This is a genomic window from Kineococcus sp. NPDC059986, from assembly GCF_040702905.1.
Classification (GTDB): domain Bacteria; phylum Actinomycetota; class Actinomycetes; order Actinomycetales; family Kineococcaceae; genus Kineococcus.
In genome coordinates, this window is the sequence record NZ_JBFBND010000014.1 from 57,672 (window position 1) to 114,359 (window position 56,688).

59 protein-coding genes, 1 tRNA gene and 1 other RNA gene (2 of these 61 running past the window's edge) are annotated in these 56,688 nt (G+C 74.6%); 17 read left to right on the forward strand and 44 right to left on the reverse strand.

The window, feature by feature from the left end:
* Positions 1–602, forward strand: the 3' portion of a protein-coding gene (locus AB0637_RS12565) for an oxygenase MpaB family protein (protein ID WP_366172590.1). The gene continues 247 nt to the left of window position 1, outside the view; the window shows 602 of its 849 coding nt (coding positions 248–849); the start codon falls outside the window, past its left edge; it ends in the stop codon at positions 600–602.
* A 4-nt stretch (positions 603–606) separates the two neighbouring features.
* On the opposite strand, the gene AB0637_RS12570 is transcribed toward AB0637_RS12565, so the two are convergent.
* Positions 607–1,701 (reverse strand): glycosyltransferase family 1 protein, encoded by a 1,095-nt coding sequence (locus AB0637_RS12570; protein ID WP_366172592.1) that lies wholly within the window; start codon positions 1,699–1,701, stop codon positions 607–609.
* Between the two features lie 138 nt (positions 1,702–1,839).
* Between AB0637_RS12570 and AB0637_RS12575 the strand changes: the two genes are divergently transcribed.
* Entirely contained in the window at positions 1,840–3,141 is a 1,302-nt protein-coding gene (locus AB0637_RS12575; protein ID WP_366172594.1) for a glycoside hydrolase family 125 protein, read from the forward strand.
* Here AB0637_RS12575 and AB0637_RS12580 read toward each other — a convergent pair.
* Positions 3,125–3,610 carry a MarR family transcriptional regulator gene (locus AB0637_RS12580; protein WP_366172596.1) on the reverse strand — a complete coding sequence of 162 codons (486 nt, stop codon included), beginning with the start codon at positions 3,608–3,610 and terminating at the stop codon, positions 3,125–3,127. The genes AB0637_RS12575 and AB0637_RS12580 overlap by 17 nt on opposite strands.
* Positions 3,611–3,670: 60 nt before the next feature.
* Between AB0637_RS12580 and AB0637_RS12585 the strand changes: the two genes are divergently transcribed.
* On the forward strand, positions 3,671–4,705 hold the full coding sequence (locus AB0637_RS12585; RefSeq protein WP_366172598.1) for a LacI family DNA-binding transcriptional regulator: 1,035 nt from the start codon (positions 3,671–3,673) through the stop codon (positions 4,703–4,705).
* Here the strand turns inward: AB0637_RS12585 and treS are convergent.
* The gene (treS, locus tag AB0637_RS12590; RefSeq protein ID WP_366172701.1) at positions 4,683–6,962 is read right to left on the reverse strand and encodes a maltose alpha-D-glucosyltransferase; all 2,280 of its coding nucleotides are present in this window, start codon (positions 6,960–6,962) and stop codon (positions 4,683–4,685) included. The genes AB0637_RS12585 and treS overlap by 23 nt on opposite strands.
* A 143-nt stretch (positions 6,963–7,105) precedes the next feature.
* Between treS and aztD the strand changes: the two genes are divergently transcribed.
* The 3 genes from aztD (at position 7,106) to AB0637_RS12605 (ending at position 10,193) form a co-directional block, all read left to right on the forward strand.
* On the forward strand, positions 7,106–8,365 hold the full coding sequence (gene aztD, locus AB0637_RS12595; protein ID WP_366172600.1) for a zinc metallochaperone AztD: 1,260 nt from the start codon (positions 7,106–7,108) through the stop codon (positions 8,363–8,365).
* Complete coding sequence (locus AB0637_RS12600; protein ID WP_366172602.1) at positions 8,362–9,222, forward strand: zinc ABC transporter substrate-binding protein; 861 nt, start codon at positions 8,362–8,364, stop codon at positions 9,220–9,222. The genes aztD and AB0637_RS12600 overlap by 4 nt, the downstream gene beginning before the upstream one ends.
* Positions 9,223–9,287: 65 nt before the next feature.
* Entirely contained in the window at positions 9,288–10,193 is a 906-nt protein-coding gene (locus tag AB0637_RS12605; RefSeq protein ID WP_366172604.1) for an HD domain-containing protein, read from the forward strand.
* Here the strand turns inward: AB0637_RS12605 and AB0637_RS12610 are convergent.
* Positions 10,183–11,109 (reverse strand): LysR family transcriptional regulator, encoded by a 927-nt coding sequence (locus AB0637_RS12610; RefSeq protein WP_366172606.1) that lies wholly within the window; start codon positions 11,107–11,109, stop codon positions 10,183–10,185. The two genes, AB0637_RS12605 and AB0637_RS12610, sit on opposite strands and share 11 nt — an antisense overlap.
* 18 nt (positions 11,110–11,127) lie before the next feature.
* Between AB0637_RS12610 and AB0637_RS12615 the strand changes: the two genes are divergently transcribed.
* Entirely contained in the window at positions 11,128–11,598 is a 471-nt protein-coding gene (locus tag AB0637_RS12615) for a hypothetical protein (RefSeq protein ID WP_366172608.1), read from the forward strand.
* Positions 11,599–11,605: 7 nt separating this feature from the next.
* Here the strand turns inward: AB0637_RS12615 and AB0637_RS12620 are convergent, their stop codons facing one another.
* From AB0637_RS12620 to AB0637_RS12645, 6 genes are all read right to left on the reverse strand, one after another.
* Positions 11,606–11,950, reverse strand: coding sequence for a hypothetical protein (locus tag AB0637_RS12620; protein WP_366172610.1), 345 nt, complete (start codon positions 11,948–11,950; stop codon positions 11,606–11,608).
* Between the two features lie 103 nt (positions 11,951–12,053).
* Complete coding sequence (locus tag AB0637_RS12625) at positions 12,054–13,460, reverse strand: GGDEF domain-containing protein (protein ID WP_366172612.1); 1,407 nt, start codon at positions 13,458–13,460, stop codon at positions 12,054–12,056.
* A gap of 17 nt (positions 13,461–13,477) precedes the next feature.
* Positions 13,478–13,867, reverse strand: a complete 390-nt coding sequence (locus AB0637_RS12630) for a Rid family hydrolase (protein WP_366172614.1) — start codon at positions 13,865–13,867, stop codon at positions 13,478–13,480.
* Entirely contained in the window at positions 13,864–15,189 is a 1,326-nt protein-coding gene (locus AB0637_RS12635; RefSeq protein WP_366172703.1) for a cytochrome P450, read from the reverse strand. Before AB0637_RS12635 ends, AB0637_RS12630 begins: the two co-directional genes overlap by 4 nt.
* 10 nt (positions 15,190–15,199) lie before the next feature.
* Entirely contained in the window at positions 15,200–15,493 is a 294-nt protein-coding gene (locus AB0637_RS12640) for a co-chaperone GroES (protein ID WP_366172705.1), read from the reverse strand.
* A 33-nt stretch (positions 15,494–15,526) separates the two neighbouring features.
* Positions 15,527–15,817, reverse strand: coding sequence for a DUF3618 domain-containing protein (locus tag AB0637_RS12645; protein WP_366172616.1), 291 nt, complete (start codon positions 15,815–15,817; stop codon positions 15,527–15,529).
* Positions 15,818–15,914: 97 nt separating this feature from the next.
* On the opposite strand from AB0637_RS12645, the gene bcp reads away from it, so the two are divergent.
* Both bcp and AB0637_RS12655 read left to right on the forward strand, forming a co-directional pair.
* On the forward strand, positions 15,915–16,391 hold the full coding sequence (gene bcp, locus AB0637_RS12650) for a thioredoxin-dependent thiol peroxidase (protein WP_366172618.1): 477 nt from the start codon (positions 15,915–15,917) through the stop codon (positions 16,389–16,391).
* Positions 16,392–16,403: 12 nt separating this feature from the next.
* Positions 16,404–16,485: transfer RNA gene (locus AB0637_RS12655), tRNA-Leu, on the forward strand.
* Between the two features lies 1 nt (position 16,486).
* On the opposite strand, the gene AB0637_RS12660 is transcribed toward AB0637_RS12655, so the two are convergent.
* The 8 genes from AB0637_RS12660 to clpS form a co-directional block, all read right to left on the reverse strand.
* Positions 16,487–17,248: an anti-sigma factor gene (locus AB0637_RS12660; protein WP_366172620.1), complete on the reverse strand. Its 762-nt coding sequence runs from the start codon at positions 17,246–17,248 to the stop codon at positions 16,487–16,489.
* Positions 17,245–17,793 (reverse strand): ECF RNA polymerase sigma factor SigK, encoded by a 549-nt coding sequence (gene sigK, locus AB0637_RS12665; RefSeq protein ID WP_366172622.1) that lies wholly within the window; start codon positions 17,791–17,793, stop codon positions 17,245–17,247. Before sigK ends, AB0637_RS12660 begins: the two co-directional genes overlap by 4 nt.
* Positions 17,794–17,902: 109 nt before the next feature.
* The gene (locus AB0637_RS12670; protein WP_366172624.1) at positions 17,903–19,468 is read right to left on the reverse strand and encodes a molybdopterin-dependent oxidoreductase; all 1,566 of its coding nucleotides are present in this window, start codon (positions 19,466–19,468) and stop codon (positions 17,903–17,905) included.
* 1 nt (position 19,469) lies between these two features.
* Positions 19,470–20,126, reverse strand: coding sequence for an RdgB/HAM1 family non-canonical purine NTP pyrophosphatase (gene rdgB, locus AB0637_RS12675; RefSeq protein WP_366172626.1), 657 nt, complete (start codon positions 20,124–20,126; stop codon positions 19,470–19,472).
* Positions 20,123–20,863, reverse strand: a complete 741-nt coding sequence (gene rph, locus AB0637_RS12680) for a ribonuclease PH (RefSeq protein WP_366172628.1) — start codon at positions 20,861–20,863, stop codon at positions 20,123–20,125. The genes rdgB and rph overlap by 4 nt, the downstream gene beginning before the upstream one ends.
* A 379-nt stretch (positions 20,864–21,242) precedes the next feature.
* Positions 21,243–22,094: a glutamate racemase gene (gene murI / locus AB0637_RS12685; protein ID WP_366172630.1), complete on the reverse strand. Its 852-nt coding sequence runs from the start codon at positions 22,092–22,094 to the stop codon at positions 21,243–21,245.
* Positions 22,091–22,684 carry a DUF2017 domain-containing protein gene (locus AB0637_RS12690; protein ID WP_366172632.1) on the reverse strand — a complete coding sequence of 198 codons (594 nt, stop codon included), beginning with the start codon at positions 22,682–22,684 and terminating at the stop codon, positions 22,091–22,093. The genes murI and AB0637_RS12690 overlap by 4 nt, the downstream gene beginning before the upstream one ends.
* On the reverse strand, positions 22,685–22,984 hold the full coding sequence (gene clpS / locus AB0637_RS12695) for an ATP-dependent Clp protease adapter ClpS (RefSeq protein ID WP_366172634.1): 300 nt from the start codon (positions 22,982–22,984) through the stop codon (positions 22,685–22,687).
* Between the two features lie 40 nt (positions 22,985–23,024).
* Between clpS and AB0637_RS12700 the strand changes: the two genes are divergently transcribed.
* Positions 23,025–24,317 (forward strand): nicotinate phosphoribosyltransferase, encoded by a 1,293-nt coding sequence (locus AB0637_RS12700; RefSeq protein WP_366172636.1) that lies wholly within the window; start codon positions 23,025–23,027, stop codon positions 24,315–24,317.
* On the forward strand, positions 24,314–24,931 hold the full coding sequence (locus AB0637_RS12705) for a nicotinamidase (protein WP_366172638.1): 618 nt from the start codon (positions 24,314–24,316) through the stop codon (positions 24,929–24,931). Before AB0637_RS12700 ends, AB0637_RS12705 begins: the two co-directional genes overlap by 4 nt.
* Here the strand turns inward: AB0637_RS12705 and AB0637_RS12710 are convergent, their stop codons facing one another.
* From AB0637_RS12710 to AB0637_RS12735, 6 genes are all read right to left on the reverse strand, one after another.
* Entirely contained in the window at positions 24,932–25,651 is a 720-nt protein-coding gene (locus AB0637_RS12710) for an RDD family protein (RefSeq protein ID WP_366172640.1), read from the reverse strand.
* A 22-nt stretch (positions 25,652–25,673) separates the two neighbouring features.
* Positions 25,674–26,132, reverse strand: coding sequence for a tellurite resistance TerB family protein (locus AB0637_RS12715; RefSeq protein WP_366172642.1), 459 nt, complete (start codon positions 26,130–26,132; stop codon positions 25,674–25,676).
* A gap of 35 nt (positions 26,133–26,167) precedes the next feature.
* A complete protein-coding gene (locus AB0637_RS12720) occupies positions 26,168–26,623 on the reverse strand; it encodes an SRPBCC family protein (protein ID WP_366172644.1) in 456 nt (151 codons plus the stop codon).
* Positions 26,624–26,632: 9 nt separating this feature from the next.
* Complete coding sequence (locus AB0637_RS12725; RefSeq protein WP_366172707.1) at positions 26,633–28,357, reverse strand: DEAD/DEAH box helicase family protein; 1,725 nt, start codon at positions 28,355–28,357, stop codon at positions 26,633–26,635.
* 94 nt (positions 28,358–28,451) lie between these two features.
* Positions 28,452–28,763 (reverse strand): DUF3039 domain-containing protein, encoded by a 312-nt coding sequence (locus tag AB0637_RS12730; protein ID WP_366172646.1) that lies wholly within the window; start codon positions 28,761–28,763, stop codon positions 28,452–28,454.
* Between the two features lie 32 nt (positions 28,764–28,795).
* The gene (locus AB0637_RS12735; RefSeq protein ID WP_366172648.1) at positions 28,796–29,374 is read right to left on the reverse strand and encodes a YqgE/AlgH family protein; all 579 of its coding nucleotides are present in this window, start codon (positions 29,372–29,374) and stop codon (positions 28,796–28,798) included.
* A 68-nt stretch (positions 29,375–29,442) separates the two neighbouring features.
* Between AB0637_RS12735 and AB0637_RS12740 the strand changes: the two genes are divergently transcribed.
* Entirely contained in the window at positions 29,443–29,793 is a 351-nt protein-coding gene (locus AB0637_RS12740; RefSeq protein WP_366172650.1) for a hypothetical protein, read from the forward strand.
* On the opposite strand, the gene AB0637_RS12745 is transcribed toward AB0637_RS12740, so the two are convergent.
* The 17 genes from AB0637_RS12745 to AB0637_RS12825 all read right to left on the reverse strand — a co-directional run bounded on the left by AB0637_RS12745 (position 29,714) and on the right by AB0637_RS12825 (position 43,343).
* On the reverse strand, positions 29,714–30,556 hold the full coding sequence (locus AB0637_RS12745; RefSeq protein ID WP_366172652.1) for a sensor domain-containing diguanylate cyclase: 843 nt from the start codon (positions 30,554–30,556) through the stop codon (positions 29,714–29,716). The genes AB0637_RS12740 and AB0637_RS12745 overlap by 80 nt on opposite strands.
* Before the next feature lie 137 nt (positions 30,557–30,693).
* Positions 30,694–32,010 (reverse strand): hypothetical protein, encoded by a 1,317-nt coding sequence (locus AB0637_RS12750; RefSeq protein WP_366172654.1) that lies wholly within the window; start codon positions 32,008–32,010, stop codon positions 30,694–30,696.
* Entirely contained in the window at positions 32,007–32,708 is a 702-nt protein-coding gene (locus AB0637_RS12755; protein ID WP_366172656.1) for an ABC transporter ATP-binding protein, read from the reverse strand. The genes AB0637_RS12750 and AB0637_RS12755 overlap by 4 nt, the downstream gene beginning before the upstream one ends.
* Positions 32,709–32,811: 103 nt before the next feature.
* Positions 32,812–33,177, reverse strand: a transfer-messenger RNA (tmRNA) gene (gene ssrA / locus AB0637_RS12760).
* Positions 33,178–33,257: 80 nt separating this feature from the next.
* Positions 33,258–34,973 (reverse strand): DUF2207 domain-containing protein, encoded by a 1,716-nt coding sequence (locus AB0637_RS12765; RefSeq protein WP_366172658.1) that lies wholly within the window; start codon positions 34,971–34,973, stop codon positions 33,258–33,260.
* A 19-nt stretch (positions 34,974–34,992) separates the two neighbouring features.
* On the reverse strand, positions 34,993–35,463 hold the full coding sequence (gene smpB / locus AB0637_RS12770; RefSeq protein WP_366172660.1) for an SsrA-binding protein SmpB: 471 nt from the start codon (positions 35,461–35,463) through the stop codon (positions 34,993–34,995).
* A gap of 42 nt (positions 35,464–35,505) precedes the next feature.
* Entirely contained in the window at positions 35,506–36,411 is a 906-nt protein-coding gene (ftsX, locus tag AB0637_RS12775; RefSeq protein WP_366172662.1) for a permease-like cell division protein FtsX, read from the reverse strand.
* Positions 36,411–37,100 carry a cell division ATP-binding protein FtsE gene (ftsE, locus tag AB0637_RS12780; RefSeq protein ID WP_366172664.1) on the reverse strand — a complete coding sequence of 230 codons (690 nt, stop codon included), beginning with the start codon at positions 37,098–37,100 and terminating at the stop codon, positions 36,411–36,413. The genes ftsX and ftsE overlap by 1 nt, the downstream gene beginning before the upstream one ends.
* A gap of 42 nt (positions 37,101–37,142) precedes the next feature.
* A complete protein-coding gene (prfB, locus tag AB0637_RS12785) occupies positions 37,143–38,207 on the reverse strand; it encodes a peptide chain release factor 2 (RefSeq protein WP_366172709.1) in 1,065 nt (354 codons plus the stop codon).
* Positions 38,208–38,257: 50 nt separating this feature from the next.
* A complete protein-coding gene (locus AB0637_RS12790; protein ID WP_366172666.1) occupies positions 38,258–38,929 on the reverse strand; it encodes an SDR family oxidoreductase in 672 nt (223 codons plus the stop codon).
* Between the two features lie 19 nt (positions 38,930–38,948).
* Positions 38,949–39,383, reverse strand: a complete 435-nt coding sequence (locus AB0637_RS12795; protein WP_366172668.1) for a pilus assembly protein TadG-related protein — start codon at positions 39,381–39,383, stop codon at positions 38,949–38,951.
* Complete coding sequence (locus AB0637_RS12800; protein WP_366172670.1) at positions 39,380–39,787, reverse strand: pilus assembly protein; 408 nt, start codon at positions 39,785–39,787, stop codon at positions 39,380–39,382. Before AB0637_RS12800 ends, AB0637_RS12795 begins: the two co-directional genes overlap by 4 nt.
* Positions 39,784–40,182, reverse strand: coding sequence for a TadE family protein (locus AB0637_RS12805; RefSeq protein ID WP_366172672.1), 399 nt, complete (start codon positions 40,180–40,182; stop codon positions 39,784–39,786). Before AB0637_RS12805 ends, AB0637_RS12800 begins: the two co-directional genes overlap by 4 nt.
* On the reverse strand, positions 40,179–40,340 hold the full coding sequence (locus tag AB0637_RS12810) for a hypothetical protein (protein ID WP_366172674.1): 162 nt from the start codon (positions 40,338–40,340) through the stop codon (positions 40,179–40,181). Before AB0637_RS12810 ends, AB0637_RS12805 begins: the two co-directional genes overlap by 4 nt.
* A gap of 59 nt (positions 40,341–40,399) precedes the next feature.
* Complete coding sequence (locus AB0637_RS12815) at positions 40,400–41,266, reverse strand: type II secretion system F family protein (RefSeq protein ID WP_366172676.1); 867 nt, start codon at positions 41,264–41,266, stop codon at positions 40,400–40,402.
* Complete coding sequence (locus AB0637_RS12820; RefSeq protein WP_366172678.1) at positions 41,263–42,099, reverse strand: type II secretion system F family protein; 837 nt, start codon at positions 42,097–42,099, stop codon at positions 41,263–41,265. Before AB0637_RS12820 ends, AB0637_RS12815 begins: the two co-directional genes overlap by 4 nt.
* Before the next feature lie 14 nt (positions 42,100–42,113).
* Entirely contained in the window at positions 42,114–43,343 is a 1,230-nt protein-coding gene (locus AB0637_RS12825) for an ATPase, T2SS/T4P/T4SS family (RefSeq protein WP_366172680.1), read from the reverse strand.
* A 143-nt stretch (positions 43,344–43,486) separates the two neighbouring features.
* Between AB0637_RS12825 and AB0637_RS12830 the strand changes: the two genes are divergently transcribed.
* From AB0637_RS12830 to AB0637_RS12845, 4 genes are all read left to right on the forward strand, one after another.
* Positions 43,487–47,350: an FtsK/SpoIIIE domain-containing protein gene (locus tag AB0637_RS12830; protein WP_366172682.1), complete on the forward strand. Its 3,864-nt coding sequence runs from the start codon at positions 43,487–43,489 to the stop codon at positions 47,348–47,350.
* Positions 47,347–47,859, forward strand: coding sequence for a GNAT family N-acetyltransferase (locus AB0637_RS12835; RefSeq protein WP_366172684.1), 513 nt, complete (start codon positions 47,347–47,349; stop codon positions 47,857–47,859). The genes AB0637_RS12830 and AB0637_RS12835 overlap by 4 nt, the downstream gene beginning before the upstream one ends.
* A 70-nt stretch (positions 47,860–47,929) precedes the next feature.
* On the forward strand, positions 47,930–48,376 hold the full coding sequence (locus AB0637_RS12840) for a hypothetical protein (RefSeq protein ID WP_366172686.1): 447 nt from the start codon (positions 47,930–47,932) through the stop codon (positions 48,374–48,376).
* Complete coding sequence (locus AB0637_RS12845; RefSeq protein ID WP_366172688.1) at positions 48,373–49,173, forward strand: SigB/SigF/SigG family RNA polymerase sigma factor; 801 nt, start codon at positions 48,373–48,375, stop codon at positions 49,171–49,173. The genes AB0637_RS12840 and AB0637_RS12845 overlap by 4 nt, the downstream gene beginning before the upstream one ends.
* Before the next feature lie 27 nt (positions 49,174–49,200).
* Here the strand turns inward: AB0637_RS12845 and AB0637_RS12850 are convergent, their stop codons facing one another.
* Positions 49,201–49,608 carry a hypothetical protein gene (locus AB0637_RS12850; protein ID WP_366172690.1) on the reverse strand — a complete coding sequence of 136 codons (408 nt, stop codon included), beginning with the start codon at positions 49,606–49,608 and terminating at the stop codon, positions 49,201–49,203.
* A gap of 396 nt (positions 49,609–50,004) precedes the next feature.
* On the opposite strand from AB0637_RS12850, the gene AB0637_RS12855 reads away from it, so the two are divergent.
* Positions 50,005–50,253, forward strand: a complete 249-nt coding sequence (locus AB0637_RS12855; protein ID WP_179753353.1) for a WhiB family transcriptional regulator — start codon at positions 50,005–50,007, stop codon at positions 50,251–50,253.
* Between the two features lie 100 nt (positions 50,254–50,353).
* On the opposite strand, the gene AB0637_RS12860 is transcribed toward AB0637_RS12855, so the two are convergent.
* Together AB0637_RS12860 and AB0637_RS12865 are read right to left on the reverse strand one after the other, a co-directional pair.
* Complete coding sequence (locus tag AB0637_RS12860; protein WP_366172711.1) at positions 50,354–51,856, reverse strand: histidine kinase N-terminal domain-containing protein; 1,503 nt, start codon at positions 51,854–51,856, stop codon at positions 50,354–50,356.
* A 46-nt stretch (positions 51,857–51,902) separates the two neighbouring features.
* A protein-coding gene (locus AB0637_RS12865; RefSeq protein WP_366172692.1) for an NAD-glutamate dehydrogenase crosses the window boundary here: on the reverse strand, positions 51,903–56,688 show its 3' portion. It continues 59 nt past the right edge of the window; 4,786 of the gene's 4,845 nt are visible here — the last part of the coding sequence; its start codon lies off the right edge, out of view; it ends in the stop codon at positions 51,903–51,905.

A 56,688-nucleotide genomic window follows, 5' to 3' on the forward strand; every position in this document is an offset into this window, starting at 1 on the left:
AGCAGGAAGCGGCCCGCGTCCGCGGGATGCACCGGCGGGTGCGGGGCACGAGCGAGGACGGTCGGCCCTACTCCGCCTCCGACCCCGCTCTCCTGCGCTGGGTCCACCTGGCCTTCACCGACGCCTTCCTCGCCGCCCAGGACGCCTGCGGTCGTGACCTGTCCGCGCGCTTCGGGCCGCGCTGGGGCGACGTCTACGTGGCGGACTGGGCCCGCAGCGCCCGCGCCCTGGGCGCGGGCGACCTGCCCACCTCACGCGCGGAACTGGCCGACGCGCTGCACGAGCACCGCCCGGGTCTGGTGCCCGTCCCGGACGACCTGCGGACGTTCATCACCGGGCCCACCGGGCTCGGCCGCACCGAACGCCTGGTCTACGGGCGGGTGGCCCGCGCCGGAGCCCTCGTGCTCTCCCCCTCCCTGGCGGACCTCGCCGGCGTCCCCGGGCGTGGACGCGCCGCCGCCTCCCCCGTCCACCGCGTCGAACTCCGGGCCGCACGCTGGTCCTTGCGCGGTCTGCACCTCGCGCTGGGGCCGCACAGCCCGTCGGAGCAGGCCGCCCGCTTCCGCCTCGGGTGGGAACCCCGGCCCGACTGGCTCACCTGAACGCTCAGCCCGCGACGGCCCGGTAGGTCGCCACGAGGTCGCGCCCCACCGTGGTCCAGTCCCGGCCCGCGACGGACGCGCGGGCGCGGTCGGCGAGGTCGCACCGGGTGCCGGCGTCCTGCCGCAGCCGGTCCACGAGGCGCCCCAGGTGCGCACCGTCCCCCGGGACGAAGAACTCGCCGTTCACCCCGGGGTCCACGATGTCGAGCAAGCCGCCCGCCGCCGGGGCGACGACGGGCACCCCGCTGGCGAGCGCCTCCTGGGCGGTCTGGCAGAACGTCTCGTGCCGACCGGTGTGGACGAAGACGTCGAGCGAGGCGAAGACCCGGGCGACCTCGGTCCCGTGGACCATCCCGAGGAACTCCGCCCGCGGCAGCACCCGCTGCAGGTGGGCGCGCTGGGGGCCGTCACCGGCGACCAGGAGCCGGACCCCCGGGACGGCGTGCACCTCCCGCAGCAGGTCGAGTTCCTTCTCGCGGGCCAGGCGTCCCACGTAGCCGACGAGCAGTTCCCCGCGCGGCGCCAGCCGCCGCCGGAACTCGACGTCGCGGTGCCGCGGGTGGAACCGCTCCAGGTCGACCCCGCGGGGCCAGCGGGCGACGTCGGGGAACCCGTGGGCCACGAGTTCGGCGCAGGCGTGCCGGCTCGGGGCCAGGGTGCGGGCGGCCATCTCGTGGACCCGCCGGAGCCAGCTCCACACGGCCCGGGAGGCGCCCCGCCACCCGTAGCGCGCGGCGTACCCGGGCAGGTCGGTCTGGTAGACGGCCACCGCGGGCAGTCCCGCACGCTGGGCGACGGTGGCGGCCTGGGCGCCGAGGACCGCGGGAGCGGCGAGGTGCACGACGTCGGGCCGGAACGCGTGCAGCGCGGCCGCGAGCCGGCGGGTGGGGTAGGCCAGGCGCTGTTCGGCGTACCCGATGAGCGGGGCGGACGGGACGCGGACGACGGGGACGGACCCGTGGCGGTCCGGGCCCGGGCCGGGGGCGACGACGAGGGCCTCGTGGCCGTCGGCGCGCAGGTGCTCGACGACCTTGAGCACGGAGCCGGTCACACCGTTGACCTGGGGCAGGAAGGACTCGGTGACGATCGCTACTCGCACGTCCCCAGGGTGGGTCGGCACCGCGCGCTGTCCGGCCACGTGCGGGGGGAGGTCGGCTGAACGGCGCGCGAACTCTTCCGCCCGGGGTTTCCGGTGTTCTCCTGAGATCGTTCCCAGAGACCGCCTACAGTGGGCCCCGTGGATGCGAGGGTGCACGAGCTGCTGCCGACGACGCTGGTGGACGACCTGACCGGGGAGGTCACGCGACGGGCCGGGGAACGGGTCGGCGCGATCTTCGCGCGGGCGCTGCGCGAGACGGTGGACCGCACGCCGACCGTGCGCCCGGACGGTTCGGTGTTCGTGGTGACGGGTGACATCCCGGCCATGTGGCTGCGCGACTCGACGGCCCAGTGGCAGACCTACCTGCTCCTGCTGGACCGGGCGCCGGCCCTCACCGACGTCATCGCGGGGGTCCTGCGGACGCAGTTCGCCTCGATCCGGCACGACGCCTACGCCAACGCCTTCAACGACGGCCCCACGGGCCGCTGCCACGAACCCGGCGACAACAGCGACGACCCGTGGCTGTGGGAGCGCAAGTACGAGGTCGACTCCCTGGCGTTCCCCGTCCTGCTCGCGCACCGGCTGCGGCGGGCCGCGGGGCGCGACGACCTGCTCGGCCCCGACGCGCACCCGGCCATGCGCCGGATCGTCGACCTGTGGCGGCTGGAGCAGGACCACGAGGAGCGCTCGCCGTACCGGTTCGTGCGACCCACCGACGAGCGCAGCGAGACGCTGGACCGCGACGGCCTCGGGACCCCGGTGGCCCGCACGGGCATGACGTGGTCCGGTTTCCGCCCCAGCGACGACGCGTGCGAGTTCGGCTACAACGTGCCCGCGAACCTCTTCGCGGCCCGCGCCCTGGACCACGTCGCGACGTTCGCCCGTGAGGTGTTCGAGGACGCCGGCCTCGCCCGGGACGCGCAGGACCTCGCCGCGGAGCTGCGGACCGCGGTGGCGCGGCACGGCGTCGTGGACCACCCCGAGCACGGCCGGGTCTGGGCCTACGAGGTGGACGGCCTCGGCGGCACGCTCCTGGCCGACGACGCCAACATGCCGAGCCTGCTCTCGCTCCCCCTGCTGGGCGCGTGCGCCGCGGACGACCCGCTGTACGTCGCGACCCGGGGGCTCGTCCTGTCGGACACCAACCCGTGGTTCCACCGCGGGAGCGCCGCGACGGGGATCGGCAGCCCCCACACCCCCGACCGCTACGTGTGGCCCATCGGCCTGTGCGTGCAGGCCCTGACGAACGGTTCACCGGAGGAGGCGGTCCGCGTCCTGCGCCTCGTCGCCGACTGCGACGACGACACGGGGCACGTCCACGAGGGGTTCCACGTCGACGACCCCTCGCGGTGGACGCGGGAGTGGTTCTCCTGGGCGGACTCGACGTTCTGCGAGCTGGCGCTGTCCCTGCTGGGGCATCGCGTCACCGACCTCGACTGAGCCCCGCCGCCGCGCTCGTCGTCGCGCTCGCCGTCGCCGTGGTGGCCGCGTCGATGACGTGCGTCAGCCCGTCCCGCAGGCGTTCGAGCTCGGCGACGTCCATCCCGAGCCGTGCCAGCACCTGCCCGGGGACGAGGAGCGCGCGCTCGCGCAGGGCGCGGCCCCGCGCCGTCAGCGTGACGGCGAGGGTGCGCTGGTCCTCCGGCAGCCGGCGCCGCTCCAGCAGCCCCTGCGCCTCCAGCCGCTTGAGCAGCGGCGAGAGCGTCGGGGGGTCCAGCTGCAGGGCCTCGGACAGGTCCTTGACCGACAGCGGTTCCCGGCCCCAGAGCGCCAGCATCACGAGGTACTGCGGGTGGGTCAGGCCGAGGGGTTCCAGGACGGGCCGGTACACCGACAGCACGGTGCGGGCGGCCACGACGAGGGCGAAGCAGACCTGCCGTTCGAGCGCCAGCGGGTCCTCGGTCGTCACGGCTGCAGGCTACCCGTTCGTGCGCGAACCATCGGCGCGGGAGCGTGGGAGCATCGGCACGTGAGGCGCAAGTTCAGCGTGCGGGACATCGCCGTGCAGGCGGCCTTGTCGGAGGCCACGGTGGACCGGGTCCTGCACGAGCGGCCCGGCGTGCGGGCGGCCACGGTGGAGCAGGTGCGCCGTGCGGTGGCCGACCTGGAGCGCCAGCAGTCGCAGGTGCGGCTCACCGGGCGCACCGCGATGGTCGACGTCGTCATGGCCTCCCCGCGCCGCTTCGCCGACGCCGTGCGCACGGCGCTCGAGGCCGAACTCCCCGCCCTGCACCCGGCGACCGTCCGGGCCCGCTTCCACACCACGCCGGGGGCGTCCGCGGACCGGGTGGCCGCCGAGCTGGACCGGGTGCTGCGCACCGGGTCCCAGGGCGTCCTCCTGCAGTCCCCCGACCTGCCCGTCGTGCGCGCCGCCGTGGAACGCCTCGCGGCCGCCCAGGTCCCCGTCGTCACGCTGGCCAGCGACCTGCCCGGCAGCCGCCGGCGCGGCTACGTGGGGGCCGACAACCGCGGGGCCGGGGCCACGGCGGCCTTCCTCCTGACGCAGTGGGTGCCCGACCCGGCCGAACCGGTCCTCGTCGTGCGCGGTCTGCAACCGCAGGACGGCGACCGGGAGCGGTGGGCCGGGTTCGAGGCGGCGCTGGCCCAGCTCGAGGGGTCGGTCCGCCCCGTGCTGACGGTCGTCGACGACGACCAGGACCCGGCGGTGCTCGAGGAGGCCGTGGTGGCCGTCCTCACCGACCGTCCCGGGGTCCGCGCGGTGTACTCGATGTGCGCGGGGGCCGGCGGGAACGGCGCCGTCGTCCGCGCCTTCGACCGCGTCCGATCCCGGCCCGCCGCGTTCGTCGCGCACGACCTCGACGGCGAGAACGCCGCCCTGCTGCGCTGCGGGGACCTGACGACCGTGCTCCACCACGACCTGCGCAGCGACTGCCGGCAGGCGTGCCGGATGCTCCTGCAGGCCCCCTACACCCGCACGGAACTGGCCGGCAGCGCCTCCCCGATCCAGATCGTCACACCGTTCAACGTCCCTCCGGACGCCTGATCTCCTCCTCGGGTTCGTTCTCCCGCAGCAGGAGGGACAGCCCCGCGTACGGCTTGAGCCAGACGCCGAAGCTCTTGAGGTCGTCGACCCAACCGATCTCGCCGCCGTTGGACAGGTCGACGACGGGGACGCGCGGGGTGAAGTGCTCCGAGCGCACCGACCCCTCGACCGTCTCGGAACCGAAGTTCAGCACCGTCACCTGCAGCGCCGTCCGGCCGCCGTGGTCGGCCGGGTCCAGCTCGTGGACCATGACGAGCATGCTGGGGTGGGCCACCGGCGGGATGTCGATCTGCCGCGAGGTCGCGATGCGGTTGACGCGGCGGACCTCCAGGACCTGGGCCAGCTTGCTGGCGAAGGAGTTCTCGTCCTGCAGCTGCTCCGGGATCGCCCCGTAGAGCGAACGCCCGACGGGGATGCCCGAGGCCGACATCGTCGCCTCCGGCGCGACCCCCATGAGGTCGTGCCCGGCGCGTTCGATCCAGCGGGTGTCCCCCGACGTCAGCAGGGGTTTCACGCTCTCCACCGGCAGCGGCAGCATGCCGAGCAGGTCCCACCCGGAGAGGGCGAAGACGCCGGGCTGCCAGGCGTTGAACATCGCCATGAGGAGGTGCGCGCGCTTGATCTGCTCGACGTCCTCCTCGGTGAGCGCGTCGAGGTCGCGGTGCCCGCGGCTGGCCGCGATGACGCTCGCGCTCGTGCAGGCGATCCCGTTCGTCGTGAACACGAGGTTGTAGGGGCCGTTGTCCCCCGTGAGCCGCTCGACGAGGTCGGCGCGGATGGTCTCGGCGAGCGTGCCCCCGGTGATCGTGCTGCCGCGGAACTCGTACTCGTCCTCGCTGTGCCGCGTCGCCCAGTGGACGAGTTCGTAGGTGAGCTCGTCGTGGTTCTGCAGCGCGTGCACGAGGGAGGCCGGGTCGACCCCGAGTTCCAGGGCCTGGCGCAGGCACAACCGCAGGAACTCGGTGTCCCCCGTGGCGACGGCGTGCTGGCACCCGGGCCGGGTGATGAAGTCGTAGGACAGGTCCGCGCCGACCTCGGAGGTGTCGCGGATGTCCTCGATGGTGAGGTTCAGCTCCTGGAAGGTGAAACCCCCCACCTTGCGGACCATGCCGGCGATGAGGTGGTTCGCGGCCTCGGACAGGGGGTGCCCCTCGGACCACGCGGGGCCCTCGACGCTCTTCTCCACCCCGAGGAAACCGTTGGCGTCCAGGCGCAGTGCGCTCGTCCCGAGGTCCCCCAGGGAGTGCAGGGCGTCGCCGATGACGAGCTTCATGCCGGCGAAGGAGGGGTCGAGCCAGTTCACCGACGGCTGCCCCTGCTTGAAGTAGTGCAGGTACACCCAGCGGCGCGTGACACCGTCGACGCCCACGACCTCGCGGGTCGCCGACCAGTTCGTCTCCTTGATGCCCGGCGCGTAGAAGATGACGCGCTGGAGCTGGCCGATGATGAACCCGAGTTCGGACAGCGCGCCCTCCGACGCGGCGTCGAGGTTCGCGGCGTCGTGCCCCGGCGGGACGTCGGGCAGCAGGTCCCAGTGCTCGGCCGGGATCTCGACCATGTGGTAGATCCCGGGGTAGTCCTCGTAGGCCATCTCGGCCAGGCGGAAGTCCGCACCCTTGCCCGTGTGCCCGGGGACGATGTCGTCGATGACGCTGCCGTCGTGGTCGGCCGCGACCTCGCACAGGTGCCGGAACTCGCCCTCGGTCCCGAACATCGGGTCGATCTCGGTGGAGATGCGGTCGAAGTGCCCGTCGACGCTGGGGGTCTGGCGCCAGCCGTCGAGACCGCCGGCCGACTTCACGGGGCCGGTGTGCACCGCGTCGATCCCGATGCGCTGGAACGCCTGCCAGAGGTCGGGGTCGCCGAGAGAGCCGAGGAACGAGCGGCCGGGGCGGGTGATGAGGGAGATCGGGTACGCCGTGAACCAGACCGCGGCCGTGTCGACGGCGCGACGCGGGTCGGGTTTGGCGTACGGGTTCTGCCACATGCTCGCCTTGCCGGAGAACTGCCGGCTGATCTTCTCGGCGTCGGCGAGCATCGACTGCACGAGCAGCCAGCGCACGTACTCGGGGTTGGAGCCGTCGGCGGGCCCCTCCCCCGCGTCCGGCCGGGGCGGCGCGTCCGTGCCGCGCAGGCGGGCCTGCGGGCGGGGCCGGCGCAGCGACCGCGGTCGCGCGGGGTAGCGCTGCTCGTCGTAGGTGATCTCGCTCGGCTCGTGCTCGACCAGCTCGTGCTCGAGCGGCTCGGCCTCGGCGATCTCGGTGTCGTCGTCCACGGACCTCACCCCACCACAGACGGGCCCGCTTCTCGACCGGAGGTCCCCCGCGTCTTGACGATAACGGTTCTCACTCGTGTTACGGTGCGGTCGTTCACAGCTCCCGACCAGGTTGGACGTCCACCGTGCGCCGCAGTCCCCTGCTGTCCCTGACCGCCCTCCCCCTCTCCCTGACGTTGCTGAGCGCCTGCGGCGCAGGCCCGTCGGAGACCCCGGCCGCTCCCCCGAGCTCCTCGGCCGCCCCGGCCCCCACCGAGGTCGGCGCCGCGAAGGCCCGCGTCGCCGTCAGCTACGACGGCGGGGTGCAGGTGCTCGACGCCTCGACCTTCGAGGTGCTGGCCGACCTGCCCTACGACGGTTTCACCCGGCTCAACCCGGCCGGGGACGGCCGGCACGTCGTGGTGTCCGCCACGGGCGGCTTCCACGTCGTCGACGCGGGCGCGTGGAGCGAGCCGCACGGAGACCACGCGCACTTCTACACGGCCGCACCGCACGACACCGGTGTCGTGTACCCGGCCGAGAAGCCGGGCCACGTCGTCCGGCACGCCGGGAGGACGACGTTGTTCGACGACGGCACGGGCGACGTCGTCTCCTTCGACTCCGAGCACGTCGGCCACGACGCCGTCGCCGAGGGCGAGGCCCGGACGTACACCACCCCGGCCGCCCACCACGGCGTCGCCGTCGAACGCAGCGACGGTTCGCTCGTCGTCACCGAGGGCACCGAGGAGGCCCGGACCGGCATCCGCGTCCTGGACGCCCAGGACCGCGAGGTCGCCGCGAACGACCAGTGCCCGAACACCCACGGCGAAACCGTCGCGGCGCAGGAGACCGTCGTCATCGGCTGCAGCGACGGCGTCCTCGTCGTGCAGGGCACGCAGATCACCAAGGTGCAGAGCCCCGACGCCCACGGCCGCATCGGCAACCAGTGGGGCACCGAGGAGTCCCCGGTCGTCCTGGGCGACTACAAGACGGACCCGGACGCCGAGGTCGACCTGACGACGCGCGTCTCCCTCATCGACACCGCGAACGCCACGCTGCGCCTCGTCGACCTGCCCGGCGGGACCTCCTACTGGTACCGCTCGCTGGGCCGCGGCGAGAACGGCGAGGGGGTCGTGCTCGGCACCGACGGGCAGCTGCACCTCGTCGACACCGCGGCGGGCACCGTCACCCGGTCCACGCCCGTCGTCGCGCCGTGGGAGGTCCAGGAGGACTGGCAGGCCCCCCAGCCGCAGGTGTTCACGCTGGACGGCACGGCCTACGTCACCGAACCCGCGACGCAGGAGATCCACGCCGTCGACATCGAGACCGGTGAGGTCTACGCCAGCGGCAGGCTGCAGGTCACCCCGAACGAGCTGACGGCCGTCCCCGGCGAGGTCACCGAGTGAGGTCCGCGCCGCTGGTCGGCGGCGCGCTCGCCCTCGTCCTCCTCGCGGGCTGCGGATCCTCGGACCCGCAGCCCGGCGGGGAGGACGGGGTGAGCGTGGTGACCACGTCCCACCCCCTGCAGTTCACGGCCGCCGCCGTGGCCGGGGACCGGGCGGCGGTGAGCAGCGTCCTGGCTGCCGGGGACGACAGCCACGGCACCGAGGTCTCGACCCGGCAGGTGGCCGAGATGGTCGACGCCGACGTCGTCGTGCACCTGAGCGGACTCCAACCCGCCGTCGACGACGCCCTCGGCGCGAGGCCGCCGCGGCACCTCGTCGACGCCGCGCGGTACGCCGACGACGACCGGGACCCGCACTTCTGGCTCGACCCGCTCCGGATGGCCGCGCTCGGACACGACGTGGCCGACGGCCTCGCCGAGGTCGACCCCGACGGGGCCCCGCAGTACCGCGCGGGCGCGGACCGGTTCGCGAACGAGATGGAACGCCTCGACGCCGACTACGCCGCCGCCCTCGGCGGGTGCCGGGACGCCGCGCTCGTCACCTCGCACGAGGCGTTCGGGTACCTCGCGCGGCGGTACGGGTTGCGGCAGATCGGGATCGCGGGCGTCGACCCGGAGGTGGAACCCTCCCCCGCCCGCGTCCGGGACGTCCTGGAGGTCGCGCGCGAGAACTCCGTGACGACCGTCTTCTTCGAGGAGACGGCGAACCCCGCGGTGGCCGGCAAGCTCGCCCGCGACCTCGGCGTGCGGACCGCCGTCCTGCACCCCGTCGAACGCGTCGAGGAGGGCGAGGACTACCTCTCGCTGATGCGCGAGAACCTCGAGGCGTTGCGGACCGGACTGAACTGCTCGGACTGAACTGCTCGGACTGAACTGCTCGGACTGAACTGCTCGAGTTGGAGCGCCGGGTCCAGACTGAGGTCGTGACCGACACCCTCGCCGTGGACGGGACGTACCGGGACCCGCTGTGGGGCGTCACGGTGGTCCTCACCCCGGTGGAACGGGAGCTGCTGCGGTGCTGGTGGGTGCGGCGGTTGCAGTTCGTCGTGCACGCCGGCGCGGCGGCCGCCGTGACCACCCAGTCGTACTCCCGCCTCGAGCACTCCCTCGGCGTCCTCGCCCTCACCGCGCACGTCGCCCCCGACGACCACGCGGCGAGGGCGTGGGCGCTGCTGCACGACATCGGGCACCTGCCGCTGAGCCACACCGCGGAAGGACTGTCGGGACTCGACCACCACGAGCTCGGACGGCGTCGGCGGGCGGAACTGCGGCCCGTCCTCGGACGGCACGGGACCGTTCCCGTCGAACGCCGCCGCCCCGGGCTCATGACGCTCGACCACCTGGACTCCTACGCCCGCAGCGCCCGGGTCCGCGGCCGCGCGGTCGATCCGGCCGAACTCCTCGCGGGATGTTCCTGGATCGACGGTGCGGTGACGTGCGACGCGGCGACCGCGGACGTGCTGTCCGGTCTCGTCGTCGACGAGGCGTGGTCGCAGTCCTCCCCCGCGAACGTCGTCGCCACCGGACTCGTGCGGAACTGGGCCGCGGCCGTCGTCGACGGACCGGGAGTTCCCGGGATGACGGACGACGAGTTCTGGGCCCTGCTCCTGTCGCACCCCGCGACGCGGGAGCCGGTGGCGGAGTTCCGCCGCGACCCGGGGGCGTGGACCGTCGTCGACGCACCGGCGCCGGGAGCCGTCCTGCACCGGACGACGCGCCTCTACCTCGACCCGCCCGAGGTCGACGGGAGGCCCTGGCCCCTCGGCGGCGAACTCCCGCCCGTCCCGGCCGACCGGTGGATCGTCCGGCGGGGACGTCTCACGGGGTGAGGGTCCCGGCGATGCCGAGGAGTTCCCGCGCCGGTCCCGGCGCCATCCGGGCCGCTCCCGTCCACACCGCGCGCAGCGCCCGGCTGAGGTCGAGACCCTCCACGTCGACGGTGCGCAGGCGTCCCGCGTCGACGTCGTCGGCCACGGCGAGCCGGCTGAGGACCGCCACCCCCGTGCCCGCCCGGACCGTCTCACGGACGCTCGTCGCCGTCGTCAGCTCGACGGCCGGCGGCACGGGGGCGAGTCCCTGCACCGCGAGCGCCCGTTCGAGGACGTCCCTCGTGCCGGAGCCGGTCTCGCGCGAGACCAGCGGGGTCGCCGCGAGCTCGGCGGCCGTCACGGGACGACGACGGCGCGTCCAGGGGTGGCCGGGGGCGACCACGACGACGAGGTGGTCGCGCTGCACCTCCCGGCTGCGCACCCCGCGCGGGACGTCGGGACCCTCGACGAACCCGAGGTCCGCCTGTCCCTGCGCGACGGCGGCGAGCACGCGCACCGAGTTGGTGGCCAGGAGTTCCACGGGCTGCGGCGGGGCCCCCGCCACCTGCGTGCGGTGCCGCAGCGCGAGCAGCCAGCGGGGCAGGAGGTGCTCCGCGACCGTCATGCTCGAGGCCACCCGCAGGGGCGCCGTCCGGTCGCCGCGCAGCGTCCCGATGCCCTCGGCGACCTCCTCGGCGACCTCGAGCAACCGGGTGGCCCACCCCGTCAGCAGCGTCCCCGCCTCCGTGGGGCGCGACCCCTGCCGGCCGCGGTGCAGCAGGGTGACGCCCACCTGGGACTCCACGGCCTGCAACCGGTCCGAGGCCGCCTGCTGGGTCATGCCGACCCGCCGCGCGCCCGCACCGATGGACCCCGTCTCCACCACCGCGACGAGCAGGCGCAGCGCGGTGAGGTCGGGCACGCGGTCGAGGGGCACGTCGGGCAGGGTAGGCAGGTGAGCCCCGCCCCTGCCGACCCGACCCTGCTGACCCGGCTCGTGACGCGCGCCGTCGACGCGGTCGCCCGGGCCGACGCCGACGGATTCGCCGCGGCGTCCACCGACCTCGCGGGCTTCGACGCCGAACAGGCCCGCGTCGTCCTGGGCTGGGTCCTGCGGCAAGCGCTCGAGGAGCGACACCCCGACGGCCTCGACGCCGACGACGTGCGCGACGTCGTGGCCGGCACCGCCCGCGGCGCCGCCTGGTGGGGCGGTGTGGACCCGCGGATCCTCGTCGTCGTGCTCGTCGCCGCGCTCGGGGAGCACCCCGACCCCGAGGAGCTGCCCCGCCTCGGTCACGCGCTCGTGCTGCAGCACTCGCTGCTGCTCGTGCACGACCTCGCCACGGGTCCGGGGCGTCCGCTCGGCCGGGCCCTCGCCGCGGCGCTGGCGGAGGTCCGCCGCGCCGAGACGATGGAGATGCCCTGACGGAGCGTCAGACCACGGGGTAGAACGACGCGCGCCCGCGTTTGCGCAGGCTCGCGGGGCGCCCGTCGTCGGCGGCGTCCCGGACGCTGCGGACCACCGACGCGCTGCGGGCGTCGAGGGCGCGCTCGACCGCGGCGGCGTCGACGAAGGAGTGCCACTCCTTCTCCACGGCGAGGTGGTCGTTGCGACCCTCCTCGTGGGCGATGGTCAGCTCGTGCCGGGCGGCGAGGCCGTACAGGGCCAGGACCTTCTCCCCGTTCCGGCGCGCGTAGGAGTCCAGGAACGACGGCGTCAGGGTGCCCTGGTGGGCGGCGAACTCGAGGTCCCGCAGGACCTGGTGCAGCGGCTTCACGGTGTCCTCCTCGACCTGCGGAGCGCGACCCGGACGGGTCGTGGGTCATGGATCGGCCGCCCGGAGTCCGGCACTGAGCCCTCGGGCACCGGGAACTTCTAGATCACCCGGTCGGCGCAGCGCTGCAGACGCGGTCCCGGCCGGTGGCCTTGGCGCGGTAGAGGGCGGCGTCGACGCGCCCCATGAGCGCGGCCGGGTCCTCCCCCGGCCACCGGACGGCCAGTCCGACGGAGACGGTCTGCGGGGCCGGGCAGACCCCGCGCAGCCGGTCGGCGAGGACGTCGGCCGCGGCGACCAGGTCACCGCGCAGGAGCAGCGCGAACTCCTCCCCGCCGTGCCGCGCCAGGACGGCGTCCGCCGGCAGCGCGCAGCGCCAGGCCTCGGCGGCGGCCCGCAGCACCGCGTCACCCGCGGCGTGTCCGTGGGTGTCGTTGAGCCGCTTGAAGTGGTCGAGGTCGAGCAGCGCCACGGCCACCGCCCCGCCGTCGTCGACGGCGCGGCGCAGCTCGGCGTCCCAGCTGCGCCGGTTCGGCAGACCGGTGAGCTCGTCCGTGCGGGCGAGCCGGGCCAGCGCCTGCGCCTGCTGCTGGACCCGCCCGACGGCGTGGTGCACGCGGCTCACCGCGAGCGCGGACAGGACGAGCCCACCCACGCCCGTGACCAGCCAGTCCACGGGGACACCGGCGACGCCCTGGACCAGCAGCACGGCGGGCGGCAGGCACGCCGCCCCGCCGACGACGACCCAGTGCGTGCGGGACCAGGGGCGCGCCTGCGGGAGCCCCGTCCCCAGGTCGTCCGACCGCGGCAGGGCCAGCGCCGCGGCCATGAGCAGCAGGGCCAGCTGGAACGGCAGCCCCAGCCAGGGCCGCACGTCCACGGGCAGCACGGCCACCAGCGCCGCGAAGGCGCTGTCGCCGAACAGGAGGCACGCCCAGGACGCCGCGAGCAGCTGCGCCGGGCGGGTCGGCGCCCGCCCCGAGAGCCGCAACCGCAGCAGCAGGCCGAGCCCGGCCAGGTCCAGCACGGGGTACAGCGCGGTGAAGGCGATCTGGACGGGGTCGGGGTCGCCGGCGAGCGCCGGGCGCAGCAGCAGGGCGGTGACGGCGACCCCCAGGCCCGTGACGGCGACGCCGGCGTCGACGGTGGCCGCGCGGTCGCGCGTGCCGCGGTTGAGCAGCACCATCCACGCCGTGACCAGGACGGCGCCCGCGAGGAAGAAGGGTTCGGCCGGGAGCGTGAACCCGGGCGTGCCGCCGAGCAGGAGCGCGAACTGGAAGACGGCGTAGCCGACGGCGAGGGCGAGCACCCCGGCGGCCTGCAGGTGCCACGCCGTGCGCAGGGCGGCGGGCCGTCGGCGCAGGCGGGAGGCGGCGACGAGGAACGCGAGGCCGGCGGGGGCGACGGCCGCGACGGCCTGCGTCCAGGCCGGTCCCCAGCCGTCGACGAGCACCAGGCCGGCGACCACCGCGACGGCGGCGGCGGCGCGGGCCACCGGGCGGGTGCGCGTCACACCCGTTCCATCGGCACCTACCGTCCGGCGATGAGGTCGATCTCCACGAGGGCTCCGACGGCGAGGCCGGTGACCCCGACGGTGGTGCGGGCGGGCAGCGGCCCGGCGAACCAGGTCCGGTACCGCTCGTTGAACGCGGCGAAGTCCTCCTCGAAGCGCGTCAGGTAGACGCGGACCTGGAGGGCGTCGTCGAGGGTGAGGCCCAGCTGGGCCAGGACGGCGGTGAGGTTGGCCCGCACCTGCTCGGCCTGCTCGACGACCCCGCCCTCGACGAGGAGCCCGGTCGCGGGGTCGGTGGGCATCTGCCCGGTGACGAAGACGAGGTCACCGAGCCGGGTGGCGTGGGCGAACGGTCCGACCTGCGGCGGGACGCCGTCGTCGGGGCTGAAGACGAAGGTCTCTTTCACGGGCGTGAGCCTGGCAGGCGCTCCACGCGCAGGGGCAGTCCGCCGCGCGGGCGGAGGGTGACGAGCGCGTCGACGGGCCGCGGGGGTCCGGCGGGGCGGACGGTGTGGGTGCGCAGGAGCGTGGCGAGCACGAGGACCTCCTCGACGAGGGCGAGGTCGCGCCCGATGCACAGGCGCGGCCCGGCGCCGAAGGGGACGTAGTGGTCGCGGCGGGCGGGCTCGAGGAAGCGGTCGGGCCGGAACGCCGTCGGGTCCTCCCACAGGGCGGGGTCGCGGTGCAGGGCCCACGTGCAGACGATGACGAGGGTGCCCGCGGGGACGTCGACCCCGGCGACGACGTCGTCGGTGAGGGCCTGCCGGGTGATGACCCACGCCGGCGGGTACAGCCGCAGGGCCTCGTCGACGGCGGCCCGCAGGTACGGCAGTCGCGGCAGGTCGTCCCAGCCGGGCTCCGCGTCGAGGGCGGCGACCTCGGCGTGCACCCGCGCGAGGGCGGAGGGGTTGCGGGACAACAGGTCCAGCGTCCACGTGAGCGAACTGGCGACCGTCTCGTGGCCGGCCACGACGAACGTCACGAGTTCGTCGCGCACCTGCCGGTCGTCCATCCCGGCGGCGAGCATGAGCCCGACGAGGTCGCGCGGGTCCTCCAGCGACCGCCGCGTCCGGTCGGCGAGGATGCGGGCGCAGACGTCGTCGACGGCCGCCACCTCGCGCGCCAGGCGGGCGCGGGACGGGGTGGGCCAGGTCCCGGGCACGGGGCTGGCGGCGCGGCGGACGACGAGTTCGAGGGCCCGGCCGACGGCGGCGACGAGCAGCGGTGCGTCCTGGGACAGGTCCGCGGCGGCGAGGGTGTGCCCGACGACCTCGAGCCCGGCGCGCGACGTGGCGTCGAGGACCTCCAGGGGCCGCCCGGGGGCCAGCGCGTCGGCCTCGGCCGCGAGCCGGCGGCCGGCGTGCACGGCGTGGCCGGCGACGTCGCGCAGGCCGGCGTGGTGGAAGGCGGGTTGCACGACCCGGCGGTGGGTGCGCCAGCGCTGCCCGTCCCCGGCCAGCAGACCGGGCCCGGTGACGGTGGCCAGGGCGTTGTACTGGATCGTGGCCTTGCCGTACGCGCGGGCGTTCTCCACGAGGACGCGCCGGACCCCGGCCGGATCGGCGAGGACGAGGACCGGGGTGCGCGGCAACGGGATCGCGGCGGCCGCGCCGTGCCGTGCGGTGACCTCGGTGAGGAACAGGTGCGGGGCCCGCAGGATGCGCGGGACCGCGCGCACCATGTCGAGCGGCGAGGGGCCGCCGACGTCGAGCGGGGAGTAGCGGTTCAGCGGTCCGGGCCTAGAGGTAGAGACCGGTGCGGCCCGCGGCCTCGTCCGGGGCCGCGACGGCGTGCAGGTCGCGTTCGCGCAGCAGGGTGTAGCCCTTGCCGTGCAGCTCGACCTCGGCCTTCTCCTCGGGGTCGAACAGCACCTTGTCCCCCGTCGCGACCTGCCGCACGTGCGGACCGACGGCCACGACGGCGGCCCAGGACAGCCGCTTGCCGACGGCCGCCGTGGCCGGGATGAGGATGCCGGCGGAGGACTTGCGCTCGGCCGCGTCGTCCGGCAGGACGAGGACGCGGTCGTGCAGCATCCGCACGGGCAGCTGGTCGGGGGTGCTCACGGGTCAGCGGCGCTTGCGCACCGCGCGGACGACCACGAACGTCGTGACGCCGAGGACGGCGACACCGACGGCGGCGACGCGCTCGACGCGCAGGCCGCCCCGGTGGTCGAACGCGAAGGACTGGACCCGGCCGCGCACCTGCACCAGCGAACGCTGCGCGATGGTCTTCGGCGCGAGCCGGTCGGTGAGCTCGTCGATCGTGCCGGCGAGCGCCGCGCGCCGCGCCTCCACCTCGCGCTCGAGGGCGCGCGGGTCCTTGGTCGTGATCTCGGCCTTGCCGTCGCTGGCCGCCACGGCCACCTCCTGTGTTCCTCTGGACGTCCCCGGAACCGTACCGGAGAAGGAGTGCCTCCTCCTGCGGGGGCTCGCGCGGGGGTTAGGGTCGCGGTCCATGACGCGTCTGGTGCCCGGAGACCCCGCCCCCGACTTCACGTTGACCGCCCACGACGGCTCGACGGTGGCGCTGAAGGACCTGCTGACCGTCGGCGAACGGGTCGTCGTGTACTTCTACCCGGCCGCGATGACCCCGGGCTGCACGACGCAGGCGTGCGACTTCCGCGACTCCCTCGACGCACTGAACGCCTCGGGGTACACCGTCGTGGGGATCTCCAAGGACGGCGTCGAGAAGCTCGCGGCCTTCGCCGAACGGGACGGCATCACGTTCCCCCTGCTGTCCGACCCCGACCACGCGGTGCTCGAGGCGTACGGCGCGTGGGGCGAGAAGACGAACTACGGCCGGACGTCGGTGGGCACGATCCGCTCGACGGTCGTCGTGGACCCGCAGGGCGTCGTGGAACTCGCGCAGTACAACGTGCGGGCCAAGGGTCACGTGGCCAAGCTCCGGAAGGACCTCGGGGTCGACCAGTAGTCTGGCGCCCGAGCGGGAGTGGTGTAACTGGCAGCCACGCAGGATTTAGGTTCCTGTGCCTCCGGGCGTGAGGGTTCGAGTCCCTTCTCCCGCACTCACACGGTCAGGGGCGTGAACACCACGGGCGTCGTCGTCGGCTGCTTCGACCCGCGGGCGGGTTCCACCGAGATCCCGACGCCCGTCGCGGCACCGGCCGGCACGACGACGGCCGAACCCCCCGCCGACGTGACGTGGAGCATCCCCGCCGACGTCAGGGCGTCGCCGTCCGCCAGCCACAACTGGTAGTCGCGCCCGCTGCCGGGCTCGGGCAACCCGGACGTCACCACCCCGATCCGGCCGTCGGCCTGGACGAGCGTCGCGGTGCCACCGTCGGTCGCGGCGACGGTCGAGACCCGTGCCCCCGGGGTGGCGAGCAGGTCGGTGATGCGTTGGCGGGCGACCTGCTGGGCGCTCACGACGGTGTCGCCGGACCGGTTGGCCACACCGACACCCACCCCGACGCCGACGGCACCGACGACGATCCCCGCCGCGGCCACGAGCGCGCTCCAGCGCGACGGGCCCCGCCGACGGGCGCGTTCGGTGCGCAGGTCCACGACGGGTGCGGGCCGGTCCGCGGCAGGGCGTTCCTGAGGAGTCGTGGCGAGGGCGGCGAGCACCGCGGACCGCAGGCGCGGCGGCGGCGGCGTACCCGCGGCCAGCCGGGACGCCGTCTCCCGCAACGCGTCCGCGTCGGCGCGTTCGTCGGGGTGGGTCGCCAGGCGGTCCTCGAAGGCGGCGCGTTCGTCGTCGTCGAGGGCGTCCAGCGCCCAGGCACCGGCGAGCAGGGGGTCGTCCCGTCGTTCGTCCCTGGCGTTCACCGGTCCCCCACCCCCAACGCGTCGCGCAACCGGATGAGCCCGTCGCGCAGGCGCGTCTTGACGGTGCCCAGCGGGAGCTGCAGGTCCTCGGCGATCTCCCGGTGGGTGCGCCCGCCGTAGTAGGCGAGGTCGATGGCCTGGCGCTGCACGGGGGTGAGCGAGGTCAGCGCCCGGCGCACCTCGTCGGCTTCCAGCACGTCCTCCACCTCCTCGCTCACGCTGTCGTAGGGGGGCACCTCACGCAGTGCCGCCTTCTCGTCCCGCAGGGTGCTGGCCTGGGCCGACCGCACCCGGTCGACGGCACGTCGGTGGGCCATCGTGACGACCCACGCGCGAGCTGTCCCCCGCGCCGGGTCGAACCGCGCCGCCGTCCGCCACGCTTCGAGGAAGACCTCCTGCACGACCTCCTCGGACTGCGCCGGATCGCGCAGGACCCGGAGCACCGTGCCGTGGACCGCCCCCGCGGTGGCGTCGTAGAACGACGCGAAGGCGTGCTGGTCGCCGCGGGCTGCGGCCACCAGTGCGTCCTCGGTGGTGGTGGTCATCGTGGTCACGATGGCACACCCCCTCCCCTCCGTCTGTCAGGAGGAGTTCGACGCCGATGCGTCGTCGGATGGTGTGACCGTCGTCACTCCCTCTCGTCACTCCACGTCGTCACTCCACGGTGACGGACACGGAGGGGTACCCGCTGGCCCCGTCCGGGACCGGTGCGGCCACGACGTCGGTCTGCGGGGTGCCCGTCCCGTCGGTCGCCCGCACCTGCAGGGAGTGGGTGCCGGCCTCCCGGGCGTCCCAGGAGAAGACCCACTGGCACCAGGTGTCGGCCGAGGCGGCGGGCAGGACCCGGGCCTGCTGCCACTCCCCCTCGTCGACGCGCACCTCCACGCGGGAGATGCCGCGGTGCTGGGCCCAGGCGACCCCCGCGACGGGGACGCGGCCCCGGCGCACGGTGGCCGAGGCGCGGGGGACGTCGATGCGCGAGGCCGTCTTCACCGGGCCGCGTTCGGCCCAACCGCGGTCGGTCCAGTACGCGGTCTTCGTCGCGAACGTCGTCAGCTCGAGGTCGGTGACCCACTTGCAGGCCGAGACGTACCCGTACAGGCCCGGGACGACGAGCCGGACGGGGAACCCGTGCTCGCGCGGCAGCGGCGCCCCGTTCATGCCGACGGCCAGGAGCGCGTCGCGGCCGTCGGTCAGCTCGGCCAGGGGCGCGGACAGGGTGAACCCGTCGGTGCTCGTGGCGTAGACCATGTCGGCGCCCTGCCGGACACCGGCCTCGGCGAGCAGGTCGGCGACGGGGTACCCGAGCCAGCGCGCGTTGCCGACGTAGTCGCCGCCGACCTCGTTGCTGACGCACGTCAGCGTGACCCAGCGCTCGCGCAGCGGTTTCGCGAGCAGCGTCGCGAAGTCGAGGGTGACCTCGCGCTCGACGAGGCCGTGCACGCGCAGCGACCAGTCCTCGGCGCGCAGGTCGGGAACCACGAGCGCGGTGTCGATCCGGTAGAAGTCGCCCGTCCGGGTGGCGTAGCGCGTGAGGCCGTCGGCGACGTCGGCCGCGGGGTCGATCCCCGCGGGGAGGGCGGGCGCGGGGTCCGCGGGCGCGGGCAGCACGACCCGGTCGCGGGAGATCTCCGCGCTGCGGGCCGCCACGAGCGCCTGGCCCCCGCCCCCGGTGACGGCGGCGGCCGCCGCGGTCCCGCCGAGCAGCAGGGCGCGGCGGGCGGGGTCGGTCGCGCCCGGGGCGGTGCGGACCACCCGCCGGACCAGCAACGTCAGGGCGTACGCGCCGGCGAGGGTGCCGAGCAGCGAGGGCAGCGGGGTCAGGGCGGTCGCGTCGGGACGCGTGACCGCCGCGAGGACCCCGACCGCGCCCAGCGCGACGACGACGGCCACCCCGGCGCGCAGCCGGCGCCGCGCGAGAAGCCCGGCGCCCGCGGCGACGAGCACGAGGAGGACCGCGGTCGTGGCGAGGAGCACCGTCTTGTCGGACGTGCCGAACGACCGGATCGCCCACTCCTTGACCGGGGCCGGCACGCGGTCGACGACGGCGTCGCCCACGACGACGAGGGGAGCGGCCGACGGGGAGACGATCCCCGCGGCCACCTGCCCCACGCCGAGGGTGAGGGCGGCGGCGAGCACCCCGGACCAGGCGGCCAGCAGCCGTCCAGCCCGGACGTTCCCCTCCGGCTCGTCCGCCCGTGGTGTTCCGTCCACCCCCACGTCAGGCTTCTTCGGAGCCGGACCCGTCGTGGATGGGTCCGGCCTCCCGTCGGCCTTCCAGCGCCTCGACGACGACGGGGGCCAGGGCCCGGAACGCGCGCCCGCGGTGGCTGATCGCGTTCTTCTCCTCGGGCGTGTGCTCGGCCAGGGTCCGGGTCGCCCCCTCGGGCAGGAAGACGGGGTCGTAGCCGAACCCGCCGGCACCGGCGGGGGCCGTCGTGATCGTCCCGCGCGAGCGTCCCTCCCGCACGGCGCTCGTCCCGTCGGGCAGGGCGAGCGCCGCGGCGCAGACGAAGGCGCCACCCCGGTGCTCGGCGGGGACGTCGGCGATCTGCGCGAGGAGCAGCTCGAGGTTCGCGACGTCGTCCCCGTGCCGGCCGGCCCAGCGGGCCGAGAAGATCCCCGGCGCCCCGCCCAGGACGTCGACGGCGATGCCGGAGTCGTCGGCGATGGCGGGCAGGCCCGTGGCGGCCGCGACGGCGCGCGCCTTGAGCAGCGCGTTGCCCGCGAAGGTCACCTCGGTCTCGGCGACCTCGGGCACGTCCTCGAACGCGTCGACCGTCAGCACCTCGACGTCCGGCAGCAGCGGGGCCAGGACGGCCCGCAGCTCCCCCACCTTGTGCGCGTTGCGGGTGGCGAGCACGACGCGGGTGCTCATCGGGCGAGCGCCTCGGCCTGCAGCGCAGCCAGTCTGCTCGTCCCGACCAGGGCCAGGTCGAGGAGCGCGTCGAGCTCGGCGCGGTCGAACGGCGCTCCCTCGGCCGTGCCCTGGACCTCGACGAACTTCCCGTCACCCGTCACGACGACGTTCATGTCGGTCTGGGCGCGCACGTCCTCGACGTAGGGCAGGTCCAGGACGGGCACCCCGTCGACGACACCGACGCTGATGGCCGAGACCGACCCCGTGAGCGGCTGCCGGGAGGCCTTGACGATGCCCTGCCCGCGGGCCCAGGAGACGGCGTCCGCGAGCGCCACGTACGCGCCGGTGATCGCGGCCGTGCGGGTGCCGCCGTCGGCCTGCAGGACGTCGCAGTCCAGGACGACCGTGTTCTCCCCCAGCTGGGCGGTGTCGACGACGGCGCGCAGCGACCGGCCGATGAGGCGGGAGATCTCGTGGGTGCGGCCGCCGATCTTGCCCTTGACGGACTCGCGGTCGCTGCGGGTGTTCGTCGAGCGCGGGAGCATCGCGTACTCCGCGGTCACCCAGCCCTGCCCGGACCCCTTGCGCCAGCGCGGGACACCTTCGGTGAAGGAGGCGGCGCACAGCACCCGGGTGCGGCCGAACTCCACGAGGACGCTGCCCTCGGCGTGGTCGAGCCACTGGCGGGTGATGGTCACGGGGCGCAGCTCGTCGACGGCGCGGCCGTCGGCGCGGACGGGGGTCTGGTCGGTCACGGCTCCAGTGTGACCGATCACTCGACGTCGCGCCCGGAACACGCTGCGTCGCAACGCGTGCTCGTTCGGTGAAAGGGCGCCCACGAGGGCCCGCGGGGGTCCATGCTGTGCCCCATGTCTCGACGTTCGACGGCGGCACTGGTGCCCGGTGACCGCGTCGTCACCGGCCTCGCCGACCACGAGGGTGTGGTCCTGCGCCCGCTGCGGTGGAGCCCCCGGCCGCTGTCCCGCACGACGGTCCGCGAGGTCGCCGCGGTGCACCGCACCGGGCCCCTGCGCCGCGTCGTCCTGGAGTTCACCGACGGTGCCCGCAGCCAGGCCGTCGCGGCCTCGGCGCGCTGGACGGTCGCCCCGGCGCCGGCCGAGCGGGCGCCGATGCTCAGAGTGCGCCGAGGTAGAGCGGACCGGTCTCGTCGACGTCGACCAGTTGCGGTCCCAGCTGGGGCCCCAGGAACCGCTGCGCCAGAAGGCGGAACGCGCGGGCGTCGCCCGTCGAGGTGAACCGGTGCCGCGGCTGCGGCAGGTCGTCGGGCCGCAGCAGCTCGCGGGCCGCCAGCTCGCGGTAGACGTCGAAGGCCGTCTCCTCCGCGCTGGAGACGAGCGTGACGTCGTCCCCGACGACGCTGCGCAGCACCGCCATGAGCAGCGGGTAGTGCGTGCAGCCCAGGACGAGGGTGTCGACGTCGGCCGCGATGGCCGGCGCCAGGTACTCCCGCGCGGCCGTCAGCAGCTCCGGCCCGCTCGTCACCCCGCGTTCGACGAACTCCACGAAGGCCGGGCAGGCCGCCGTCGTCAGGGCCAGGTGCGGTGCCGCCGCGAAGGCGTCCTCGTAGGCGCGCGAGGAGATCGTCGCCCGCGTCCCGATGACCCCGACGCGACCGTTGCGGGTGGCGCGCACGGCCCGGCGGACGGCCGGCTGGATGACCTCGACGACCGGCACGTCGTAGCGCTCGCGCGCGTCGCGCAGCATCGCGGCCGACGCCGAGTTGCACGCGATGACGAGCATCTTCACGCCCGACTCCACGAGCCGGTCCAGGACGTCGAGGGCGAGCCGGCGCACCTCGGCGATCGGCTTGGGGCCGTAAGGGGCGTGCGCGGTGTCCCCCACGTAGTGCACCGACTCGTGCGGGAGCTGGTCCAGCACGGCGCGGGCGACGGTGAGGCCGCCCACCCCGGAGTCGAAGATGCCGATGGGCAGTTCGCGGTCGCCGCTGCTCACGAGCCCGCTCACGACAAGGACCTCACGAGCGTCTCCTGGAGGTGGGTGGTGAAGTCGTACACGGCCCACGCCCAGCGCGCGGGGTCGTCCTCGGCGAGGTCGGCGTAGGCGTCGTGCTCGTCGCTGATCCCCAGCCGCGTGCCGAGGGCGAGGCGGATGTCGTTGAGCGCCACGAGCCACGTGCGGGCGCCGTCGGCGTCGAGCTGCACGCGTCCGCCCTGCCCCACGACGGGGTCCAGGCTCGCGAGCACGGCCCGCGCCGCGGCGGCCTTGCGCTCGCGCAGCCCGCGCTCGGTGAACCGGCGGAAGTCCGCCGAGGCCTGCGGGTCGTCCGCGGCGTAGGCGTTGGGGAGCAGGCGCTGCAGGACCTCGTCCTCCGGTGCCGTCGTCGGGCCGTCCGCGCCGAGGTCGGGGACGTCGTCGAAGCCCGCCAGGTCCTCCAGCCCCAGCTCGGCCGCCAGCGGGTCCACGCGGCGGGCGGGACGTTCGGGCACCTCGAGGAGCTCGAGGACCTCACGCGCCAGGGAGGCGAGGAGGTCGGCCTCCGAGACGTGCAGGGTGAGGGAGAACAGGCCGTGCCGGGACCGTCGGAAGGTGGCCACTCACTCGTCCTTCTGCAAGGTCGCCCACAGGCCGTAGCCGTGCATCGCCTCGACGTCGCGTTCCATGGACTCCCGCGTCCCGGAGCTCACGACGGCCCGGCCCTTGGAGTGCACGTCCATCATGAGCGCCTCCGCCTTGGCCTCGGAGTAGCCGAAGTGCGTGCGGAAGACGTAGCTCACGTAGGACATGAGGTTCACCGGGTCGTTCCAGACCAGGGTGACCCACGGGGTGTCCGGACTGGTGGTGAGGTCGGCTTCCGGACGCTCGAGCTCGGTGGGAGCGGTCAGGACGGCGGACACCCGTGCAGTCTAGGCAACCGGACGTGGTGAGATTCCCTGCATGGTGAGCACCGCCCTGCTGACGGACCACTACGAGCTGACGATGCTGCAGGCAGCGCTGTCCGACGGGACCGGCGACCGCGACTGCACCTTCGAGGTCTTCGGGCGCCGACTGCCCGACGGGCGCCGCTACGGCGTCGTGGCCGGCACCGCCCGCGTGCTGGACGCGGTGCGCGACTTCACCTTCGACCCCGCGCTGCTCGCAGGGCTGCACGGGGTCCTGGACGAGCGCACGCTCGACTGGCTCGCCGGGTACCGCTTCTCCGGGTCGATCGAGGGCTACGCCGAGGGCGAGCTGTGGTTCCCCGGCTCCCCCCTGCTCACCGTCACCGGCACCTTCGCCGAAGCGGTGGTGCTCGAGACCGTCGTGCTCTCGATCCTCAACCACGACTGCGCCATCGCGGCCGCCGCGACCCGGATGGTGCAGGCCGCCGGGGACCGCCCGCTCATCGAGATGGGCTCGCGCCGCACGCACGAGCAGGCCGCCGTCGCCGCCTCCCGCGCGGCCTACCTCGCCGGGTTCACCACGACGTCGAACCTGCAGGCGGGCGCCACCTACGGCATCCCGACGTCGGGCACGTCGGCGCACGCCTTCACCCTGCTGCACGACACCGAGGCCGAGGCCTTCCGCGCCCAGGTCGACGCGCTCGGGGTCGGCACGACGCTGCTCGTCGACACCTACGACATCACCGCCGGCATCGCCACGGCCGTCGAGGTCGCCGGCCCGCAGCTCGGGGCCGTGCGCATCGACTCCGGCGACCTGGAGGTCCTCGCCGTCCAGGCCCGCGAGCAGCTGGACTCCCTCGGCGCCACCGGGACCCGCATCGTCGTCTCCGGCGACCTCGACGAGTACGCCCTCGCCGCGCTGCGCGCCGCCCCCGTCGACGGGTACGGCGTCGGCACCTCGCTCGTCACCGGGTCCGGGGCTCCGACGGCCGGGCTCGTCTACAAGCTCGTCGAGGTCGAGGGCCGGCCCGTGGCCAAGCGCTCGACGTCGAAGGTGACCCAGGGCGGCCGCAAGACCGCCGTCCGCCGGCACCGGCCCACGGGCACCGCCACCGACGAGGTCCTCGGCGTCGGCTTCACCCCGCCGCGCGAACCCAACGACCGGCCCCTGCAGGTGCCGCTCGTCGTCGACGGCGAGCGCGTCGAGGGGCTGCCGGACCTGCAGGCCTCCCGCGAGCACCTGCGCCGGGCGGTCGTGACCCTGCCCTGGGACGGTCTCGCGCTGTCCAAGGGCGACCCGGCCATCCCCACGACGGTGCTCACCTCGGAGCGGGAGGTGGCCCGGTGACCCGCGCCCTCGTCGTCGTCGACGTCCAGAACGACTTCTGCCCCGGCGGGGCGCTCGCAGTCGCCGGTGGGGACGAGGTGGCCCGGGCGGTCAGCCAGCTGCTGGCCCGCGACACCGGTGACGGCCGCGGCATCCACTACGACCACGTCGTGGCGACGCAGGACTTCCACATCGACCCCGGGGCGCACTTCTCCGAGACCCCGGACTTCGTCGACTCCTGGCCCCCGCACTGCCGCGCCGGGTCCACCGGGGCGCTGCTGCACGACGACCTCGACACCTCCCGCGTCGAGGCCGTGTTCCGCAAGGGGCAGTACGCAGCGGCGTACTCCGGCTTCGAGGGGGTCTGCACGACCGTCACGGCCGAGGGCGGGGAACTCGACACCGGCCTCGCGGACTGGTTGCGGGGCAACGGGGTCGACGAGGTCCACGTCGTCGGGCTGGCGACCGACCACTGCGTGCGCGCCACCGCGCTGGACGCCGCGCGCGCCGGGTTCCGGACGACGGTGCTGCTCGGGCTCACGGCGGGGATCTCGGCCACCACGGTGGACGCGGCCCTGGCCGCACTGCGCGAGCACGGGGTCACCCTCATCGGGGACCCCGTGCTGGAGAGCTGATCAGCGCTTGACGACGACCGTGCGGGCCAGCTTGTCGTGCAGGGCCTGCTTGCGCTGGTCCCAGCAGGGCCAGAGGAAGTCCAGCAGCAGGTACAGCGGGATGATCTGGCCGAGCATGTCGCAGCCGACCCAGCGCGAGACGCACTGCAACCAGCCCGGGTGACCGGGGCGGTTCCAGTCCCGCACGCGCAGGCGGAACAGCGCCTTGCCCGGGGTCGCGCCGTAGAACCGCAGGGTCAGCACCGTGTAGACCGCGCTGACCGCGAGGTAGACGAACGTGAACGTCCGCAGGGCGCCGCTCTGCGTCGCCACCCCGACCTGCTCGACGTACGCCTGGGTGTTGCCGGCCATGAGGGACTGCACCGCGGTGTCCATCAGGCCCGTCAACGTCTGCAGCGGCGCCCAGCCCGCGACCGTGGCGATGACCGAGACGAGGAGGTAGTCCACGATCCTGGCCAGCAGCCGGAACCCCAGCCCGCCCAGCGCCTGGCCGTCCGGTGTCGCGATGGCCTTGACCCCGGGCGCGGGGTACTGCGAGGGCGGGTACTCCGGGTAGCGCTGCTGCGGGCCGGTGTAGGGGTTCGTGGGCGCCTTGGTCAGCGACGGGGACTGCTGCCGCTGGGCGTGGACGTGGTCGGTCCACCGGGACCCGTCCCACCAGCGCAGGTCGGTGCTGCGCGGGTCGGACGGGTCGGGGTACCACCCGGGGGGCGTGCTCATGGGGAGGAAGCCTGCCAGGTGCTCAGGCCACGCCGAACTCGGCCGGGTCGATGCCCACGGCCTGGCAGATCTCGCGGACGGCCTTCTGCTCGGAGGGGTCGAAGTCGCCGTCGGCGCCGCCGATGACGACACCGACCTGGACGACGGCGCGGGCCTGGTCGGGCTTGCTGCGCAGCTTCCCGACCGCCTGCAGGGCCTCGATCTTGCCGAAGTCGTAGTCCGAGCTGAGCTTGCCGCACCACGTGTCGAACGACGTGCGCAGGTCACCGGCGTTGAAGACCGACAGGACGTCGTTGCTGCCGATGAAGGCGGCGGTCTTCTGCCGCTCCTCGGGCTCGATGCTGCCGTCGGCGGCGGCGATGAGCGCGCAGGTGGCCATGCTGGCCTCGGCGAAGTCCTTGCTCTTGAACTGCCCGACCTTGGTCTTGAGCTGGTCCCCCGCCAGGAGGCCCTTGCTCTTCAGGTTGTCCAGGAATCCCATGCCGGAGCAACGGGTGCCGGGCCGCTGAGGTTCCGTCAGCTGAAGCGGCGGACGATCTCGGAGTTGCGGTCGGTCAGCAGCTGCCGCAGGGTGCGCCGCACGAAGAGCCCGTCGGCGAGGGTGCCGAGGACCCCGGCGGGCGAGCGCCAGGACATCCGGTCGGTCATGATCGTCATGCCCGGCCCCTCGACCTCGAACGTGTGCTCGTGCCGGAAGTGCGCGAACGCCCCGGCCGCCATCTCGTCGACGAACCGGCGGGGCCGCTCGAGCTCGGTGATGTGGGAGGTGTGGGTCAGCGGGAACCCGAGGACCCGCAACCGCCACTGCACCGTCTCGCCCAGCGCGATCCGGCCGCTGGTCCGGCCCGCCCCCTCGACGGCGCGCACCTTGTAGCGGCGGCCGGCGACCCGTTCGACGTCGAGGTCGAGGGACATCTCGAAGACCTCGTCGAGGGGTGCGCGGACCATGGTCCGCTGGACGATCTCGGGCACCTCAGCAACCTAGACCATCGACAGCAGGTGGTCCCGGCGTCTGCGCAGGACGTCGACGGACGCCGACGCCGACGGCGGTCCGGGGACCGCGGAGCGCAGCTTGGAGTACACTGACGCGTGCGGCATGGCCCGGCCCGCGGCCACCCGGCCGACGAGACCGTGGATCTCCTTGCGCAGCAACGCCGCGGTGTGCCAGGCGGCGTCCTCCTGTTCGGGCTCGTCGGGACCGCCGTCCCCGCTCTCGTGGGGTTCCTCGACCGGCCGGGCCGTCCGCTTGCGGATCTCGGCGTCGCGCCGGGACAGCAGGGCGGCGGTCTGCTCGGGCGAGAGCAGCCCGGGCAGCCCGAGGTAGTCCTCCTCCTCGACGCTGACGGGCGGAAGGTCCCCTCCGGTGAGCGCCTTGCCGCCGTGCAGGACGTGGGCGAACTCGGCCTGCGCCTCGAGGGCCTCGTACTCCTGCTTCTCCCCCGGTTCGCGCTCGGGCGGCGGCAGCAGGTCCAACCCGCCCTCGTCGACCTCGTCGGAGGAGACCGACGCCGGCGGCGGGATGACGTGGTTGCGGTCGCTCTCCATCTCCGCGGCCAGGGCCAGCAGCGGGCGGACGGCCGGCAGGAAGACGGTCGCGGACTCCCCCGGCACGCGGGAGCGGACGACGCGACCGACGGCCTGGGCGAAGAACAGCGGGGTCCGGTAGGACGTCATCCACGCCAGGCAGGCCGCGCGCGGCACGTCGACGCCCTCGGAGATCATCCGGACGCAGACGACGAAGCGCTGGTCGGACTCGGCGAACTCGGAGATCTTCTGCGAGGCCTTGGGGTCGTCGGACAGGACGAGCACGGGCTTCTCGCCCGTGACGCGCTGGACGATCTTGGCGTAGGCGCGGGCGTCGTCCTGGTCCGAGGCCAGCACCAGCCCGGCCGCGTCGTGCATGCCGTGCTCGCGCAGGTGGTTCAGGCGCTCGTCCATGGCGGCGATGACGTGCGGGACCCAGTCGCCGCGCGGGTCCAACGCGGTCTTCCACGCGAGCGACTCCACCGACTTCGTCGTGGCGTCGGACAGGGAGGCGGCCACGACCTCGCCGGCGGAGTTCCGCCAGCGCGAGACCCCGGTGTACGCGGCGAACACGACGGGCCGCACGACGCCGTCGGCGAGGGCGTCCTTGTAGCCGTAGGTGAAGTCGGCCGCACTGCGCAGGCCCCCCTCGGACTCCGGGGAGTCGTCCTCGACGTAGGACACGAACGGGATGCGCTCGTCGACCTTGGTGCGGAACGGGGTCCCGGTGAGGGACAGCCGGCGACGCGCGTCGCCGAAGGCCTCGAAGACGGCGTCGCCCCACGACAGCCCGTCGCCGGCGTGGTGGATCTCGTCCATGACCACGAGCGAGCGCTTGGCGGTGGCCCGGGCCCGGTGCAGCATCGGGTGCCCGGCGACCTGGGCGTACGTCGTGACGTAGCCCTTCATGTCGGGCCGAACGGGCCCGACGGCGTTGGTCATCGTGGGGTCGAGCTCGATGCCCGCGCGGTGCGCGGCCTCGGCCCACTGGGTCCGCAGGTGGTCGGTCGGGGCCACGACGACGACGCGGTCCACGCGCCGGGTGTCGAGCAGCCGGCGGGCCAGGGCGAGGGCGAAGGTCGTCTTGCCCGCGCCCGGGGTCGCCGTGACGAGGTAGTCGGCCGGTTCCTCGCGCGCGGGGTCGAAGTAGCGCTCCAGCGCCGCGTTCTGCCACGCCCGCAGGGGGCGGGCGGCCGGGACGCCGGGGGCGTCGACGACGGGGCCGGGGACGGTGTCGGAGAGGGCGAGCTGGGGTTCGTGGTCCGTCGTGCTCACGTCAGGACTTGTCGTCCCCGCCCTTGCCGCCACCGGACAGGGACTCGTAGATCTCCTTGCAGGTGGGGCAGACGGGGAACCGCTTCGGGTCCCGGCCCGGCACCCACACCTTGCCGCACAAAGCGATCACGGGGTCGCCCGAGAGAGCGGACTCCATGATCTTCTCCTTCTTCACGTAGTGCGCGAAGCGTTCGTGGTCCCCCGGGGCCGCCTGCTCCTCGACCTGCTCCTCGCGGTCCAGCACCGCCGTGCGCGACGGAGCCGCGGGCGCCGTGGGCTGGGTCTGGAACGGGTCGTCGGTCGGCGAGCTCATGCCCGCAAGCGTACTTGTCCGCGGTGGGGGGCTCAGTTCATGGACACGTCGCGCGGGAAGCTCGCGACGAGGGCCAGGTCACCGCCCTGGCGGCGCAGCACGTCCCCCCACAGCGCCTCCGGAGCGTCGCTGAAGGCGTCGCGGGCCTCGGCCGGCAGCACGAACCAGGCGCCCTCGGCGATCTCGCCCTCGAGCTGGGCGGCGCTCCAGCCGGAGTAGCCGGCGAAGATCCGCAGCCCGGCCAGCTCGTCGACGATCGTCTCCGGCGGCGTGTCGAGGTCGACCAGCCCGACCGACCCCAGACCGACCGACCCGAAGACGCGCCGGACACCGGCCGGGTCGGGACGGTCGCCGGGGACCGCGACGAGGCCGAGGGCGGAGTCGAGGGCGACGGGTCCCCCCTGGAAGAGCTTGCCGGGTGCCGTGGCGAACGGCTGCCAGCCCGGCAGGACGGCGGCGACGTCGACGTCGAGGGGCCGGTTGACGACGACGCCGAGCGCTCCGTCGTCGTCGTGGTTGAGGACCAGGACCACCGAGCGGGAGAAGTTGGGGTCCGTCAGCGAGGGGGTCGCCAGCAGCAGGCGCCCCGTCAGCCTCGAGGTCTCGCTCACGCGCTCATCATGGCACCGCCGGACCCGACCCCTTGGCGTAGTGAGAATCGTTCTCTACAGTCTTGGGGGTGAACACCTGGCTGCTCGTCCCCGCCGAGGAGGTCGGGCTGCTCGCGCGGCTGCGGCCCGCCGTCCGCACGACCCCCGACGGGGTCCTCGTGGCCCTCGACGGCGCCCCACCCGTCGTGGGCGCCCAGCTCGGCCTGGGCCTGGAGGGGACCCTGCTCTGGTACGGCGGCGGTTTCACGGCCGCCGAGGTGCACCACCTCGTCGAGCACGTCCGGCTCGGCCGGCTGCACGAGCTGGGGACCGTGCTGGCCCACCGCCGGCTGCCGACCCTCAGGCGTCGCGGTGGCGGCGCTTCTCCTCGTACATGCGACGGTCGGCGCGCGCGAGGACCTCGGCCGGCGAGCTCGTGAGGTCGTCCTGGACGAGTCCCACGCTGCAGCGCACGGGGAGCTCGCGGTGGTCGGGCAGCTCGACGGGCACGTCGGCGACGGCCTCCCGCAGCCGCCGGCCGAGGGACTGCGGGTCGCCGTCGGTGTCCTCCACGAGGACGACGAACTCGTCCCCGCCGAAGCGCGCGACCGTGTCCCCGGCCCGCGAGGTCCGGGCCAGCCGTTCGGCGATGCGCACGAGGGCCTGGTCCCCGACGAGGTGACCGTGCTCGTCGTTGAGCTGCTTGAGGTCGTCGACGTCGCAGAACGCGATGACGGGCACGTCACCGCTGCGTCGGGCCCGCGACCGCGCCAGCTCCCAGCGGTCCTCGAACAGCTCACGGGTCGGCAGACCCGTCAGCCGGTCGTGGGTGGCCCGGTGGGCGAGGTCGCGCGTGCGCTCGACGTGCTGCGTCACGTCCCAGCACGACAGCGTCAGCGCCTCGTCGCTCGTCCCGGCGCTGCCCACGAGCACCTCGACCGTGACGTCCTGACCCGCAGCACCCCGCCACCGCCACTCGTGCGCGGTGCGGTCGTCCTGGACCCCCCGGTCCAGCGTCGCCACCACGTCCTCGAGGTCCTCGGGGTGCACCACCTCGGCCAGCGGCCGGTCGAGCAGGCCGTCGAAGAGGTCGGTGGCGGCGCGGTTCGCCCACGCCGTGCGCCACCCGGAGGGTCCGCGGTCGACGAGGACGGTCGCCAGCGGCGAGTCCTCCACGAGGCGCCGGTAGTCGGCGTCCTGCACTGCGCTCCCCCTCGCGTCCCCAGCCCGGTCGACCGGTGTCCTGTGAAGGTACGAGCCACGAGCACACCGGGCCTCCCCAGCGCCGGATCATCGCCGACACGGCGGACACGCTGCGACGCAGCGTGTCCGCCGGTGACTCACCGAGAGGCGCACGCGGTGACCAGCGGCCGGCTCGCGCGGGCGGCGAGCAGGACGAGGACCGCCCCGCCCACCGCGCACCCGACGAACCACAGGACCCCGACCGGCGCCGCGCGCAGGAGCCCCAGGACCGGGGACACGACGAGCAGCGACAGCGCGGCCGCCCCACCCATGGTGACGACGAGCGGGATCCACGTCTCCCGCGCCCGGGCGGCGTGCAGGACGTCGAGGTCGGTGCCCGCCAGGTGCAGCCCCCGGTAGCGGGCGCGGGAGTCCAGGACGCGCGAGGCCTGCGTGACGCCCGTCGAGACCGCGGCGAGCACGGCGGAGATGACGAGGGTGACCGCCGCCCCGGTGCCGATGTCCGCGCCGAGCCGGTCGGCTCCGTCCTGCCCGGACGTCAGCCCCGGGGCGACGCTGAGGCACCCGGCCACGAAGGTCACGAGCGAGACGCCCCCGACGCTGCGCCACACCGACTTCGGGTCCTCCCCCATGCGCCGGGCGGCCAGCAGGGTCTCGACGCTGCGGGCGCGGGCGGCCAGCACCCGCCCCAGCAGCGAGACGAAGAGCGGCCCGACGAGGTTGAAGACCGCGAAGGTGCCCGCGAGCAGCCCGACGAGGACGAGCACGCCCACGGCGGCGCCGAACCCGAAGAGCACGCTGCCGGCGTTGAACGCGGCGACGAAACCGCCACCGAGCAGCAGGACGGGCAGCACCCGGACCCAGCTCAACCCCTTCTGCGGCAACCGCTGCGCCACACCCAACGGGCTGATCGCGACCCGGCGCAGGCTGACCGCGCACGACAGCAGCGCCACCGCGAGGACGGCCCCGACCGTCGCGAGCACGGGCGCGACGCCCAGCCGCAGCTCGGCGATGTCGAAGCTGCGGCCCTGGAAGCGCAGCAGCGCCACGGCCGGCAGCGCGAGGAGGTCGAGCACGACGCCGGCGAGCGCCCCCGCGAGAGCCTGCGCCCCGGCGTCGAGGAGGGCGACGAGCGTCGTCTGCGCGCTCGTGGCCCCCGCCAGCCGCAGCTTCGCCAGCCGCTCGTCGCGGCGGGCGATCGTCAGCCGGGCCGCGGCGGCCCCGAGGGTCGCGGTCGGGACGACGAGGAGGGCCACCGCGACCCACGACAGGAACGGGTAGGTGGGGTCGGCGCCGGGCAGCTGGGCCCGCGCCTGGAAGGCCCGGACGCCACCGGCGACCGTGAGCACCGCCCACGTCGTGACGGCGAAAGCGGTCACGGCCAGGACCGTCGGCACCCGGGACTCCCGGTGGGTGTGCCGGGCCAGCGACCACCACAGCCGCACGGCGGTCACGGAGCCACCCCGGCTCCGGAGGGGGTGGGGGCCGAGAACTCCGACACGACGCGGCCGTCGCGCATGGCGAGCGTCCGGTCGCACCAGCGGGCGACGCCCGCGTCGTGCGTCACGACGACGAGGGCGGCGCCGTTCTCCCGGGCCACCGACGTGAGGAGGTCCAGGACCTCTCTCCCCGTCGCCTGGTCCAGCGCACCGGTCGGCTCGTCCGCGAAGACGACCTTGGGCCGACCCACGAGGGCCCGGGCGATGGCCACGCGCTGCGCCTGCCCGCCCGACAGCTCCCCCGGCCGGCGGCGTTCGGTCCCGGCGAGGCCGAGGCGGCGCAGCAGCCCCCCGGCGCGCTCGGTCGCGGCGGCGCGCGACTGCCCGGCCAGCAGGAGCGGCAGGGCGGCGTTCTCCTCCGCGGGGAGTTCGGACAGCAGCTGGCCGGACTGGAAGACGAAGCCGAAGTCGGTGCGCCGCAGTGTGGTCCGCTGGGCGTCGGAGAGGGCGAGCAGGTCGGTGCCCGCGAGGTCGACGGCGCCGGCGGTCGGGCGCAGGATGCCGGCGAGGACGTGCAGGAGGGTGGTCTTGCCCGACCCCGAGGGGCCCATGACGGCCACCGACTCCCCGGCGCGGACGGTGACGTCGACACCGTCGAGGGCGCGGGTGGGGCCGTAGGCCATGACGAGGCCGCGGGCGGTGAGGATGTCCATGGTTCGAGCCTGCCGCGGCGGCCCCGCGCACCGCGTCGGAGCGCGGGCGGAACCCGCCGGACGCACGTCCGCCCGGGGGCGTAGGCCCCCGGGCGGGTGGTGGTGGTGGAGATGGCGGGAATCGAACCCGCGTCCGTCAGCGTGGTACCAGGGCTTCTCCGGGTGCATCCTGTTCAGCGGTCTGCTCGGCCCCGATGCTCACACAGGCATGTCACCGCCGGGCCCAGCCGCGTTGATTGTCCCTCTCACGTACGCGACCTCCGTGAGAGGTGAGCCCCCTAGCTGATGCCAGGACCCGGGGCGGGAGCACACCCGGGCTGACAGAGTCGCACTCGCTCAGGCGGCGAGGGCGAACTCGGTGCGCTTGGAATCGGCACCTATTGGTTTGCATGGATCGTTGACGAGATGACCATGCATCCTCGACCCGCTTCCCCTGGCTCGACGACCAACGTCGAAACCTGTCATCCCCATGTTCAGTTGTAGCTCAAGCCTACCCTGCAACGGCGGGCCCGTCGCCCGCATTCCCCGTCGGCCCCTCACGAGGCCCGGTCACCAGGACCCGCCGCCCCCGCCGCCGGCCGCTCCCCCGGTGTACCCGCCGCCGTAGCTGCCGCCGGACGTGCTCGCCGTCGACGGCGGCGCGGCCGTCAGGGCGTCCGACGTGCTGGCGGAGAAGCCGCCCATCGACCCGGCGAAGAGCGCGACGTTGAAGGTCGAGCTGCTCGCGGCGCGTCCCTCGTACCAGGTCGGTGCGGGCACGGGGCTCGACAGCAGCCGGGCACCGTCGGCCCACTGCTGCGTGGCGCCCAGGGCCACGGCGTACGGCAGGAGCCGGGTCGAGCGCTCACCGGCGCCCCCGGCGAGGGCGCCGCGGAAGTCGTCGGCCCGGGAGCGGACGTCCAGGCCCGCGCGCGTGCGGGGTTCGGCCGTCGCCGTCGCCACACCCGCCAGGACGACCCCCACGACGACGACCGCGAGGCCGACGACGGCGTAGGTCGACCAGACGGCGAGCGCGACGGTCGCGAGCACCCCGGCGAGGACGACGAGGAGCGCGACCCCGAGCCGACGCAGCACCACCCGGGAGGGGCGGGCGGTGAAGAGCCCGCGAGCCACCGCGTCGTCCTCGAGGAACTCCTTGGTGAGCTGGGTGCCCGCGCGGGCGGTGGTGCGGACGGCGGACAGGGTCGTGCGGTCCGCACCCCCGTCGAAGAGCGTGGCGAGCAGTCGCTGCTCGGCCCGGGAGGCCTTGTCCGTCGTCGTCCGGCGCTCCAGCGCCCAGTCCTCGACCTCGCCGTCGTCCTCGCCCTGGGGGCCGGGCACCTCGGTGATCGTGAGGTGGCCGCGTTCGGCCAGGTGCAGCAGCGTCGCGACGACGTCCTCGTCCCGGGCGTGGCCGTGGACGACGGCGCCCACGACGCCGGGCGGCAGGCCGGTGACGTCGACGGAGGCCGGCCCCGTCGTGCGGTCGCGGCGGCGCCGCAGACCGAGAGCGGTGGCGAGCCCGGCGAGCAGGACCACACCGGCCCCACCCACCGAGGCCGGGGTGAGCGCGAAGGCCCGGGCCGGGCTGAAGGTGTCCACGAGCAGCGGTGGGGCCGGGGTCAGCGCGCCGGCGGGCAGGACCGCGGAGACGGTGACGCCCTCGCCGTCGGCGAGGTCGGTGGCGGAGTACGTCGCCCCCGCACCGTTCGCCTGCGCGGTGCACGGGGACGTGCTGCCCTCGGGGCCGTGCACGCACCGGACGTCGCCCACCTGCCCCGGGGCGTTCAGCGTCACGTCGGCCCGGTCGACGGGAACCGTCCAGCCCGTGCCGACGGCGTCCCACGCGATCTGCGTCGACCCGTCGGGCAACGCGTCCGCGACCGCCGGGACGGTGTAGGTGAGGACGTAGGTCTGCCGACCGGTGACGTCGTCGCGGTCGGGGTCGCCGACCTTGACGTCGAGCAGGTCGCCGTCGGTCTCGGTCTGCACCGCGCTCGCCGCGCCCGTCGGGCTGCTGACGCGGAGGTCGCGGACCGGGTAGCTGCGGTCGTGCGTCTGGTCGTACCGGGCCTGCACCGGGATGACCCGCTCGAGACCGTGGTGTCCGTCGGACCCGAAGTCGTAGGTGATCTCCTCGCGGACCGCGAGGGAGCCGTCCCGGCCCAGGGTGAGCTGGGTGCTCAGCCGGTCGACGCGCTCGCCGTCGTCCGCGGCGGCGGGCACGGCCATCGGCCCGGCCACGAGGACGGCCGCGCCGAGGACGCCGAGCAGGGCACTGCGCACGGTGTCGGACGGCCCGGTCTCAGCGGTGCTGCCGCTGGGACATCGCCCGTTCGGCCTCACGGCGGTCCTGCCGTTCGCGCAGGGTGTGCCGCTTGTCGTAGTTCTTCTTGCCTCGGGCCAGGCCGATCTCGACCTTCACGCGGCCGTCGACGAAGTAGAGGGCGAGCGGCACGATCGTCAGGCCGGACTCGCGCACCTTGCCGGCCCACCGGTCGATCTCGGCGCGGTGCAGCAGCAGCTTGCGCTTGCGCCGCGGCGTGTGGTTCGTCCAGGTGCCCTGCACGTACTCGGGGATGTGGACGCCCTCGAGCCACATCTCGCCGCGGTCGATGTGGGCGAACCCGTCGACGAGGGAGGCCCGGCCCATGCGCAGCGCCTTGACCTCGGTGCCCATGAGGCTGACGCCCGCCTCGTAGACGTCGTCGATGAAGTAGTCGTGGCGCGCCTTGCGGTTGCTGGCGATGACCTTGCGCCCGGTTTCGCGCGGCACGTCGTCCCTCCTGGACCCTGGGTGGCTGGTGAGCCCTCCAGTCTAGACCTTGAGCCAGCGGCGCAGGCTGAACAGGGAGGCGATGATCGCGAAGACCACGCCGACCCCGATGATGATCGGCCCGGTCTGGGTGATGACGTCGGACGTGTCGATGAGGCGCGTCGTGAAGCCCGGCCGGTTCTGCAGGCGCGCGACACCGAAGTTGACCATGCCCCAGAGCGCACCGGAGGCCAGCACGCCGCCGATGAGGCTGGCCACGACGCCCTCGAGCACGAAGGGCAGCTGGATGAGCGCCCGGGACGCCCCGACGAGCCGCATGATCGTCGTCTCCCGGCGGCGGCTGAAGGCCGTGAGCCGGATGGTCGTCGAGACCAGCATCATCGAGCACAGGAGCATGAGCGCGGCCAGGCCGAGCGCGATGTTCGTCGCGACGTCGAGCACCGTGAACAGCGGCTGCAGGATCGCGCGCTGGTCGGGCACGTCCTCCACGCCGGCGACGGTGGCGTAGTCGGCGCTGACCTCCTTGTACTGCTGGGGGTCGACGAGGCGCACGCGGAAGGACTCGGGCAGCTGGTCGGGCGTGAGGTTGTCCGTGACCGCCGGGACCGAGGTCTTCTTGAAGTTCTCCAGCGCCTGCTGCTGGGACTCGTAGTAGACGCGCTGGACCCGCGGGTCGGCCTGCAGCTGCTCGCGCAGGGTGTCGCGCTGGGCATCCGTGATCGTCCCGCCGGGGCAGCGCTGGACCGGGGAGCTGTCCCCGCAGAGGAAGACGGAGACCTGGACGCGGTCGTACCACTCGCCCTTGAGGATGCCGACCTGCTTCTGCACGAGCAGCCCGGTCCCGAAGAAGAACAGGGAGACCATCGTCACGAGGACGACGGCGACCGACATGGTGAAGTTGCGGCGCAGGCCCGTGGCCATCTCGCCGAGGACGAACCCCAGACGCATCAGCGGCCCGATCCGTAGACGCCGCGGTCCTCGTCGCGCACGACGCGGCCGTCGCGCAGCTCGACGACGCGCTTGCGCATCTGGTCGACGATGTCGTCGTCGTGCGTGGCCATGAGAATGGTCGTCCCCGTGCGGTTGATGCGGTCCAGCAGCTTCATGATCCCGACGCTCGTCTCGGGGTCGAGGTTCCCGGTGGGCTCGTCGGCCAGCAGGATCGCCGGCCGGTTGACGAACGCGCGCGCGATCGCCACGCGCTGCTGCTCACCCCCGGACAGCTCGTGCGGCCGGCGCTTCTCCTTGCCGGACAGGCCGACCAGCCCCAGCGTCTCCGGGACGGTCTGGGCGATGACGTGCCGCGGCTTGCCGAGCACCTGCAGGGCGAACGCGACGTTCTCGTAGACCGACTTGTCCGCCAGCAGCCGGAAGTCCTGGAAGACGACGCCGATGGAGCGGCGCAGCTGCGGGACCTTCCAGGAGCGGAGCCGGCCGACGTCGCGACCGTTCACCTGGACCGAGCCCGTGCTCGCCTTCTCCTCCTTCAGCACCAGCCGCAGGAACGTGGACTTGCCCGATCCCGACGGTCCGACGAGGAAGACGAAGTCGCCCTTGTCGATCTGGAGGGTCACCTCGGCGAGCGCGGGGCGGTGCCCCTCGCCGTAGGACTTGCTGACGTGCTCGAAGGTGATCATCACTCCCACCCTATGGTCTGTGGCTCAGCGTGAGCGCCGGGCTCAGGCCTCGCGCTGCCGACGCCAGCGGATGCCCGCGTCGAGGAAGCTGTCGATCTCCCCGTCGAAGACGCCGTCGGTGTTGCCGACCTCGAAGTTGGTGCGCAGGTCCTTGACCATCTTGTAGGGCTGCAGGACGTAGGAGCGCATCTGGTTGCCCCACGAGCCGGAGTCCTCGCCCTTGAGGGCGTCGAGTTCGGCCTGGCGGTCCTTGCGCGCCTTCTCCAGCAGCTTGGCCTGCAGGACGCGCATGGCCGCGGCCTTGTTCTGCAGCTGCGACTTCTCGTTCTGGCAGGTGACGACGATGCCCGTCGGCAGGTGCGTGAGGCGGACCGCGGAGTCGGTGGTGTTGACCGACTGCCCACCCGGGCCCGAGGAGCGGTAGACGTCGACGCGGACGTCGTTCTCGGGCACCTCGATGTGGTCGGTCTCGGCCACGACGGGCAGGACCTCGACGCCGGCGAACGACGTCTGCCGCCGGCCCTGGTTGTCGAAGGGCGAGATGCGCACGAGGCGGTGGGTGCCCTGCTCGACGCTGAGGGTGCCGTAGGCGTAGGGCGCGGCGACCTTGAACGTCGCCGACTTGATGCCCGCCTCCTCGGCGTAGGAGGTGTCGTACACCTCGCTCTTGTAGCCGTGGCGCTCGGCCCAGCGCAGGTACATGCGCATGAGCATCTGCGCGAAGTCGGCGGCGTCGACGCCCCCGGCCTCGGCGCGGATCGTCACGAGCGCCTCGCGCGGGTCGTACTCCCCGGACAGCAGCGTGCGGACCTCGAGCTCCTCGAGGGACTTGCGGATGCCCGCGAGCTCCTCCTCTGCCTCGGCCAGGGTGTCCGCGTCGTGCTCGGACTCGGCCAGCTCGACGAGCACCTCGAGGTCGTCGATGCGCCCGCCCATCTTCTCGATGCGCTCCAGCTCGGCCTGGATCGAGGACAACCGGCTCGTCACGCCCTGAGCCGTGTCGGGGTCGTCCCACAGGTCCGGCGCCGCAGCCTGGTCGTTGAGGTCGGCCAGTTCCTTGCGCAGGCCTTCGAGGTCCGACACCTCCCGGATGGACGCGTACGTCATGCGGAGGGCAGAGATCTCGGCGGTGAAGTCGATGGCCACGACGGACGAGTCTACGTCTGCGAGAAGGCCCCGGACGGCAGCTCCCGCTCACCCTCGGTGATCGCTCGGAGGATCCGGTCGGCCACGACCTGCGGGTCCAGGCCCTTCGGCAGCTTCGGAGCCGAGCCCGCGACGGGTCGCGTGGCCAGGCCGGTCTCGGTGTGCGGGGGGCGGACGTCCAGGACGCGGACCCTCGAGCGCTCCTCGCGCGCCAGGGCCGTGACGAAGGACGACAGCGCCGCCTTGGCCGCCGAGTAGGGCGCCATGCCGGCCTGCGGCTTCTCCGCCACGACGGCCGTGACGACGGCCGCGAACGCGTCCTTCCCCTCCCGCAGGTGCGGGACGGCAGCCCGCAGCAGGCGCACGGGGCCGATCGCGTCGGCGAGGAAGAGCTCGTCGAGCAGGTCGTCGTCGGCCTCGACGGCCGGGCCGAAGGCGACGACCCCGGCGGCGTGCACGAGACCGTCCAGCCGACCGAGGTGGGCGACGGCCTCCTCGACGAGCCGTTCGGGCTCGCCCGGCAGCCGCAGGTCGGCGGCGACGGCGTGCGTGCCCTCGACCACCGGGGCCGTCCGCCCGCTCACGACCACCCGGGCGCCGGCGGCCAGCAACCCCTGCACCAGGGGCCGGCCCAGTCCGCCGCCTGCACCCGTGACCAGGACTCCTGCGTCTCGAAGCTCCACGCGGCACACGCTGACACGCTCACCGCAGGTCGGCCACCGCGGTGGACCGGGCGACGAGGCGGACGGTCGCGAAGCGCGCCGGGAGGAACGCCGCGAACGGGGGCGTGCTCACCCGGACGAGTTCGACGCGGGCCGCGCGGCCGTCCGTCGTGCCGGTGCCCGCGCCGACCTCGACCCCGGGGGCGTGGGCGGCGACGTAGGCCTGCACGCTGTCCCGCACCGAGGCGCGGGTCAGCGGCACTCCCTCCCCGGCGTCGCGCCTCCCCGCGTAGTAGCGGTCTTCGTCGAGGGCGTCGGCGGCGTCCCGGGCGGCCGCGTCCGACAGCGCGTAGAGCTCGGTGCGCTGCAGGTGCACCGCCGAGGCCGATGTCACGACGAGGACCAGGACCGTCGCGAGGAGCCCGAAGGCGAGCGCCAGCAGGGTGATCCGGCCCTCGTCGCGGGGAGTGCTCACGGCGCGAACCGGTCGACGACGGCCCCCCGCCGGACGCTGACGGGGACCTGCAGCGGGACGACGTCGCGGGCGACGGACGGCACGAGCGGCAGCGGGACGTCGACGCGGACCGTCGCGGCCACGGTCGCCTCGCGGGTGTGGCAGGGGTCGGCGCTGCAGGTGACCGTGAGCCGGGCCGTCCGCGGCGCCACCCCCTGGTCGGTGACCGCCAGCGCCACGGCCGCCTCGGCGTCCGCGGGCGCCGCCCCCGTGGCCAGGAGACGCGAGGCCTCGGCCGCACCCGACCCGGCCGCGAACGTCGCGGCCTGCACGCGCCCGAGGACGAGCACGAGGTAGACGAGCGGGACGAGCAGGAGCAGGCCGACGGCCAGGAACTCCACCGCGGCGCTGCCCTCGTCCCTCACGGGGCCGTCCCCTCGACCAGGGCGTGGCCGCGGACCGCGAGACCGCGCCCCGGTCCGAGCAGCCCGAGGACCGGCAACGGGGCGGCGACGTCGACCTCGACCACCGGGACGGCACCGACCCGCACGACGCGGGCCGTGACGGCCTGGGCGAAACGGGGCGAGAGCGAGGCGGACAGCAGGTCCCGCGTGCGCTGCGCACCGTCGGCGGGTGAGTTGCCCCGCAGCGCGCCGAAGCGCGCCCCCTCCCCCGCGCAGTCGGCGGCCGTGGCACGGACGTGCTGGACGACGGCGAGCTGCACGACGGCGGCGAACAGCAGCGAGAGGAGCCCGGCGACGGCGGCGAACTCCGCCACCGCCGAGCCCTCGTCGCGGCCACCGGTGGGCGGCCGGTTCACAACTGGGTCACGACCGCGTCCATCGCGGTGGTGAACAGGGCGGCGAGCCGGGGGCCCGCGACGGCCCACAGCCCGACGACGAGACCGGCGGTCATGATCGTCACGAGCACCCAGCCGGGCACGTCGCCTCGGTCGTCGGTGGTCAGGTCCTTCAGCACGGGGCCTCTTCCTCTTCTTCTCGGGGTTTCGTGTTTCTCGGGGTTCCGGTGGTCGGGTCTCAGTGGTCGAGCTGGAGCTGGGCCAGCCCGGGGTAGACGGCGAAGACGACGACGGTCGGGAGGATCCCGAAGACGACGGGCACGAGCATGCGGACCTCGGCCCGGCCACCCGCCTCCGTCAGCCGGCGGTGCTCGGCGTCCCGGGCGTCGGCGGCCTGCGCGCGCAGGACCTCCGCGAGCGGGCTGCCGGACTCCACCGCGACGCAGACGGCGTCGACGCAGCGGGTGAAGGGCGGCACCTGCCACCGGCCGGCCAGCGTCGTGAGGGCGTCGAGCAGCGGGGTGCCCGTGCGGACGCGCCCCAGGGCGCCGCGCAGCCCCTCGCAGAGCGGCCCGCGTCCGGCGGCGACCCGTTCGAGGGCGGCGGCGACGTTCTCCCCCGCCGCCACCGACAGGGCCAGCAGTTCCGCGACCGCGGGCAGCTCCGCCACGAGTTCGGCCCGACGGCGGCGGACGGCCGCGTCGAGCACGGCGTCCCGGCCGAGGACCCCGCCGCTGGCCCCGACGAGCATCGCGGCCAGGACGGCCAACGGGTTCGCCCCCGCGGCGAGGACGGCGAGCAGGAGACCGACCGCGGTGGCGGCGCAGGCCCACAGCACCTGCTCGGCACGGTGACCGGGCACCCGGTCGGTGCCGTCGGTCACGGGGTCTAGCACGGCCAGCCGTTCGGCGACCGTGCGACCCGCACCGAGCCGTCGCCCCAGCAGCGTCGCCGTGCGCCGCAGCAGGTCCCGGCGGTCGGCCCGTCCGGGTTCGAGGTACGGCAGGACGCGGGCGTGCAGCGGGACGGACCGGCCCACGGGGACCCCGGCCAGCACGAGGAGCAGACCGCACCCGGCGAGCAACCCGAGGACCGCCCCGGTCACGCGAGCACCCGCCGGGGTGCGGGCAACCGGCCGAGCCGGAGCATGAGCCGGTAGGAGCCGAGGGTCAGGGCGGCACCGCCGCCCAGGACGAACGCCCCCGTGCCGTCGGCGAAGGCGACCAGGGTCCCCGGCCGGGTCGCGAGGAGCGCGAGCACGATCCAGGGGGCCGCGACGGCCAGCCGGGCGGCCGAGACCGTCCAGCTCTGCCGGGCCTGCAGTTCCCCGCGGGTGCGGGCGTCCTCGCGCAGGTACCCCGAGAACGTCCGCAGCGTCGAGCCGAGGTCGCTGCCCCCGACCTGGCGCGTCATCCGCAGGGTGGCGGCCAGGCGGTCGAAGGCGGGGTCGGCGATCTCCTGGCGCAACCGGTCGAGCCCGGCCTCGAAGGACCCGCTGGCGCGGTGCGCCGCGGCGAAGCGGGCGAACGCCGGACGGTGCCGGACGGGCCCGCGCACGGCGAGCAGCGCCACGGCCTCGGGCAGGGTGGCGCCCGCCCGCACCGAGGCCGTCATCGCGTCGACGGCGTCGGGCCACTGGGCCGACGCCTCCTGCGCGAACCGCCCGGCGCGGTGGCGCAGGACCGCGGGTGGCGCCCACGCGGCGGCGACGCAGGCCCCGACCCCGAGGGCCGGAACCCCCGTGAGCGCGAGCGCGGTGGACCCGGCGACGACCGCGGCGAGGAGGCACCCGAGCGGCACGGCGGCGGCCGGGACGTCCGGCCAGCCCGCCGCATCGAGGAGCGCGCGCACCCGGTGACGGGGCCGGCGCACCCGCGGCGGGCGGACCCAGCAGGACCACCACACGCAGAACACCCCGATCCCGAGGAGGGCGCCCACCCGGACCCCGTCCATCAGCAGGCCCCCAGCAGGTCGGCGAGGTCGAAACCCGCCCGCTCGAAGCGGTCCCGGTGCGGTGGCCAGCCCGTGCCGCGGACCAGTTCCCCACCGCGGGTTCCGAACACCTCGGCGGTCTCCACGACGCCGCCCTCGACACGGCCGGGAACGGCGAGGACCTCACGGACACGCCGCCGGCCCGTCGGGTCGAGCGCGGCGTGCACGACGAGGTCGACGCTGGCCGCGACGGCCGGCACGACGAAACCGCTCGTGACGTTCTCACCGGCCAGCAGCGGCAGGGTGCACATCTTCGCGACGGCGTCGGCGGCGGAGTTCGCGTGGACGGTCGCCGCCCCCGGCAACCCGGAGTTCAGGGCGATGAGCAGGTCCAGGCTCTCGGCCTGCCGCACCTCGCCGACGACGAGCCGGTCCGGCCGCATCCGCAGCGCCTCCTTGACGAGCCGCCGCAACGGGATCTCCCCACGACCCTCGAGGTTCGGTTGCCGGCACTGCATGGCGACGACGTCGCGGTTCTGCAGTTGCAGTTCGAAGACCTCTTCGCAGGTGACGACGCGCTGGTGGGCCGGGACCGCGGCGAGCAGGCAGTTCAGCAACGTCGTCTTCCCAGCCTGCGTCCCACCCGAGACGAGGACGTTCAACCCCGCCGCCACCGCCGCGGCGAGGAACCGCGCGGCGGACGCCGTCAGCGAACCCAGCGCCACGAGGTCCTCCAGCCGGCGCGCGCGCACGACGAACCGGCGCACGTTCACCGCCCAGTGCCGCCGCGTCACGTCGGGGATCACCACGTGCAGGCGCGAACCGTCCGGCAGCGAGGCGTCGACGAACGGTGAGGACAGGTCGACCCGCCGCCCGCTGCTGGCGAGCATCCGCTCGACGAGTTCGGCCACGGTCTCCTCGTCGAGGATCGTCGTCGTGAGTTCTGCGACCCCACCACGCGCGACGAACACCTTGCCGGGTTCGTTGATCCAGATCTCCTCGACCTCGGGGTCGTCGAAGTAGCGTTGCAGCGGACCGAAACCCGACACCGCGGCGACGACCTCGCGCACCGCGTCCTGCCGGTCGGGCAACCCCGGCAGCGACCCGTCGAGCGAGCGCAGGTCGTAGTCGAGGACGACGGCGTCGACGAGGGACCGCAGTTCCGCCGCGTCACCGCGGAAGTTCCCCGCCGCGATCCGGCGGCGCACCTGCGCCCGCACCTCGTCCTCGACCAGTCGTACCGCGTCCACTGCGCACCTCCCCCCGTCCCGACTGCAGGCACGGTAGGGGAAACCCGCGGATCGGCGTTCGGGTGATGTGGACAACTCCCCCGTGGACGCCTTCCTGTGGACGGAGGACCGGTGCTGTCGCAGGTCCGTGCGAGGCTCCGCAGGTGCCGTTCCGGATGACCGTGCTGGGGGTGGACGTGCTCGTCGAGGTCCCCGCGGGGACGACAGTCGCGGCCGCCCGGGAGCAGTTCGAGGAGGTGACCGGCCCGTGGCCGCCGGACTGGGAGGAGGCGTGGAACCTGCCCGCCGCCACCGTGCTGGGGTTCCCGCCCCTGCTCGAGGGGGCGTGCTGGCCGCCGACGCCTGCGGACCGAGCCGGCACCGGCGGTCTCGAACTCCTCGTGGCGGCCGGTCCGGACTCCGGGGAACGGTTCACCCTCCCCCCGGGAGCCCACGTCGTCGGCCGCGCCACGGCGGCGGTCGCGGTGGGCGATCCAGCGGTCTCCCGCCGGCACGCCGAACTCCGCGTCGACCCCGAGGTCGGGACGACCGTCCGTGACCTCGCCTCGCTCAACGGAACCCGGCTCCTGCGGACGGGTGACGACTCCGCGCCGTGGGCGGTGGAGTTCCCCCTCGCGCCGGGGGCGTCCTTCGCGGTCGGGGACACCGTGCTGCGCCGCGGCCCGGTCCCGGTGGCGGCCGCCGTCGTGCACCCCGACGGCGAGGGCCACGTCCTGGTGAACCGGCCACCCCGGTTGCTGGCCGACCCCGCGCCCCGGACGTGGTCGTGGCCCGCGCCGGTCCCCGAGGCCGAGGAACCCGGCCCGCCCTGGCTCGGCCTGTTCGTCCCGCTGGCCGTCGCCGTCGTCCTCGCGCTCGTGTGGACACCGCTGTCGCTGCTGCTGGGCCTGGCCTCCCCCGTCGTGGCGGGCGGGCAGTGGTGGACCCAGCGCCGGCGCCACCGTCGTGCGGCGCAGCGCGCGGCATCCGACCTCGCGCAGGCTCGCGCGGCGGTGCGGGCCGAGCACGCCGCCGCGCTGGTGCGGGAGACGGCCGAGCGGCGGACCCGGCACCCGGGCGCCGACGAGGTCCTCGCCGAAGTCCTGGGCCGGGGCGAGCGGGTGTTCCGCCGCTCCCCCGGGGACGCCGACCACCTGACGGTCCGCGTCGGGTTCGGACGGTGCGCCGCGACGACCGCGACCGTGCGCGACGGGGCGGGTCCGGACTCCCTGCTCGACGACGTCCCCGTGCTCGTCGACCTCGCCGCGGGGGCGGTGGGCGTCGCGGGCCCGGGTGAGCGCGTGGCGGCCGCCGTCAGGTGGTGGCTCGCGCAGCTGGCCGCGTGGCAGTCGCCGGCGGACGTCCGTCTCGTCACGGGGCCGGAGTGGGAGTGGGCGCACTGGCTGCCCCACCACGGCGGGCCGGCCGCCGACGGCGACCTGCTCGCGGGCCCGCTCGCGGAGCTCCGCGCCCGCACGTCCGGGACGACGGTGCCGGCCGTCGTGGTGGTCCTGGACCCGGTCGTGTGGTGGCACGCGGACCCGCGCCTGGCCGAACTGCTCACCGACGGCCCCGCCGTCGGCGTGCACACGGTCTGCGTCGGTGCGCAGCGCGCCGACCTGCCGCCGGCGTGCCGGACGGTCGTCGACCTCGGGGCGACGGAGCCCGCGGTCCGGACGGCGGGAACGGACCAGCCCGTCCGCCCGGACGGCGTCGGGGAGGACTGGGCGCTGCAGCTGGCCCGCGCGGCCGCGCCGCTGCGCGACGCCGGGACACCCGCGACCGGCGCGCTCCCGGACGACGTCCACCTGCTCGACCTCACGGGCCGCCCCGGACCCGACGCGCTGCAGCGGACGTGGGACGCGCCCCCGGCCGGTCTGCCGGCCGTCGTCGGGGCGGACGCCGCGGGGGCCGTCGTCGTCGACCTCGTCCGGGACGGGCCGCACACGCTGCTGGCGGGGACCACCGGCGCGGGCAAGTCGGTGCTGCTCACCACGCTCGTCCTCGCGCTGGCGCTCGGCAGCGGACCGGAGCGGCTGCAGTTCGTCCTCGTCGACTACAAGGGCGGGGCGGCGTTCGGCGGGTGCGTGGGCCTGCCGCACGTCGCGGGGCTCGTGACGGACCTCGACGACCAGCTCGCCACCCGCGTTCTGCGCAGCCTGCGCGCCGAGGTGACCCGCCGCGAGCGGGTCCTGGCGGCCGCGGGGGCGAGCGACGTCGCGGCGCTGCCGCCGGGGACGCTGGCCCGGCTCGTGGTGGTCGTCGACGAGTTCCGGGTGCTCGCCCAGGAGGTCCCCGACTTCGTCGACGGCCTCGTGCGCCTGGCCGCCGTCGGCCGCTCGCTGGGTGTGCACCTGGTCCTGGCCACCCAGCGCCCGGCCGGGGTCGTCAGCCCGGAGATCCGCGCGAACACCGATCTGCGCCTCGCGCTGCGCGTCCAGGACCGGGCCGACGCCGAGGACGTCGTGGGTGACCCCCGCCCCGCGGCCTTCACCGTCCCCGGCCGCGCCCTCCTGCGGTCCGGCAGCTCCGGTGCGCGACCGTTCCAGGTGGCGCGGTTGCGCGGACCGGCGCGGGCCGGGGTGGCGGTGGAGGCGGTCGACCTCCTCGCCCCGGCGGCCGGACCCCGGGACGAGGTCGACGACCTCCCCGGCCTCGTCGCGACGGTCCGGGCCGCCGCCGAGGGCCGGCCGCGACCGCCCGCCCCGTGGCTGCCGCCGCTGCCGGCCGTGCTCGACCCCGGCGCCGCCCCGCGCGGCGACTCCCGGGGGTTGACCTGGGGGCTGGCGGACCGGCCCGACCGCCAGGACCGTGCGGTGGCGGCCTGGGACCTGGACGCCGGGTCGCACCTGCTCGTGGTGGGTGGGGTCCGCAGCGGACGCACGACCCTGCTGCGGCGCCTCGTCGTCGAGGCCGGGCAGCGCGACGACGTCGAGGTCCACGTCCTGGACGCGGGGGGCGGGTTGCGCGACCTGGTGGGGACGGGGGGAACGGGCTCCGTCGTCGGCCGCGACGAGGTGTGGCGGGCCGGCCGCCTGCTGGAGCGGCTGCAGGCCGAGGTCGACGCCCGGCGCGCCGACGGCGCCGCGCCGCCCGGGCTGCTGCTGCTCGTCGTGGACGGCTGGGAGGCGTGGTCGGGCGCGCTGGCCGCGGCCGACCCCGTCGCCGCGGTCGACCCGCTCCTGCGGTTGCTGCGGGAGGGGTCGAGCGCCGGGGTCCGCGTCGTCGTGGCCGGCGACCGGCAGAGCCTCACGGGCGCGGTCGCCGCGAGCGCCGGTCAGGTCGTCCTGCTGCGCACCGCGGACCGGGGGGACGCGGCCCTGCTCGGGGTGCGTCCGGCGGACGTACCCCGCGCCGCACCGCCGGGTCGGGGTCTGCTGGTCGTCGACGGCCGGGCCACCGAGGTCCAGGTCGCCCTGCCGGGGCCTCCCGCCCCCGGTCGGCCCGCCCGGCTGGCGGTGGCGCCGCTGCCCCGGCGGTGCCCGCTCCCGGAGGCCGACGGTCTCGTCCTCGGGCGCGGCGGGGACGACGCCGGGCCCGTGACCGTGCTCGTCGACCCCGTCCTGCTCGTGGCGGGCCCACCCGGCAGCGGACGGACGACCGCGCTGCGCGCCCTCGCCGCCCGGGAACCGGGCAGCGTCTGGGCCCGGGACACCGACGTGGCCGGCGTGCGGGCGGCGCTCACCGCGGGCCGGCTCGTCCTCGTCGACGACGTCTGCCGCCCGCTGCCCGACGGGGTGGAGGACGTCGTCGTGGCGGCGCTGCAGGCGGGCGGTGCCGCGCGCGTCGCCGTCGCCGGGGAAGGGCAGGAGCTCACCGGCAGCTTCCGCGGTCTCGGGGCGCTGGCCCGCGGCCTGCAGCGGACGACGGTCCTGCTCGGCCGGGCGGACCACGTCCCGGCGGAGGTCGTCGGCCGCCGACCGGTGGCCGCGCCCGGACGCGGCCCGGGGGCGGGTTTCGTCGTGCGCGACGGGGTCTGGACCAGCGTGCGGGTCGGCGTGCCGGGCTGCCCTACCGTGGTCGTGTGACTACCCCCGGCGCGTCCCTCCGCCCCGCGACTCCGGAGGACGGCGCCGCGATCGCGGGGCTGGTCCGGGAGCTGGCCGAGTACGAACGCGAACCGGACGCGGCGAAGGCCACGGCGGAGGACTTCGCCCGTGCGTTGCAGCCGGGGACGGGCATCGGCTGCGTCGTCGCCGAGGTCGACGTGGACGGCCGGCCCGAGGTCGTGGGGATGGCCCTCTGGTACACGACGTTCTCCACCTGGCTCGGCCGGCAGGGCATGTGGCTGGAGGACCTCTACGTGCGCCCCGAGCACCGCCGCGGCGGCATCGGGTCCGCCTTCTTCGCCGAGCTGGGCCGGATCTGCGCCGAGCGCGGCTTCGGCCGCCTGGAGTTCTGGGTGCTCGACTGGAACACCCCCGCGCACGCCTTCTACCGCGCGCTGGGGGCGCGCCCGGAGGACGACTGGACGGTCTGGCGCCTCGACGGGGAGCAGCTCGTGACGCTCGGTGGCGACGCCCCGCCCCGGTCGTGACCTAACGTGGTCACGCTTGTACGTTGAGCAGCAGACCCTGTCGAACTCGGCCCCGGAAGGACCCCGCCACGTGTCGACCCCCACGACCGGTGAACCGGCCGGCGATCCGGTCGCGGACCCCTCCACCGACCTGGTGGAGCTGCGGGTCCCGGCCGACCCGGCGTACCTGACCGTGGTGCGCACCGCGAGCGCCGGTCTCGCCGCCCGTCTGGACCTGACCCTCGACGAGATCGAGGACCTGCGCATCGCCGTCGACGAGGCGTGCACGCTGCTGCTCGGTCCGACCCCCTCCGACGCCGAGCTCGTGGCGACCTTCCGTCTCGGCGACGGTTCCCTGGAGGTCGAGGTCCGCGGGCCGGCGCGGGAGCTGCCGGAGCGGTCCAGCTTCGCCTGGGCCGTCCTGGAGGCCCTCGTGGGCGAGGTGTTCACCGGCACCTCGGCGACCGGGGCGTGGATCGTCCTGCGGCACAGCAAGACGTCGGGAGCCTCACCGAGCCTGGTCGCGGGGGTCGGGTGACCGGTACGTCGCACCGTTCGCCGGCGCGGGACCTGCCGGCAGCGCGCGAGGGCGAGCACGACGCCGACGCCCCGCTCCTGGAGCGCATGGCCTCCCTCGCCCCCGGCGACCCGGAACGGGCCGGTCTGCGCGAGCAGCTGACGCGACGTCACCTCCCACTGGCCGAGCACCTCGCCGCCCGCTTCGCCGGGCGCGGCGAACCGCAGGACGACCTCGTGCAGGTCGCGACGATCGGCCTCCTCAAGGCCCTCGACCGCTTCGACCCCACCCGGGGCGTGCCGTTCGGCGCCTACGCCGTCCCCACGATGCTGGGGGAGATCAAGCGGCACTTCCGCGACCGGGGCTGGGCCATGCGCGTGCCCCGGCGCGTGCAGGAGTCGGGCCGGCTGCTGGCCGACACGCGCGAGGTCCTCACCCAGGAACTGGGCCGCGCCCCCACCGTGGCCGAGCTCGCCGAGCGCACCGGTCACGACGCCGACGACGTCGTCGAGGTCCTCGAGGCCGCCAACGCCTACTCCACCGTGCCCCTGGACACGGGGTCGTCGTCCTCGCCGGCGCTCGCGCTCGGGGAGGACGACGCCGCCCTGGAGAACGTGGAGAACCGCGAGGCGCTGCGGCCCCTGCTCGCCGCGCTGCCCGCGCGGGAACGGCGGATCCTGGCGCTGCGCTTCGTCCGCGGGATGTCGCAGTCGCAGATCGCGGCCGAGGTCGGCATCTCGCAGATGCACGTGTCGCGACTGCTCCACCGGACGCTCGGTCAGCTGCGCGAGGGTCTGGGCGACGTCGACGGCGGCTGAGCCGACGAAGCCGAGGGGGCTGGCGGGTCAGCGCCCCACTTCGGCGGAGACCGAGGGCAGGAAGAGCGCGACCCCGACGGCGACGGCCGGCACGACGAGCACCGCACCGAGCCACGGCGACCCGCCGCTGAACGCAGGCAGTCCGGCCGCGACCTGCAGCACCTGCCACACGACGAGCGGGGAGCGCGCCCACGTCGCCCGCTGCAGCAGACCGCGGGCGCAGAAGGCGATGCCGGCGGCGAAGGCCACGGCCAGCACGACGACGGAGACGACGGCGAGCGGGGCGCGAGAGCCCTCGACCACGAGGCCGTGCACGAGGTAGGCGGCCCCCGCCAGCAGCAGCAGGGCCTCGAAGCCCACGACCACGGCGATGGCGGTCAGCAGTGGCGGGCGCGGTCGATGTGTCGCAGCCTGGGGCGCGGGGACGGACGGCACGGGAGCACGGTACGGCAGGGGGTGCGCAGCCACCTCCGACCCGCGCCGAGGCCCGTCCCCCGTCGGAGGGTCACCACTCGGCGTGTCGCCGCGCGTGCGCCGGGAGACCATGGATTACCGGAAGGGGTCTGCTGTGTTACGTCCGTGTGACGTACTCGACATGAGTTCGGCACGATCGACCCGGGCTCCCCTCTTGTGAAAGCTCGCACGAGGTGTGACTCTGGATCCCGACGCGATCCCCGACACACGTCGTCACCTGGGAAGTTGCAGGTGAGGAGCGTGCGTCCTGGCACCGCCGGCGCTGCCGGTGCTCAGGGATCCCGCGTGTCCAGCTCGTTTCCGCGAGGTTGACACGTGTGTCCTGAGACCGAACACGCGAGAAGGAGTGGAACCCCCATGGACTGGCGCCACAATGCCGCCTGCCTCGACGAAGACCCCGAACTGTTCTTCCCCATCGGGAACACGGGCCCCGCGATCCTGCAGATCGAAGAGGCCAAGGCCGTCTGCCGCCGTTGCGACGTCGTCGACTCCTGCCTGAAGTGGGCGCTGGAGACCGGTCAGGACGCCGGCGTCTGGGGTGGCATGAGCGAGGACGAGCGTCGCGCGCTCAAGCGTCGCGCCGCCCGCGCCCGCCGCGCGAGCTGACCTGCTCGACCGCACCACCTGAACCGCACGACCTGAGCGAGGCCCCCGACCACCGGTCGGGGGCCTCGCTCACGCATCTGCCCGCTCCGACCCGCGACGGTCAGTTGCGGACGCTGCCGATCTGCGCCACGTCGCGCCGCACCCGCAGGTCCAGCCGCACCTCCGTGCCGCCGGACGCGCTGGCACCGAACGCCATCCGACCGCGCAGCTCCCCCGCCACGAGGGACCGGACGATCTGGGTCCCGAGGCCCGAGCTGCCGACCTGGAAGTCCGCCGGAAGCCCCACGCCGTCGTCGCTGACGACGACCTCGATCCGGTCGTCCGCGGTGTGCTCCACCTTCACCACGACCGTCCCGGCCTTGTCGGACCCGAAGCCGTGCTCGACGGCGTTCGTCACGAGCTCGGTGAGGACGAGGGCCAACGCCGTCGCGTCCTCCTGCCGCAGCTCCCCGAACTTGCCCTCGCGGACGGTGCGGACGCGTTCGGCGTTCTCCATGGCGACCTCGGCGGCCATCATGAGGCAGCGGTCCAGGACCTGGTCGAAGTCGACGTTCTCGTCGATGCCCTGCGAGAGCGTCTCGTGCACCGTCGCGATCGTCGCCACGCGCCGCATGGCCTCCTGCAGCGCCGAGCGCCCCTCCTCCGAGGCGATGCGGCGCGACTGCAGCCGCAGCAGCGCGGCCACGGTCTGCAGGTTGTTCTTGACCCGGTGGTGCACCTCGCGGATCGTCGCGTCCTTCGTCATGAGCTCGCGCTCACGGCGCCGCAGTTCGGACACGTCGCGCACGAGCAGCAGCGCCGCGATCCGCACCGCCGCACCGTTCTCCCTGCGCGTCAACGGGATCGCCCGCATCGACAGGGTCGCCGCGTCCGTCTCCAGGTCGGTGCGCCACGGTGCGCGACCGGTGACGACGAGCGGCAGCGACTCGTCGACGGGCAGGTGGGAGGCGGCCAGGGAACTGGAGATCTCGGCGAGGTTCGCCCCGACGAGCTCACCGATGAGCCCGGCCCGGTGGAACGCCGACAGCGCGTTCGGGCTCGCGTAGGTGACGACACCGTCGGCGTCCAGGCGCAGCATCCCGTCCCCCACGCGCGGTGCGCCGCGGCGGGGCCCGGTGGGGGCGGCGGTCTGCGGGAACTCCCCCGCCGCGATCATCCGCGTGAGGTCGTCGGCGCACTTGACGTAGTTCAGTTCCAGCCGGCTCGGGGTGCGGGACGTCGCCAGGTTGGTGTGCCGGGCCAGGACGCCGAGCACGACACCCTCGCGGACGACGGGGATCGTCTCCTCGCGCACGGGGACGTCGTCGTCCCACTCGGGGTCGCGGCCGCGCAGGCTGCGCGCCTCGTCGAAGGTGGTGTCGACCTGCGGACGCCGGCCCCGCTCGAGCAGGGCCCCCACGACGTCGTCGTAGTGGACGGTGGGCCCGGTCGTCGGCCGGCAGTGCGCGACCGCGACGAAGTGCTGCCGGTCGGCCGTGGGGATCCACAGGACGAGGTCGGCGAACGACAGGTCCGAGATGAGCTGCCAGTCGCCGACGAGCAGCCGCAACCACTCCGCCTCCGCGCCCGAGATCGCGGTCTGGGAGTGCAGCAGGTCCGACATGGTGGGCACCGCACGAGCGTACGGGCCCACCACGACGCGACCTCGCTCAGCCCGCCCGCAGGACGGTGCGCAGCGCACGCAGCCCGACGGACAGCGCCGCCAGGTCACCCGCGCCGGGTTCGCCCTCCAGGTCGGTCATCGTCTGCTGCGCCCGGCGCACCGCCGGGGCGTGCGCGGTCTCCCACGCCTGCACGGCAGCCGCCGCGTCGACGCGAGCCCCCTCCGGCACCTCGGCCACGACGGCCGCGGTGAAGTCGCGCACCGCCGAGTACAGGTCGTCCCGCAGGGCCGCCCGCGCCAGGGACTGCCAGCGGTCCCCGCGCGGCAGCGCGGCGATCCCCTCCAGCACCGTCGTGATCGCGTAGCGGCGGGACAGCTCGTACCAGACCGCCACGATCTCCTCGACGCTGCGACCGCCGGCGTCGGCGACCTCCACGACGTCCAGCAGCGGGAACAACGACAGCAGCGCCACCGTCCGGAGCGCCTCGTCCTGCGGCACGCCGCGTTCGGTGAACCACTCGGCCTCGGCCTGCAGCGTCGCCGTGTCGTCCAGTTCGACGATCGAGCCGGCGAGGCGGGCGACGGCGGGGGCGAACCGGGCGATCTCGACGGGCACGTCGATGCCCTCCGGACGGGTGTGCAGCAACCAGCGCACCGACCGGTCCAGCAACCGCTGGTGCGCCTGTCGCATCCGCGACTGCGCGTACGCCTCCACCTGTCCGTCCAGGGCCTCGACGGCCGCGGCCCGCTCCCCCAACCCGAACACCTGGGAGGCGACCACGAACGCCCGCACCACGTCGGCCGGGTCCGACCCGGTCTCCTCCGCCGCCCGGAACGCGAACGTCAACCCGCCGGTCCCCACCACGTGGTTCACCAGCACCGTCGTGGCGATCTCCCGCCGCAGGGGGTGGTCGGTCAGGTGCTCGCCGAACCGCTGTCCCAGCTCCGCCGGGAAGTACCCGCGCAGGGTCGCCGCCACCCACTCCTCGTCCGGCAGCGCGCTGTCCAGCACCGCCCGCCCCAGGGTGATCTTGGCGTGGGCGATGAGCACCGACAGTTCCGGCATCGTCAACCCACCCCCCTCCCGGGCCCGGCGGTCCAGCTCGGCCGAGGACGGCAACGCCTCCAGCCGACGGTCCACGTCCCCCGCCCGCACCAGCACGTCCAGGAACCGCCGGTGCGCCGGCAGCAGGCCGGGCGCGAAACTGCCTTCCACGCTCAGCACGACGTTCTGGTCGTAGTTGTCGCGCAGCACGAGGTGGCCGACCTCGTCGGTCATCCGCAGCAGCGTCTCGTTCCGGTCGGCCGGGTCCAGCTCCCCCTGCGTGACGAGGTGGTCGAGCAGGATCTTGATGTTGACCTCGTGGTCGCTGCAGTCGACGCCGGCGGAGTTGTCGATGGCGTCGGTGTTGAGCTTCACGCCCTCACCACCCCGCCCCGACTGCGCGGCCTCGATCCGGCCCCGCTGGGTCAGACCCAGGTTTCCGCCCTCGCCGACGACCCGGACCCGCAGGTCGCGGCCGTCGATGCGGATGACGTCGTTCGCCTTGTCGCCCACGTCGGCGTGCGACTCGGTCGAGGCCTTGACGTAGGTGCCGATCCCGCCGTTCCAGAACAGGTCCACCGGCGCGGCCAGGACCGCCTTGAGCAGGTCCACGGGCGACATCGACCGCGTCCCCAGGTCCAGCCCGAGGCGTTGCGCGACCTGCGGGCTGACCGGCACCGACTTCGCCGTCCGCGGGTAGACGCCCCCGCCCTCGGAGATGAGCGTGGCGTCGTAGTCGGCCCACGACGACCGCGGCAGCGCGAACAACCGCGCCCGCTCGGCGTGCGAGGCGGCCGGGTCCGGGTCGGGGTCGAGGAACACGTGCCGGTGGTCGAACGCCGCCACCAACCGGATCTGCTGCGAGAGCAGCATCCCGTTGCCGAAGACGTCCCCGCTCATGTCCCCGACACCGACGACCGTGAAGGGGTCGGCCTGGGTGTCGTGGCCGAGTTCGCGGAAGTGCCGGCGCACGCTCTCCCACGCACCCCGCGCGGTGATGCCCATGGCCTTGTGGTCGTACCCGACCGACCCGCCCGAGGCGAACGCGTCCCCCAGCCAGAAACCCCGCGACACGGCGATCTCGTTGGCGATGTCGGAGAACGTCGCGGTGCCCTTGTCGGCGGCCACCACGAGGTAGGAGTCGTCGCCGTCGTAGCGGACGACGTCCGACGGCGGGACCGTCGTGCGCACCCCGTCCACCAGTCGCAGGTCGTCGGTGATGTCCAGCAGCCCGGAGATGAACGTCTTGTAGCTGGCGATGCCCTCGGCCCACCACGCGTCGCGGTCCACCGACGGGTCCGGCAACCGCTTGGCGACGAAACCGCCCTTGGCCCCCGTCGGGACGATGACGGCGTTCTTGACGATCTGCGCCTTCACCAGGCCCAGCACCTCGGTGCGGAAGTCCTCGCGCCGGTCCGACCAGCGCAACCCGCCGCGGGCGACCTCCCCGAAGCGCAGGTGCACACCCTCCACGCGCGGGGAGTACACCCAGACCTCGGCGTGCGGGGCCGGTTCCGGCATCCCCGCCACCAGCCGCGGGGACAGCTTGAACGACAGGTACGGGTGCGGTTTCCCGTCCGGGCCGTTCTGGTAGGCGTTGGTGCGCACCACCGCCTGCACGACCGACAACAGCGCCCGCAGGATCCGGTCGGAGTCCAGGCTCGCGACCCCGTCCAGCGCCCCGCGCGTCTCCTCGGCCAGCGCGTCGACCAGTTCGGCCCGCTCGCCCTCGTGGCCCGGCCGCGTCGGGGCGAACCGCGCCTCGAAGAGGCGGACGACGAGCCGCGTGATGCCGACGTCACCGAGCAGGCAGTTCGCCACGTAGTCGAGCGAGTACGCCAGGCCCACCTGCCGCAGGTAGCGGACGAGGGCACGGACGACGGCGACCTGCCGCCACGTCAGCTGCCCCGCCAGCACGAGGCGGGCGAGGCTGTCGCTCTCCGCCCGGCCCGACCAGGCCGCCGCGAAGGCGTCGGTGAACCGCGTCCGGGCCGCCGCCGCGTCCGCGTCGAGGTGCCAGACGTCGACCGGCAACCGCAGGCCGACGTCGTCGACCCAGACCCGGCGGCCGTCGTCGCGCGTCAGCTGGTGAGGCCGCTCGTCGGTGACCTCGACGCCGAGGTCGGACAGGACCGGCAGGACGGCGCTGAGCGTCACGGGACTCGTCCGGTAGCTCGTGAGCCGCCAGGACCGGGGTTGCTCGGGGTCCTCGCGCAGGTCCAGGAGGGGCTGGTCGGCGTCCTCCCCGGAGCGGTCGAGCAGTTCCTCGGCGCGGCGCAGGTCCGCGACGGCGCGGTCGACGGGCACCGAGGCGCGGTACCCGTTGGGGATGCCACCGGCCCAGCGCCGCACGAGGGCGGCCCCGAGTTCGCCCGCCTGGTCGCGGGCGTCGTCGACGACGTCGTCCTCCCACGACCGGGCCGCGCGGGCGACGTCGGCCTCCAGTTCGGAGACGTCGACGTCGGTGAGTTCCTCCCCGGCGCGGGCGCGGACGACGACGTGCAACCGCGCGAGCACGGACTCGGAGACCTGCAGGGTGTGCTCGACGGACCCGCCGTCGAACGCGGCCTGCAGCAGGGACTCGATCCGGGTGCCGACGCGCGTCGTGTACCGGTCACGCGGCATGTAGACGAGGCAGGACATGAAGCGGCGGTAGTCGTCGCGCCGCAGGAACAACCGCGTCCGACGCCGTTCCTGCAGCCGCAGGACGGCCAACGCCGTCTCCAGCACCGTCTCGACGTCGGACTGCAGGAGTTCGTCGCGCGGGAACGTCTCGAGGATGCTCAGCAGGTCCTTCGCCGAGTGGCCCCCGGACCCGAACCCGGCGCGCTGCAGCACCTCCGTGACCTTCTCCGCGACCACGGGGACCCGTTTGACGGAGTCGGTGTAGGCCCCGGACGTGAAGAGGCCGAGGAAGCGCAGCTCCCCCGTGACCCGGCCGTCGGCGTCGAACTTCTTGACGCCGACGTAGTCGAGGAACGCCGGCCGGTGGACCGTCGCCTGCGCGTTCGCCTTCGTCACGACGAGCACCTGCGGCTCGGTCGCCTTGTCCCGCACGGGACCGGAGAGCTTGCGCTCCCGACCGCCGCGACGGCCGGGCCGCTCGGCGAGGACGCCGAGACCCGTGCCGGGACGCGCCACGAGCAGGACGTCCTCGTCGCCCCCCTCGGCACCCGGGGCGGTCACGAGGTCGTACTCGCGGTAGCCGAGGAAGGTGAAGCGGTCGTCGGCCATCCAGCGCAGGAACCGTTCGGCCGTGCGGAGCTCGGCGTCGGCGATCCCCTTGGGCGGGTCGATCTGCAGGGCGTCGGCGATCTGCAACGCCTTGGCGCGCATGGGTTGCCAGCCGTTGACGGCCGCACGGACGTCGTCGAGCACGCCCTGCAGGGTCGTCAGCAGTTCGGCGTCCGCCGCGGGCGCCGCACCGTCGACCTCGATGCGGATCCACGACTCGGCCGGTTCCGACGGCGGCGCCGTCCCGACGTCGTGCAGGTCCTCCAGGGTCCCGTCCACCGCGCGGCGGGCGGCCAGCCGCGGGTGCACGAGCAGGTGGATGCCGCGGCCGGCGCGGGTCAGCGCGGCGGTGAGGCTGTCCACCAGGAAGGACATGTCGTCGGTGACGACCTCGACGGTCGACCGTCCTTCCCCCGCCCCGGAGGCGGGGCCGTCGACGATGCGGACGAGGGTCGTCCCGGGGCGCCGCAGCGCCCCGCACCGGACGTGGGAGGCGACGGCGGCGAGCAGCTCCGCCGGCGCCCGGTCGACGAGGTCGTCGGGCGCGGTGTGC

What these genes read in the sequence shown, in the direction of transcription:
- AB0637_RS12640 (WP_366172705.1), bottom strand. Translation starts at nt 15,493, where the DNA reads ATGCTGCACGACCGCGTCCTCGTCCTGCCGGACGACGCGGCCGAGCGC.
- bcp (WP_366172618.1), top strand. Translation starts at nt 15,915, where the DNA reads ATGACGCGTCTGGTGCCCGGAGACCCCGCCCCCGACTTCACGTTGACC.
- sigK (WP_366172622.1), bottom strand. Translation starts at nt 17,793, where the DNA reads ATGACCACCACCACCGAGGACGCACTGGTGGCCGCAGCCCGCGGCGAC.
- rdgB (WP_366172626.1), bottom strand. Translation starts at nt 20,126, where the DNA reads ATGAGCACCCGCGTCGTGCTCGCCACCCGCAACGCGCACAAGGTGGGG.
- AB0637_RS12700 (WP_366172636.1), top strand. Translation starts at nt 23,025, where the DNA reads ATGGTGAGCACCGCCCTGCTGACGGACCACTACGAGCTGACGATGCTG.
- AB0637_RS12710 (WP_366172640.1), bottom strand. Translation starts at nt 25,651, where the DNA reads ATGAGCACGCCCCCCGGGTGGTACCCCGACCCGTCCGACCCGCGCAGC.
- AB0637_RS12715 (WP_366172642.1), bottom strand. Translation starts at nt 26,132, where the DNA reads ATGGGATTCCTGGACAACCTGAAGAGCAAGGGCCTCCTGGCGGGGGAC.
- AB0637_RS12730 (WP_366172646.1), bottom strand. Translation starts at nt 28,763, where the DNA reads ATGAGCTCGCCGACCGACGACCCGTTCCAGACCCAGCCCACGGCGCCC.
- AB0637_RS12755 (WP_366172656.1), bottom strand. Translation starts at nt 32,708, where the DNA reads ATGGACATCCTCACCGCCCGCGGCCTCGTCATGGCCTACGGCCCCACC.
- ftsX (WP_366172662.1), bottom strand. Translation starts at nt 36,411, where the DNA reads ATGCGTCTGGGGTTCGTCCTCGGCGAGATGGCCACGGGCCTGCGCCGC.
- ftsE (WP_366172664.1), bottom strand. Translation starts at nt 37,100, where the DNA reads ATGATCACCTTCGAGCACGTCAGCAAGTCCTACGGCGAGGGGCACCGC.
- prfB (WP_366172709.1), bottom strand. Translation starts at nt 38,207, where the DNA reads ATGACGTACGCGTCCATCCGGGAGGTGTCGGACCTCGAAGGCCTGCGC.
- AB0637_RS12855 (WP_179753353.1), top strand. Translation starts at nt 50,005, where the DNA reads ATGGACTGGCGCCACAATGCCGCCTGCCTCGACGAAGACCCCGAACTG.
- AB0637_RS12860 (WP_366172711.1), bottom strand. Translation starts at nt 51,856, where the DNA reads ATGTCGGACCTGCTGCACTCCCAGACCGCGATCTCGGGCGCGGAGGCG.